The sequence below is a fragment of the Candidatus Zixiibacteriota bacterium genome, from assembly GCA_018820315.1.
Classification (GTDB): domain Bacteria; phylum Zixibacteria; class MSB-5A5; order JAABVY01; family JAHJOQ01; genus JAHJOQ01.
Map to the genome: position 1 here is coordinate 1 of JAHJOQ010000121.1, position 57,671 is coordinate 57,671.

Genomic DNA, 57,671 nt, shown 5'->3' on the forward strand with positions numbered 1-57,671 from the left:
CTCTTCTTAGATAATATCTTCAAGTCTCAGCTTGTTAAAACTAACGCAAGGGGGTACCTTCATGTTCAGTATCCCTAATCATTTCGTTGCAGCTATTGCGGGCAGCGCCAAAACTGCGCGTTAGTCCGAATGGGGCAGACGAGGAAGTTGCGATTCACGCGATCCTCTGTCAGCGCACAAGGACATGCGCCATCCGCAATCGGCTTGACATCGTGTCAATGACATCGTGTCAATCTTCTTGACAGCTCATTAGGCTGAGGTTAATTAGTATTTTGTCACACAGACAGACAACTGTGATTGCCCAATATGCAGATTCAACTCGAACCGCTGACAAGAGATAACTTCCCAATCATCCGTGATTGGATTGATCCACATGTGTTTCACATATTCAGGGCTCCTGTTGACGATACTCAACTCGAAAAGCTGCTTTCGAAAGAGAGCGGCGGCGTTCTAGCGGAAATCGGAATGCGTGCTGTTGATCCCGAAACGCACAATATTGTTGGTTTGCTCCACTCCGTTCTCGATTGGCAAAATGATTGCGCTCACATCCAGCAGATCGTTGTTGATCCTGTCAGACGCGGTAAGGGTTACGGATCTGCAATACTCGCTGATTTCCTGCAACTTTGCTTCGACGGCCACAAACTTCATCGCGTTCAGATCTTCACAGAGGAGAACAACAAGGCTGCTATGGCATGCTACGAGAAAGTCGGCTTTCAGATCGACGGTCTTCTTCGTGACAGAGTAAAGACTGAAGTCGGATACCTCGGAACATACGTCTTTTCTATACTGAGCAGTGAATTGTCTCCTGGAACGGATTCCTGACGGTGCTTCGCGCTGCTGATGTTTGCAGGCAAGATGTCAGGATCTCCTTACTTCGTTCGGACCTGCTCTTCGCTTCGCTCAAGCAGGCAAGGATCACTGACCTACGCATCTATGCATAGTCGATGCAATTTGGTCATTGCGATAATACCGTAAATCGTTATCTTCGGGGCTATGATGGAGGGCACTAAGAGCTTCTACAAGTATGTCTTGCCCGCAATTCTATATGCGGTGGTGATCTTCATTGTATCGTCGATCCCGTCGCTGACTCCCCCCAGACTCGGTACAAGCTGGGATGACAAGATATATCACTTCATAGAATATGCAGGTTTCGGTTTCCTGATTTTCCGGGCATTCCTGTCCTGGAAACAGACAAGTCCGGTCGGACGACGCACCCTGCTGACTCTGCTGATCGGCATTTCCATCGGTGCTGTCGATGAACTCCACCAGCATTTCATTCGAAATCGTGTGCCGGAGTTTTCCGATTGGTATGCCGATTCCGCCGGTATTGTCGCAGGCACAATCGCCGCTTTGCTGTTGGTCTGGTTTGTCCGGTCCCGTCTTAGGGGCAGATAGCTGCATCATTTCTTGCTTTTTGGGCAATCAGTCCATATTTTACCCGCCGAAATCTTGGAAATGCAAAGGTGATCGACAGAATGAGACAATTCAGCGAGCTTCAAAGAACACATACATGCGGTGAACTGTCACTGGCAGACGCCGGCAAGATCATAACACTCAATGGCTGGGTGCATGGCAGGCGTGACCACGGCGGGCTGATTTTCATCGATCTGCGTGACCGCTACGGTGTCACCCAGGTTGTCTTCCGGCCAGAGACTGTGTCGGCAGACATTCTCAAGACTGCCGGGAAGCTCGGGTATGAATTCGTTGTTTCTGCGAGCGGAAAGGTGGTTCCTCGCCCCGACGGGATGAAGAATCCCGATATGGTTACGGGCGAGATCGAAATCGAGGCCACCGAGCTGACCATTCTGTCTGAATCTGCTACACCGCCGTTTCTGATCGAGGATAATCCCGACGCCAGCGAGGAGCTTCGCCTGACATACAGGTATCTCGATCTGCGCCGTGAACCGCTGAAGAATAACATGATCTTACGGCACAGATTCGTGAAATCGATCCGCGATCATCTCGACAGCGAGGGATTCCTCGAAATCGAGACCCCGATGCTGATTAGGTCGACGCCGGAAGGTGCGCGAGATTATGTGGTACCGTCGCGTGTGAGTCCGGGAAGATTCTATGCATTGCCGCAGTCACCGCAGTTGTTCAAGCAGATTTTGATGATTTCCGGTTTCGACAAGTATTTTCAGATGGCGCGATGCCTGCGAGATGAGGATCTCCGCGCCGACCGTCAGCCGGAGCATACGCAGATCGATATGGAGATGAGCTTTGTCACTATAGATGACGTATTTTCGACGACCGAGCGGATGATGGCGTATGGTTTCAAGAAGACAATCGATGCCGATATCAATACACCGTTCCCGCGCTATAGCTACGATGATGTCATGAACCGCTATGGCTCCGACAAGCCGGACCTCAGAATCAAGCTCGAGTTGGTGGATCTGTCTGAGGCGGTCAGGGAGTGCGGATTCAAAGTTTTCTCCGATACGGTGGAATCGGGAGGAGTCGTCAAGGGACTCACGATTCCGGGCAAGGCTGACTTATCCCGCAAGCAGATATCCGACATCGAGGAATCAGCAAAGGCGCTTGGTGCGAAAGGACTTGCATATATTGGCAGAGCCGATGATAAGCTGAAGTCGTCAGTCGCGAAATTCTTTGGTGAGACAGAACTTGAAGGCATATTCAAAGCTGCAAATGTCAATATCGGCGACATGCTGTTTATCGTGGCTGATTCGAGGACAACTGCGAACAAGGTGCTTGGCGGATTGCGCACTCAGCTGGGGCGTGAATATGGTATCGTCGATAATGCGAGATGGAATTTTCTCTGGGTGATGGATTTCCCGCTGTTTGAGTATAATCCGGACGAGAAGCGCTTTGACGCGATGCACAATATCGTAACGTCCCCCAAAGAAGCCGATATTCCGTTGCTTGATGCCGGATTCGATCAGTCCGTCGAAGAGCTTGGCGAGGATCACCCGTGGGGGAAAATTCTCGCGAATCAGTATGATCTTGTCCTGAATGGAACAGAAATAGCGTCGGGCGGCATTCGTAATCACCGCAGAGATATACAACAGAAAATTCTGAATGTCCTTGGAATGAGCGACAGTGAAGCCGAAGAACGTTTCGGATTTCTCCTAAAAGCTCTGACTTTTGGCGCACCTCCTCACGGCGGCATAGCGCCGGGACTCGACAGGATTGTGGCTATTATGTGCGGCTCGACATCGATTCGCGATGTGATAGCATTCCCGAAAACTACGGCTGCACAATCACTTATGGATGCCGCGCCATCGACTATCGACCCGAAACAGCTTCGGGAATTGAAGCTCAGAGTGGTCGATGATGACAAGTGAGGCTGCATATTTAACTCTCCGACAGCCAAAAAACTTTTGAACTTTTGACCGATATAATTTATAATTGATGGATTGGAGGCTGACTCTTCGATTTTGGAAGATACTGTTCGAAAACAGATTACTTTGGACGGCGTGGACCTAAGACTTGTCTTTGGTCGCAATGATGTCCATTTGAAGATAATCGAAGATCAGTTCAACGCCCGCATTGTAGCTCGCGGGTCGGAGATCAGTATTGAAGGGGATAGTCAGGAAGTAGATCGGGTTATCAGTCTCTTCAATGATCTTTCCACCTACCTAAGCCGGAATTTTGAACTTCCCGAGCGATATCTCTGGTACGCTATAACTATGATTAAGGAAAATGGCGAGGGGCCTGCTGAGAGCCTTGACGCAGAGACTGTCATCTCCACGCTGTCGCAGGAGCCTGTAGCCCCGAAAACGCTGGGACAGAAAAGGTATACCTCAGCTGTCGCTAAACATGACATCGTGTTCTGTATCGGTCCTGCCGGAACGGGAAAGACATATCTGGCAGTCGCGCTCGCAGCGGCTGAGCTTAAACGGAAGTCTGTCCAGAGGATAATTCTGACACGGCCGGCGGTGGAGGCTGGTGAGTCACTTGGATTTCTTCCAGGGGATATCCGCGCCAAAGTCGATCCGTATCTGAGGCCGGTCTACGACGCCCTGCATGACTTAGTGGAGCCGGAGAAGACAAAGAAATTGATGGAACTCGGCATTATCGAGATTGTTCCTCTGGCGTTCATGCGTGGAAGAACGCTCAACAATAGCTTTGTTATTCTCGATGAAGCCCAGAACACGACTACGGCGCAGATGAAGATGTTTCTGACCCGTCTCGGATTGAATTCTCGGGCTATCATAACCGGAGATGTTACACAGATCGATCTTGACAAGAGCAAACTGTCGGGGCTGATAACGGCTGAAAGGATCCTGAAGGGTATTTCCGGAGTGAAGTTCGTGCATCTTGATGAGAAGGATGTTGTCCGCCACCATCTCGTGATGGAGGTCATCAAGGCATACGAGCGCCACGAGAAGCGCAGGAAATAATGGCCATCACTTATGTTTAGATTACTTCAAAGAGCAAAGAGATTCATTCGGGCGAAGCTCAAACTGGAAACGGCCCGCACGGTCTGGGAGGAACGTCCTCCGAGATGGACCCTGAAAATTACCGCCCTGATCCTGGTGATAGCGCTAATAACGGCAATATATCCGATCAGGATGACATTCCTGCCAATCTCGCTTCCGAAACTTGGAGACATTGCAACTGAGGATGTCATTGCTCCGATCGACTTTCCTGTCGAGAAGAGTCCGGAAGTGTTGCAGGAGGAGACGGCGAACGTCGTCAAGCTGGCTCCACTTGTTCTTGATTTCAATGAGTTCACGTATGATAGCATCATTACGAGGATTGACTCATTCTTTTCTGCAGCTCTGAACCTAAAGGCAGGTAACAGTAACCTCGACAATCAGACCCGGCGTCTGAGACTTTTCTTTCCCGAATTCAATGAGAGCACTTTGAGGCAGTTTCTGACTCTTGATTCCATCCGGAACTACAAGGCCCCTGTCAAGGCCGCTGTCTCGGATGTCTACTATGCGGGAGTGTTTGAGAACAGCGATGCAATCCAGAATATTGATAACGAAAACGTGCTGATTGTCAAATCGAATGTCAGGACTCCGCTGAAGAGGGACCAGATTGTATCGATGGACGAAATCGAAGCATTTGCAGCCCGTTCGTTCAATTATCAGGACCAGACAATCGGTAAGTTGCTCGCCACATTAATCGCCGGTCTTGCCAGGCCGACTCTTACGGTGGACTATCCGCAGACCGAACGTGAGAAGACTCTTGCTATAGCTCGTTTGCCTCGTGAGGAATTATCGTTTAAGGCGGGTGACGTGGTACTGCGCCGCAATCACAAAGTAGAGTCAGTGCATCTGAAATGGCTCGATGCTCTGGCGGAGCACAGGGTAAAGACGGAGGAGAGTGCAAGTATCTGGCAGTTGATACTGCCGATTCTGACCAGGGCTATGTTTGTTGGGTTCATCCTGTCGATATTTGCCGCCTTTCTCTATTTCTTCAAACGGCGCGAGGCATTCACCGGGGCTGGTATTCTGGCGGTCATCATTTTGATACTTCTTCAGGTTACTCTGGATTACCTGATCGGATTCAAACTGGATCTCTCGTCCTATCTCGTTCCATTTGCGATAGGATCGCTGTTGTTCGCAATCCTGTTTGGTCTCGAAGTCGGTCTTGTGGCGACTTTTTCCCTCGCAATTCTGACCGGAGTCCTCAACAATTTCGATTTCACTTCGGCGTTCGTGCATATGGCCACCGGTTCGGTAGCCTGTTTCTCTGTGCGGGTTGTCCGACGCAGGTCCGATTTCTATCGATCGATACTCTACATTTCTCTGACATATATATCGCTGATCTATCTGCTGGAGTATCTGCGCTTCACCGAGCCGGAGCAGATGATTGTCGAGTTCGGCTATGGCATACTGAATGCAGTCCTGGCGCCGATTCTGGTCATGGGCATATTGCCGATATTCGAATCGATTTTCAATTTGACTACCGACATAACGCTGCTTGAGCTTTCCGACATGAATCATCCGCTTCTGCGGCGCCTGGCAATCGAGGCACCCGGCACATATCATCATTCGATAGTTGTCGGAAATCTCTCGGAGAAGGCGGCTGAAGCAATCGGAGCCAACTCCCTTCTCGCGAGGGTCGGTGCATACTATCACGATATCGGAAAGATGGAAATCGCGGAATATTTCGTCGAAAACCAATCCGGGATCAGGAATAAACATGAGAAGCTTACGCCGAGCATGAGCGCACTGATCATCGGCTCTCATGTCAAGAAAGGTGTCGATCTTGCAGATCAGTTTGATCTCCCTGACAAGATTTCTTATTTCATCGAGGAGCATCATGGCACCACTCTGATGTCGTTCTTCTACAGCAAAGCGAAGGAATCAGGCAGTAACGGCGATTTGAATGAGGACGATTTTCGTTATCCCGGTCCCCGGCCGAATTCGCGCGAGACTGCAATTGTCATGCTGGCAGATTCCATTGAGGCAGCCAGCAGAACGCTTGATGATCCTAAACCGAGCAGAATTCGCAATATGGTAAAACGGATTATCAACGACAAATTCCAGGCGGGAGAACTTTCGCACTCCGAATTGACTATGCACGATCTTGGTTTGATCGAGGAAAGCTTTGTCAATATGTTGATTGGTGTATTCCACGCTCGGATCGACTACCCTCAGAAGGAGGAAGCTGAGTGAGCGGGGTACGAACATCAGTGATAAATACAACGAGAAGACGACCGATACCTTCAAAGAGGATCGCCCGGCTCGCCAGATTAATATTCACCGGTGAGCGCAGGGCAGGGCACCTCAATATCATAATGGTTGGCGATACGAAGATGAAGTCACTAAACTCCCGGTTTCGCGGGACCGATCGAACCACTGACGTTTTGTCTTTCTCTATCGATGAGGACGAGTCCGACCAACCTCCCTCTCTGACAGGCGAAATTTACATTTCCGTTCCGCAAGCCGTTCGGCAAGCGAAGTCTGCGGGCCATGATGTCTCCGACGAAATACTATTTCTAGCCTCGCATGGAATGCTGCATCTTCTCGGCTATACACATTCGACGAAGCGCGATTTTAAGCGTATGGTAGATAAGCAGATACATTACCTCAACAGGCTCTACAGGGAATCATGATAATTGCGGCACTCATACTGATATATGTAATCATTATCTACCTTGCATTCACGGTGAATGTATTTCAGTTCGGTCTCCTGCTGTTTGATAATGCCGACGGGGACTCGTTCAGCGATCTTGATGATTCTCGGCGCAGGAAGCTCAACGTGTTCTTCGAAGATCTGACATCATTCAATCATTTCGTGACCTTGTACGATAACTTTGCAGCCATCACTACTGCTGCGATAGCCCTCTATTTCGCCGGTAAGCTGTCTAATGGGACCCCCATCCTCTATGCCGCGTGGGCTGTGCTGGCACTGATCGTGACCCTTCTCGTGAATCTTGTAGTAGCGCAGACGATGTCCAAGAGAGTTCCGAGCAGGTGGATAGAGAAAACTCTTAAGTCACGTTTATCCATGATTCGGTTTCTCTATATGCTGTTCAGACCATTCGTTCGGGCGCTCGGCATACTCATGGAGAAATTCAAACGGGAGCATCTTTCGGAGGAGCAAAAGGAGGATATGGTGGAACGGGCGATTGAATCTCTAGCAGATTCCGCCGGGCTGAATGAGCCTCTCGTCGAGGAGGATGAGAAGGAGATGATCGGGAATATCTTCGAACTCGATCAGACTGCGGTGAAGGAGATCATGGTGCCTCGGACAGAGATGACGGGAATATCTATTTTTGCTGATTTTGATGAGATACAACGAATAGCCATTGCCTCCGGACACTCACGGTTTCCTGTGTTCGCAGAAGACCTGGATAACATCAAGGGAATTCTGTATGTCAAAGATTTGTTTGCCAATTTCCCCCTGCCCATAGACAACTTCAGCGTCTCGGATTTCATGCGCAAACCGTACTTCGTTCCAGAGACCAAGAAAATATCTGACCTGCTTAACGAGCTGAAGCTGAGTCATAAACACATAGCGATCGTCGTCGACGAATACGGTGGCATCGCCGGCTTGATCACGTTGGAAGATGTGATTGAGGTAATTGTGGGTGACATCCAGGATGAACACGACATCGAGGAGGCTGATATCGTCAAGCTGGACAATGGTTCGATCAGGGTCGACGCAAATATCTCGATAGAGGATATTGCAGATCATCTGGGGGTTGAGATCGACGACGGCGAGTTCGAGACTGTAGGGGGGCTGATCTATGATCTGGTCGGAAGCCTTCCTCGCGTGGGGCAGATTGTCTCAAGTGAGCATTTTGAATTCACCGTTGAGAGAATGGAAGGTCAGCGCATCGAAACAGTCAGAGTGCAATTGCGCCAGAAGAACTCACATTAGTTGCATCCGCTTTCTTATCGCCCATTCAGTCGACAGAAGTAAAAGCACCGCAAGCATGATTATCCAGTGATTCGCGAGAGGATATTCCTTCCTCGATCTGAGCTCACCGGATGCAAAATCCGCCTGGGTCAGAAGGCTATCCAGCATCGAAATCGGATAGTGTCGGCCTCCCGTGGTCGCAGCAATTTCCCGAAGCAGGTCTTCAGTTTCGTAGAGAGTCTCTTCTTCCAAAGAAAACGCCTCCACCACAAACCTGCCTGAGATCTTTGCTTCCGTCTTGTCGCCGCGAATTAGTTCTGCCGAATAGCTGTAGTTGCCATGGTCCAGCAAATGCATGTCTGTCTTCATTTTTCCGGGTGCAATTCTGACCATCGAAGAAATCAGCGTGTCGGATGTGGTGGCGGAATCCGGAATGACAGTCAGGATCACCGATCCATCATCGATCGCCTGATAGCTTTCGTCCAGCAACGATGCCGAGAATGTCACACGTTCACCCGATTTAAAGACTGATTTGTCAGGTGCAATTCTGACCCTGTCGACATCTTCGGTCGTCACGAGCCACCTGACGCAACTGTTGATGAATGTGCGGTACTCATCACCGGTACCACCGCGACCTTTCGAGAGAAACTCAGCCTTCCAGAGCGGGACGAAGCAGGTCGTGAGTACCTTGCCTTTCTCCACACGATTGATCGTGACGAGTGGAATCAGATTGCCTCCGAAATCGGGGTTCTGATGTACTGCGAGAACGGTGGCCCCCGGTTTCTCTTTGCCGGCCGTCACATATGCCTCAAACGGTGGCATGTCATCCCATTGTTTCTGCAATCGCGAAGCTGTTTCGGCAATCTGCATCACCGGATGATACTCTCCCTGCTTGGTCAGACGCAGGTGGAAATCTCCGTCCTGACGGAGGGTTGGCGGACTGGCGAATTCAAACGGGAGCAGATCGGCGAGCGGTCCGGACGGCGTCGAACGTGCGAATTCCGCACCAAGCAGGAAGAATACTGCCTTGCCATAGCTCGAAAGGTAGCTCGAAAGCGCATCGCCCTTCGATGCGAGTATCGAAGGCGAGTAATCCACAAGAATGACAAGGTCGTATTCGGCCAGCTTATCGGGGGACTGAGGAAACGGCGTTGTTCTTAGCTTTCCGGATCGATCAAACACCGAAAGATCGCAGTCGAAATCTTCCGATTCGTCGAGAACGCGCTTCAGGAATGTGACTTCCCAACTCAGGTATCCCGCCGCGACAAGAATCTTCTGCTTGGATTTCAATATTTTCATCGAGAATGACCGAACGTTGTTGTCTGTGAGTTCCTCCCCGGACTGCTTTGGCAACGAAACCGAGAATGTCCTGATCCCTTCTTCCGGGGGCACGAAATCGATTGTCCTGGTCTGTCGTGATGCCCCGCCTGTGAGAGTGATGTCTTCTGTAGCGAGTGTTTTGCTACCTGATCTGATCCTTACCGGAAGAGATAGGCCATCATACCCGCGAGATTCGATCTCGACTTCGATCTGAGACTGACGGCCCGCGTAACCGACCTCATCGTGAGTCATTCTGACTATCCTCACGTCATTCGATGATCTCTGCGGCCCGAGATCAAGCGCATAGACCGGCACCGACAACTCCGACGCTGCTTTCAGAGGGTTGGTGCCGCTGTTTACCAGACCATCGGAGATGACTATAACTCCCTGCAAGTTCTGCTCGCTATATTTCTCTCTCATATTGGTCAGGCAGTCGCCAAGGGCAGTACGTTTCCCGTCAAAACCGAGCGTATCATCGAGCGTCTCAATCGAATCTGAGAACCGATAATCATCTCTGATGAACTCGTCGCCCACCTCGCCGGGAAATGGGTTCTCCGACAGCCACTTCAACACTTCCCGCTTAGTCTGGAAATCCTCGACGTTCTTCACGCTTTCACTGTTGTCGAACAGCACAGCCACATGCGGAGGAAGCTCTTTTACAAGCAGATAGGAAAAGACCGGCTCTGCCAGAGAGAATAGAAGCAGAGTTATTGCAGCTGATCGCAGGATGCCAAGAAAGACTCTCATACCTTTCGAGAGGGGCGGATTGGTGCGACGATAATAAAACAGGACAAATGTCAGCAATGCTATCGCCAATAGTATTGCGGTCATAAGCCAGTAACCGCCAAATGATAAGAACATATCCTGCAAACAGACTCCTCGGTTACTCGGAACAATCCCTCTATAAAGGGTTACGAGAAGGGTGTGTCAAGCGCATTATGCCATGCACGTTAAGGCATACGTCGACAGCGGCCTGCGGTTCCCGGTGTGATTGTGCTTTCGCAAAGGGCCGAGAGCTGTTAATTTGCGAATCCTGTCTCTGCATTAATGGCTGCGAGCTGGTCTTTGATCAATATGCAGGACAGTCCGGATCTTAGGAACTCTGAAACCATGAAAGGAAGATCTCATGAGACTGGTAGGAGTATTATTGGCGGGTGTTCTTGTTCTGTCAGCGTGTGCCGTCGCCGGTGATTTCGATATGGCGCCAATCACCAACGAGATATCATTCTACAAGAATACAAATGACAGCTTCAACGAACTCGGGCAGACACTGCAGATTATCTCAATCAATTCATTCAAGTCGCTGACATGGTTCAATTTTGAATTCACGGGGGATTTCAACTGGGACATGACCGAGGGGCAGGATTATGACTACTATATAGAACTTAGCCTGGTGAAGAACATCACATCCAAGCTGAGCTTCAATTATCAGCGCATCTACGGCACTTTTGTTACCGAACCGGTCAATCAATTTGGGCTGAGGTTGTCGCTGTAGCTACGCTGTCAGGAATCCTTTCCTGACAGCTGAGTAAATCGGGCAGGAAAGGAATCCAGCCCGCGCGGAACATGACGAGATTGCCACGCTTCGCTCGCAATGACAGCGTTTGGGGTTTTTCAACAATCCCGAAGGTGGGGACCCATTGCCAGCAGCGCGGACCATGAACTCGACAGCTTGCTAGCCACTGTTGTTCTGTTGAAGAACGGCATCCAGAAAATCGGCAGAACCCTTCGAAGCTCAGGGGTTGCCACTCCGCTACGCTTCGGGATTCTGCCCTACAGTGCCGCTAGCAGACTCTCCGTGATCACCTTGGCGCCATGAATCGATTTGATATTTCGACCAGACGTGACCATCGATGTGAGATCGCCGGATGTGCGCAGTCTTGTGATCATTTCGCCGAGTGTTTCAAATTGATGCCGATTTGTCAATTCCAACCCGCATTTGGATTGCAGCACGAAGTCAAGATTCTGCGGAGCAAAAGTCCCGATAGGGGGTGCAATCATCAGCATCGGCAGACCAGCCCCCACCGCCCAGTTGACTCTTTCGTGCGGAGCCGCACAGAAGAGATCGAGTTGTGGCAAGTAACTCATACTCCTCGTGGTCTCTTCTTCTCGTGACTCTGCAGAGACGACAACGGTTGTTCTACAGGCCAACGCTACTTCATTACCGAAATCAAGCGCAGCATTCTCATCGAATCGCCGGACTTTCTGTACAAGTCTATCGATCTGGCGTTTGTCACTCCCCCAGAAGAATTGAACGCGATGACCTGCTCTGCGACAAGATTCGGCGGCAGCGAGCATGAGATCGATATGTCTTTTAGGATACGCTCCCGATATGAAGAAACCTATTGTAAGGGGCGTGTAATGTCGTTCGATTCTCGCAAGTCGCGCGTTCACAACTTCGTCCACATCGGCTAAGAGCTCCGGTTCCAGCACAAGCCCCGTCTCAAATAGAGAATCCGCGTCAACTCCCTGACTTCGCATCTTCTCGGCTGTTTCGGGAAGGGGGACATAGATTCTCTCGACGCCCGAGGTGACACTTTCTCTCGGAGCGGCGATTTCACCGTGGAGATAGAATACGCGATGATCGGATTTGAGCATGTTTGCCAGCAGCGGATGCGCAACCAGGCAGATGCCGTCGTAGTTATCGACATACTTCAGTAAATCGCGCTGTAGAATCTTTATCAGATGCGAATCAGGATCAAATTCAGATTTGCCTGACCTCAGGCTGCCATAGATATCCGAGATCAATCCCCCTCTCGATCCAGTGCGATATAACCACTTGATAGCCTTCCATGCCGTAAGAGCTGTGCCTCTGGATACTTCGAATATCGATGTGATCCGAAGCTTCTCACATTCCTGCGGATGGTGCACCCGCATATATCTCAGCACGGAATCGAGATAATTCGGATGCCCCCTGCCGATGTCGGTATATATGATTGTGATGGATGGTCTATCTATGGTCATCTCAACGAGCTTGCTGCGGTGTGGTTTCTGCGGTTTTCACGCAACACCTGAGCTACTCAAATTTATATCGGTTTGTGATCGGCATGCGGCGATCTTTTCCGAATCCGCGTGGGGTGATTTTCACGCCGGGTGCGGCCTGACGCCGTTTGTACTCGTTGATATCGACCATGCGGATCACTTTTTGTACTTCTTCGAGATCAAATCCGAGTTTGGCAATCTCCCGGGGAGACTCACCGAATTCCACATAGCGTTTGAGCATCGCATCGAGTATGTCATAAGGCGGGAAATAGTCTGTATCGACCTGATTTTCCCTCAGTTCTGCGGAAGGTGGCTTTGAGATAATTAGTGGCGGAATGATACTGCCGAGTCCATACTTTCGGGACATTCGATTCATCCATCTCGCCAGACTAAACACCATTGTCTTGTATAAGTCTTTCAGGATCGCAAACCCACCCGCCGTATCGCCGTAGAGCGTACAGAATCCGATTGCGACCTCGCTCTTGTTGCCGGTGTTGAGAACAAGCCAGTTGAATTTGTTCGCAAGCGCCATGAGGATATTCCCCCGTATGCGCGCCTGGATATTCTCCTCTGTGACGTCTTCTTCCAGCCCTTCAAATGTAGAACTGAGAGTGTCGGTATAATTCTTCAGTAGTCCATCGATCGGATATTCTACAAGTTTGACGCCGAGATTCTGAGCAAGTTTGCGGGCGCCGAGGGCGCTTTCCTTGCTGGTGTAACGCGTCGGCATAAAAACCAGATGCAGGTGGTTGCTGCCGACAATATCGTGCGCAATCGCAGCCGTCAGCGCTGAGTCTATGCCTCCCGATAATCCGATCACAACATCCGTGAATCCGTTCTTCTTGATATAGTCACGTGTGCCCGTCACCAGCGCGTTGTAGATTTCCTCTTCACGGGAGCGCGGGGGATCGGCGATCTGTGTCGAGATGCGAATCGATTTGGCCACAGGGCTGTATTTAACGGTGATCTCGGTAACATCGGGGAATTGATCGGCAAGCTTGACGATACGTGGGGTGAATTTCTTCCGACGGGACCGCTTCTTCAACTGCTCGATAGGAATGTCTACCGTCAAAAGATCTTCGTGAAACATCCCGGCAAGCGCAATCAGCTCACCGTTCGGGTCCATCACGAAAGACGATCCGTCGAATACAAGCTCGTCCTGACCACCGACGATGTTTACGTACGCATAATATACGCCGTTGCGCTTTGCGAAGCGCTTGAACATTTCGAATCGCTCCCTGCTCTTGCGGATATGATAGGGGGAGGAGTTGATGGTCATAACAAGCCCGGCGCCGTATGCTGACTGCAGTTCGCCTGGCCCCGGATTGACCCAGATATCTTCGCAGATGTTGATTCCGAAACGGAAATCACCAAGATCATATACTGGAATTTCGGGTCCGCTCACAAAATAACGCTGCTCATCGAACACGCCGTAGTTGGGTAAACAGACCTTCTTGTACGAATGGACGAGCTTGCCGGAACAAATCAGCGCAGACGAGTTGTAGAGCCTGCCTCCACACTCCTCGACATAGCCGATCACGGCCATCGGAGAGAATCGCTGCCTGACAAGTTCCTTCAGGTATTTCAGATTGTCCCGACAGAACTGTTGCTCGAGCATCAGGTCCTCGGGAGGATATCCCGGCAATGCCAGCTCGGGGAACAGCACGATATCAGATTGCCTGTTCTCCGCCTCGTGGATCGATTCGAGTATCAACTCTGAGTTGTGTCGCAAACCTCCGACAATCGGATTTATCTGAGCAAGGGAGATCCTGAATGATGTACTCATAGTTTCCTAAAATAGTACGAACATCCGATACTGTCAAACGGATTGATTTGAAATCTTGAAGGGGGCCCGATGACACGAATTTCGCCTGTTGGCGACACACGGGGAATTTACTCCTTGACCAAAGCCTTCCCATAGGCGGCCTACGTCCCTACGCTCCAGTATTCGTAGTTGATAGAACCGTAGCAGTGACAGAAAAGAAACCTCAGGTCTGGCTGACCTGAGGTTTGCTGAAACGCAGTTTATGAAGAAGTGGGGAATCTGCTTTAGAATCTGATTCCAAATGAGAATCTGTGCACGGAGTCGAGACTTCCGAAGTCTGACCATGCGTAGTCGATGACCAGAGCCGAACTCTGCGTCGGACTCAGGATCACACCGGCACCAAGCGTCAAACCTTCCTCTTCATACTTAAACTTGTATCCTGCCCTCATAGCGACCATGCTATTCCAGAGATACTCGCTTCCGAGCGAAAGCTGTTGAACATTATCGTTTGGATGCTTCGCTTCGGCAGCGATTGTCCAGGTTGACATTGAAGTCTCGACGAGATCATAGGCGCATCCAATCCTGAATGTCAGAGGAAGATCGTATTCTTCAGTCAGGTACGATGCGTTGATCGGGTCGTAGTTTGCATTGTCCGGATCTCTGCTATATTTGAAATTGAGATCTGATCCCGAGAATTTCAGGCCTTGCCCCAGATTCGAAATGTTCAACCCGACTCTGAGGTTTTTATACCCGGTCTTGAACAACGTACCAATATCGAATGCGATGCCCCTGCTGCGAGCCTGGGCAATGCGCTCGGAAACATACTTCATCTTGATTCCGGCAGAAAATCTGTCGGTCAAACTGCGAGCATATCCCGCCGATATCGAGAAGCTTGATGCATCAAAAGTGTTACCGGTGCCATTCGGCTCAAACACAGTAGTCTCTTCCATCTCACCGATGCCGAGTATCGTAGCCGAAAGGCCGAGTGTTCCTCCGAAGCCCATCGGTCTCACAAAGCTGATGAAATTCAGGCTCACATCTTCGATCCAGTCTACGCTGGTGAATGCGAATTCTGTTTCTTCCATCACGGCCATTCCTGCCGGATTCCAGTACATTGAATAGGCATCATCTACCACGGCTGAGGAAGCCTCGCCCATGCCGATATAGCGAGCGCCCATTCCGATTTTCAGGAATTGCGCTCCGGCGGTTCCGACCTTCGAGAATTCGCCCGCGTATCCTGCTGAAGCGATCAGCAGAAACGTGACAATTGCGATTGCAAGTATTTTGTATCTACTCAAGTTCATCACGCCACCCTCACTTTATTACAGCAAACTTACCGATTTTCGAACCATACTCGGAATCGACTGCATAGTAGTAGATTCCGGGGGCGATCCCTTGAGCATTCGACGAGCTGAGATCCCATGAAGCCGTACCGCCATTCTGAGAATGCTCAACAGTGCTGACCAGATCACCGGCCAGTGTGTATATCCGAACCGTGCAAATATCCGGGAGGTTTATGAACTCGAGTTTCCGCTGACCCTCGTTGTACTCCCATCCCGCACTGACAATGTACGGATTCGGAACGACCTTGATGTTGTCCAGACCATCTCTGGCAGCAGCGAAGTCGATACCGGAACCTTTGAATGTGAATACGTCATTCGGGCCGTTGATCGGTGCGCCATAGATTGTGATCGCGTCGCCGGGCCCCCATGTGTCCACGCCATCCGGATCGAGAACCAGCACCCAGCCTTGATGATACGGGAATCCTTCCGGATGCGGTGAACCGTCGTATGGGATATTCACAACCACGATATAGTCCATTGTGCCATCGTCGGGATTGTATGCCGTCCATTCGCCATCGTAATCCCAGTCGATGATCTCGGCTATCACCTGCTCATTGGTTGTAGTGTTCCATATTTCGAACGGAATTGCGACCGGTGTAACGTCATCCCACCACCAGTATCCTTCGGAGCCTTCGGTGGTGAATCTCAATTCGAAATCAGATCGGAAGTGCATTCCTCCGCCAAGCGGATAACCGGTCAGATCGCTGAGTGGCACCGGATCGTACGCAAGGCGCAGAGTCGTGTCTGACCCTGATGCAAACTCTGTCTGGTAGTATGCCTTTGAGCTGATTTCGCCATCCTGCACAAGCAGTCTGAATCCTTCGGTAACCAGCGCTTTCTCTTCGTCCGCCGTCTGATCGATCTGATGTGAGAGCAGTGTGTCACCGGTAGTGACGTTCAGGAGATGCCAGTATGTATAGTATGGATCATCGCTGAATCTCACTTCGTATTCATGGTCGACCATTTCAGCAGAGTTGAACTCGGTGACGACAATTCTGCCATCGCTGATCGCTCCGCTGTTTTCCGCCGTGTGCTTAACCGTGTTTTCGATAGGATAGTATCCCGCCGGCAAAGAATGCGGAATCACTGAGGCTGCATTCGATTCGCTGCCGGGATTGCCGTAAGCGGTCGAAAGCGGATCGAGATTCAATTCCGCGTTACCGACATCGTATGATACAATTGAGTACCAATATTCAAAGCCATTGATAGCGGTGCTATCGATGAAAGTGTGGTTTACGAAATCCGATTCATCCTGCTTTTCGAAGACAGCGAGTGGCATATAGCCAGGCCCCTCACTCAGATCGGGATTGACAATCTTCTTGCCCCAGGTCAGACCAAAATCGGTCGACCGGTACACTTTATAGCCAAGGAAGTCGATCTCGCCGCTGAATCTATCAGCCGTGGTCTCGGAGGCGTTATCCCACCAAAGCTTGACCATGCCGTCGTCAGCTTTCGCCGAGACTGTCGCCTCTTTCGGCGGCTCCGGTCCAATGAAATTGCTATTATAAATCGCTTGCGCCATATCGGCGTTGGCTTTCAAAATATCTTCATTAGGAGCTGCGACCAGCGCATACACTACGCGGACAGTCTTGCCGGCCTCCAAATTGATACCGCGAGTGCATTGAATGTAGTACTGGTCAGTGGGTGGAAGGCTTTCATCGAATTGCTCGCTGTCGATGAGCTCGAACTTTCCGGGATCGTTATCGGGAAGGTAATCCCACTGCCCGGTGCGAAACGCAGTCATACCGATTCCATCGGGAGTTTCGATATACTTTGTGCCCATCACTCCGGTCTCTGAGCCCCATCCTTCATCGTATCCATCTTCCTCGTAAGTCCACGCGAGGTTTCTCTCCTCATCGAAAGCAACCAGATCGCCCAGCCGTCCATTCTCATTTGTCGGTTCGTAGTAGCCACCGATGTCGAAGTCACAATAGAGACCGAACGCGAACTCGGAGTAATCTTCATCACTTGTATTAGTGATCTGCAGCACCACGAAAAGGTAATCCTGGTTGTAGCTGTAGTTCCACTGATATACCGTATGAGCTATCTCAATTCCTAAAAGGCTTGATCCGAGTGCATCGTCTGCCATCCTGAAATGGCTTTCCTGCTGTGCAATCGGTCCACCTTCAAGGTAAGTCTCCGTTGTCGGATCCCAGATCTGATTGTGCACCCAAATGCGATTATCAGGGTCCCAGACTTCCCAACCGTATGCCGGGTAGCCAATGCCGAATCCAATCGTATCCGACACATCGTACTCATAAGTGTCACTCGCTGTCGACACACTGATGCCGTACGTCTCATCTCCACTGACAATTCGCGGAATCGGCATCAAATCGTCATCTGTGTTGACAACAAGCGTATCGCCCGAGGCAGTTATCGCGCCCATCCAGTACTTAGCCTCAGCAAGATAGTCGTGGCCTGAGTTTTTGGGCCACTCGCCGGAAGGCAACCACTGGTAGCTGTATCCTCCGATAATGCCCCAGTTTCCCACAGTCGTCACGATATTACCCTTATCGTGAGTAATAAGATCGCGAACTTGCGGCGGCGGCAGTTGGGGCGCCATGTTGATCGCATATGCAGTCTGCGCAAGTAATGCAATCAGTACTGCGACTGCGACCGGAACTGCTCTTGAAACCTTTTTGACAACCATTTATACTACTCCAACCTTCTCAGTTAAAATACGAATTCCAGGCCCCAGCGAATCCTTCTCGGTGTATCGAAATTCTGTGGATCCATCGCTAAGAGGCTATAAACGCGATTAACATCCGCTGTGGTGATTGGTCCCGGCCCGTCAGGATCAACAGTGAGTGAGAAATCTCTTCCATCGTCGTCCGGCTTGCCGGTGTTAGAATAGACAGCCAGAACATTTCTGCGGTCAAACAGATTCTCTACCTCTACGAAGAGCGATATGAACGTTTCGCCAGTCTCGCCGAAATAGTAATCCTTGTTCAGTTTGAGGTCGACCGTGTATGTGGCTGGCTTGCGTCCTTCGTTCAGCAGGCCAATTCTGTTTCCATCCTGATCGGTCTTTGTATACGGCATTCCGCTGCCATAGCTGAACAGAACGTTTGCACCCCAGGCGCTCGGCATGCTTATGCCGAACATGCTCGCCTTGTAGTCCCGTGGAACACGATAGTCGACGTTGACCGACATAGTGTGCCTCTGGTCAAAAGCGAGTGGATACTCTCTGACCGGAACTATGGGGGGATTGTCCACGGTATAGTAGTCATAGTATCCTTCATACGGATAGGAGGCATTTCCACGGGCTATCATATAGCTGTAATTTATCGATCCGGAAATGTTGTTCGAACGACGCTTTGTCAGCACAACGTCAAGTCCCTTCACCGATCCGTAATCTGCGTTCTCATAAGCGACGTATGATCCTCCCGGGTACCGCACAAGTTCGGTCGTCGTTAGATTGGATATATCCCGGTAGTAGGTGACAAGTCTCAATGCGGTGTTGTTGTCGATCATATGACTCACACCGAGTTCGTATCCCACCGTTTCTTCAGGCTCGAGATTCGGATTTCCAACCAGCGGGAAACCGGAGTTGAGCTCCGCCTGCAAATTCGTGTACATGTACGAGTAAAGCGGCACCTGGAAATAAAGACCGTAGTTGAAATGCACGACTGTGTTCTCAGAAATCGGATGAGACATGCCGAATCTAGGCGATATCTGGAACTTTGGATCCGCAGTCAACCAGTTATCTTTAGTCACCGGATTATCCCAGTAGCCTATAGAGGCATCCACGTAATCGAACCGGACACCTGCATTGAGAACCATATGCTTCATCTCGATCTTGTCCTGCACATACCCTGATGCATATTTCGGCGTCACCTGGTACTGTTCGCCATAAGGGATCTCGTTAAAGAACTGCTTGCTATCCCAGTGCAGTCTATTGAAACGATACTCTGCACCAACCTTGAGCTGGTTGTACTTGTCGACCTGCATCAGAAAATCACTCGAGATGCTCTTGTATGAACTGAACCTATACGAGTATACCGGATAGAAGTCCGAACCTTCGGTGAAACCGGAATAGAAATAGAGCGTATCCGGATTATAGTTTCTCAGGTGGATAGTCCCGTTATAGTTGCCGTTCTCATCCTCGGAATACCCCGGCCATTCGCTCCAGTATTTATCAAACAAGTGCTCTGGAGCGAGCTTGGTCCAGCTTTCGAAATGATTCAACCTCGCAGTGAGAACGATATTCTCCTGAGGTGCGTATGTCCAGCGAACTCCAAGTCTCGATGACTCGCTCTTGATCAACCCAAGGCCATCAAGATTGAAATCGTAGGAGATGTTATTGACATCACGATGAACGTACCTGTTCAGCCTTCCTTTATAGTAGTTGCCGAGGACATTGAATTTCATTCCCGGAAGTGGCTGAAACGTGAGCTTACCGGTCTGAGAGAATGAGTTCAACCTATTGTGGGGCAAATAACCATCGATGTCACGGAATTCGGTCGAACTGAAAAATGTCGCTCTGTACTTGTCATAGAAGTATGGAACCGGTCCGCCGAGATTGCCGACACCGCTGTTCCTGCCGATTCTCTGCACATCCTGAAATTGCCCGGAGTTGGCATCATAGGTCTTGACCAGACCGTCATAGAACTTCACCTTGCCGTGGTACTCGTTAGAACCTTCCTGAGTCATCGCACTGATCACACTAGACAAAGCTTCACCATATTCCGCAGAGAATCCTCCGGGAACGATGTCGATCTCTTCGAGGGCATCAGGTGCAATTCGAGTTCCTGCAGTGCCGAAGAATGGATCCTGAATGAGGACATCGTCGAAATAGTAACTGTTCGTGCCATCTCTCCCACCTCGAACATGAAGCTGTCCACGGGCATCAGTCACTGTGCCGGCTGTTACGTCAATAATCTGATCGATAGAGAGAGCATTGGGCAGATTCCGCAGCTCATCACGTGTGACGACATTAACCGATGCTGTCCTGTCTCTACGAACCAGCGGCCGCTCAGCACGCACTGTCACCACCTCGTCGGTAGCGATTGTAGATGGGATTAGTTCGAAATCGATCGGTGTTGTCAAATCGAGCAGCACCTTGACCTCAGACTTGGCAATGCTGCTGTATCCGATTGACCGAGCCATCAGCGTGTAGGTGCCAACTGGAACATTGATCACGAAGAACTCGCCGTCGGCATCGGTCAGGCAGGTGACGTCCAGCTCCTCAATTCTAATAGAGGCTCCCGCCAGAGGCTCCCCGTTTTCGGAATTCTGGACTGTTCCTGCGATCTTGCCTGAAGTTCCGGCAAATGCAGAGGCTGCCGTGCAGAGAACAACGGCTGCCAGGAACCAGATTGATAAGACTCCGTTTCTTTGTTTCTTCATCACTAATACCTCGCCCTTTTGTGCGTGGTCAGAATGGGTTTCTTTCCGTTGCAAGTTTTCACCTGTTATTTATTCATTATCGAACTCTGTTCTTGTTGCGAGTGTTCGAATCTCCTTATCTGCAGGAGTTATCGACAGGGCAGCATCAAACTTTAGGCACAAACTTACCCCCGTTGGTGCTCTGAAAGCAACCTCCGTACAATATGTCTCTCATCATTCTCTTCGGCAGATGCCACATGTTACTGCAGTCGATCAACGATCATTCATAATAATAGGGGCAGATGATGCAGCAATGGACTATTGGGATTACCAGAGCTATCGCTCCGGGAATGGCTTCATACTCAATTGTACTCGGTGCGTATGAGAGGCGTATATGCAACCGAGTTTGATTTCAAAGAGAAATCGAATGCCCAGTAAAGGTCTCAAGCAATCGAGACAACTGCCGATAACCTTCGAATAGGTAGACACTTCTCGTATGAGACTGCCAGAGCAGTGCTTCATTTGGCCATGATGCTGCTCGAACGACCGTCATAGGAGACTTTTTTAACTTTGTACAAAGGCCTTCTACATAGAAAATGCATCCGCACTGTCCTCTGCCTCGCGGTAGTGATGATTCTGTTTGGGTCCGCTCAGGTTTTAGCTGAGGGTGCAAAAGTCCTCATCATCTGCAGCGATCAGCAGGAATCAACACTGAGATCCGTCAAAGGCATCAGGCAGACCGTCGAAACTGGCAGGATACCTGTCGAACTTGAAGTGTACATCGCGATATCGGGTGATTCCGCGGCTGATGCAGTGAGAACGAAGGTTACGGAGTTTTCACCCAGCGTGATAGTAACAGTCGGATCGCGCAGCACGCGTCTTGCAAAATCACTCGATTTGAAGATTCCGATAGTATTTTCCTCGGTACTGAGTCCGGTCACGAGCGGTCTGGTTGCCAGTTATGAGCATCCTGGCGAATTCTTGACGGGAGCATCGCTCGATATTGATGTCAATATACAGCTTGAGCGGTTCAAGCGGCTGGTTCCGAAGGCAAAGAGAATCGGCGTCCTCTATTCGGAGCGCACAGCATATATGGTCGAGCAATCGCTGGTTTGGGCCTCGCAACACTCGCTGGAGATGGTGCCATTTGAGGTTAAGTCTCCGAAAGACGTACCGACCGGTGTAGATTCCCTCACACGTTCATGCGATGGCCTGTGGGCAATTCCTGACGAATTGATTTACACTCCGCAGTCAACCAGGTTTATTCTGTTGGAGTCGTTTAGAAACATGATCCCGACAATGGGCTTTTCTCCCTCATTCGTGCAATCGGGTGCCCTGTTTGCTCTGGTAGTGGATCACAAATTTGTGGGAGTGCAGGCCGGCGGATTGGTGACCAAGATACTTAACGGCACTCCAGCCAGCAAACTATCTGTGACGACACCCGAGGCTCCATATCTCTACCTGAATCGCAACACAGCGGAGAAACTGAGACTGGACATTCCCTCTGACTATTATTCCGTCGCTAAGGAGGTATACGAATGAGACACTTCGTGTCATTCTCAAGCCTCCGGTTTAGGGCGATGGTTGCAATATCTGGCCTGATCATTCTCACATCGGCGGTCTTGGGTGCCTTCCTGTTCAATCACCTCAGAAGTGAGATGAAACAGGAAGTACTCAAGAGAGGCGAAACAACCATCAGGCAGATTGCCAGCAGCTGCGAGTACGGAGTGCTAACCGAGAACAGAGTCGAACTCCACAGAATCCTCGAAGCTCTTACGCTGCAGGATGATTTCGCATACGCAGTCGTCCAGGACAGCACGGGCGAGATCCTGGCGCAGTTTGACCGGATCGAGGCGGCAGAGCTTGTAACCTGGATAGCAAACAAAGATTTCAGGACTCGCCACAACGCGGACTCGATAGTAGTTCATTATCGTGAAGTTCCTGAGCTTCAGATGGATCTGGTAGAGTTCTGCTCCCCAGTGAGAACGACGACATTCGATATTTCACTCGAGGATCTGGGAGCAACCGCCGTCGACGAAAGCGAGTATGGCAGCAAGAGAGAGATGATCGGAATGGTCCGGATCGGTCTGTCGCTCGAGCGAATGTACGGTAGGATTTATGACGTAGCGAAGATGATAGTCGTAATCATCTTCTTCGTTACACTTGCAGTAATCGGCCTGACTGCGCTGATGGTAAATGTGATCATCAAACCGATTGATCGACTCGTGGATGCGACCGAGAAGATTGCAAAGGGCGAACTTGCGCACCTGCAAATCATAGGATCGATGGACGAAATCTGCAGACTCGCCAAATCATTCAACGTGATGGTAGAGTCATTGCGCGACTCCAGAGACGAGATCGAGATGTACAACCGTACACTGGAATTGAAGATAGCTGAACGAACCAAGGAGCTGGAAGATGCCCAGACGCAGCTCGTGCAATCGGAGAAAATGAGCGCTGTCGGCCAGTTGTCAGCAGGGATCGCACACGAGTTGAACAATCCTATGGGTGGCATTTTGGGCTATGCGCAATTCGCACTCGAGAAGCTGTCAAATCTGAAGGCTGGGGATGTGAGAGATAAGGACATAGAATCCCAACGCCGGTTTCTCTCCGATATCGAACAGCAGGCAAGACGATGTCGGCTGATCATCAAGAATCTCCTGAAGTTCTCGAGAGACACTGACAAGACAGAGTGGGAGCCGTTCGAGCTGAACACGACATTGATCGACACGATCTCTCTGATCCAGCACCAACTCGATCTTGGCAACATTGAACTTGTCAAGACGTTCGCCGATGACTTGCCGAAGCTTTACGGCAACACCAGCCAATTACAGCAGGTCTTTACCAATCTGCTGTTAAATGCCCAGCACGCTATGTTGGAAGGAGGCCAGATTCACCTTACCACAAGGCTGGCACCGCAACTGGGTGAATTCTCCGGATGCATCGAGGTAATCATCAAAGATAATGGTGCAGGTATTGCCCCAGGACACATTAACAAGATTTTTGAGCCGTTTTTCACGACCAAGGCAACCGGACAGGGTACCGGCCTCGGTCTCTCGATTAGCTACGGGATCATCAAGGATCATGGTGGCGACATAACGGTATCCAGCGAACTCGGTAAGGGAACGGAGTTTACGGTCATTTTGCCGCTTGAGAGTAGCGGTTCGGCTCCTAAGGACAAGAGTGACGAATCCGACATGGGCAAAATCAGAGCTATGATATCCGAGTAAGCTGCTCAGTAAATGAGATTAATGCGTTCGTGCGATTCACGTTGGCAGGAGCACTATATAGGACTGAAGTAGTGTGCTTTAGAAGATGGGACTTGTGACCGATAAGACTTGATAGGGTAATCGATATTATGACAGCATCCAAAACTATAAAAAAAATATTGATAGTGGACGACACTGAAGTCATCCGCAATCTTTTGAGCGAGCTCCTTGCCTCAGAAGGCTATGAAGTCCTCTGTGCAAATGACGGTATCGAGGCAATCCCAATAATCCAATCTGAAGAGATTGATCTCGTCTTCTGTGATATTCATATGCCGCGAAGGAATGGACTTGACACTCTGATGTGCTCCAAAGCACTCAAACCCAATCTTCTATTCGTCATGACAGACAGTCTTCCCGACGAACTGGCCGAGGCTGCGCAACAGAATGGCGCAATCAAATGCATCAGCAAACCATTCGATCTGGAAGAAATCAGAGACAGCGTACTCCGCGCCGAGTCGATATACTCGAAAGGCATAAATGTCGAAAGCACCAGGTAGCGAATCCAACCGGGCAAAGCTCCTTGTCGTCGATGACGAGGAGATCATCCTCAATATAGCGACCGACGTTCTTGAGAGCGAAGGATACGAAGTCAGGACGGAGACTAACCCTCTTAATGCGCTCAAGGCAGTGACCCAGGAAAAATTCGATTTTGTACTGACCGACATAAACATGCCACAAATGAGCGGCCTCGAGATGATCAAGAAAATCCTCGAGATCGATTCTGAAATCGGCGCGATCTTTATGACAGGGTATGCAAACCTCGAGACCGCGAAAGAGGCAATCAAGACCGGCGCATACGATTATATCATGAAGCCATTCGAGTTGAGCGAACTGCGCGCGGCGGTCACAAAAGCAGTTGAGAAAAGGCGCGAGCTGGTAGCCAAGTCTGATGCCGGCCGTCTCGATCGATTGTCGGACCTCGTCGAGGTCCTTTATACCGTCGGTGACAAAACAAGCCTGCTCAAACTCTCTCTCGGTCTGGCTTTGATCAACTCAGGGTTGACCACCGGTGTGATCTCCTGCTGGGAGAAAAAGTCAAGCGAGTTGGTTCTCATTTGGACTGACAATGTCAGGCAGAGCGATTTCAAAGAATTGTCAATCCAGCTTGATGATGCACTTGCCGCCGAATGCTTTGACTTTGAGGCGCCATTGAAGCTGAAAGGGCTGAACGATCACCCTCTAATGACAAAGCTTGTGAAGTCTTCCCCTGAGGTCAATACCGCTGTCAAGTATTTCAACCCCGAATACGGCAACACATCGTTGAAGGTATTCCACAGAGATCAATTCTTCGTCATGATCTGCGTACAGGACAAGTCGCCGGAAGAACCGATATCGGAAGGCGACCTCAAGCTGCTGAACATAGTCCTTAACATGGCGATGGTCGTGGTTGACAATATCCTCCTGCTCGGAGAGTCCCAAAACGCACTGAATGAACTGGAGAAGCTGCACGATCAAATTGTGAATCTGGAACGGGTCGCCACGCAGGGGATTATGTCGGCGGAAATCGGTCACGAGTTGAACAACTATCTCAACATCGTGCGCTCAAACTTCGAACTCCTTCAGTTGAAAGCCAAAATCACAAATCCCGACGACATAGGCAAATACATGCGCGGTATCGAGGAAAGTCTCGGTCAGATGACGAGGTTCACTTCGGGACTGGCCGATGCAGCCACGCTCAAGTCAGAAAAGACCGAAGTTGATTTGAACGCACTGATTGATGATATCATATCATTCCTCTCTCCACAGAGGAAGTTCAGAGAAATCAAGTTGCAGCATGTTCAGAAATCTGAGGTCCCCCAGTTAGTTGCCGACACTCGTCAACTCCAGCAGTTGTTCTATAACACTCTGAACAATGCCGCAGAGTCATTTGCGACAGTGGAGAGAGACGAAAGAGAGATAACCATTTCGACCGGTTTCTCCGAGGGCGCCGTATCTATCGAAGTCTCGGACAACGGCAGCGGTATTCCTCAGGAACTGTTGACCAAAACCTTCCAGAACAGATTCACTACCAAGAGCAATGGACATGGATTTGGACTGATCGTCTGCAAGAAAGTCGTGGAAAACCACGACGGTACGATTGTGATTGACTCTGCCGAAGGCGAAGGGACTACTTTCAGGATCAAGATACCCCTTTCTTCCCCACAGAATCCAGTATCCCAGGACGTTTGATTAGGTTCATACAAGAGATCTGCTCCTGGCGGTTCCCTGAACAGAACAGCGCAAACTCATAGCAACATCGCGCATTTCTGATGTACTGTCATCACGAAGACTGTAGCGACGCAGTGATCTGTCACGCGTGCTATTGTGATCCCGCGCATCCATACGTCGGTGCTTCACCGCCAAGATAAATATAGGCTATCAAATGCAGTAGATCGAGAATATCGAAGACACAGTCATTGTTGACATCGAGCCTGTTGACATCACCCTGCATACCGCCTCCGGCATACAATATCTTGATCATGAGTATTATATCGAGAAGGCTCTGCCGCGTGTCATCGTTTATGTCGCCTGCAACATCTCGCGGCACTCCCATCAGCGCCGCTACTGCATTTATTATACCCCGTCCCGAATCGAGCTTCATGTGAAACAGTGGCAATCCGAGATACATCATCGCGACGCTATCTTTTACCGTGTAGAGCCCGCAAACCTGACCATCGGACTGACTGCCGGGATCGCTGGAAACGTAGCGGTACGCTGGCGTAGAGACATCATGGTCGAATTCCACCCAGGGCACGAGTTTCAACTGCCGGTCATCACCAAAGTTGTTATAGTAGGAGTTGACAGTGGAATCGACAATGGCATCGGGCCAGAATGGTTCTCCCTCGGAATAAACGAAGTCGGTTATATCCGGTTCTGTGTAGTCTGTGAGGCCGAACCAGTCCTGAGTATCTTGAAACAAGGAGACAACCGGGGTATAGCCGCCTATGAATATGTCGCCTCCCCAATCAGCGAACCATCCGAGATCATCCATCTCATTGCTGAGATTGGAGGACAGATCACTGAACCAGAAAACCGACTTGTATTGCCCGAGTTCCTCGATCGGCAGGTCTGATTCTGGTAATCCACCCAGAAAAGTCACGAGATCATACCGGATATCAGAGAAGAAGTATCGATATTTTGACAAGCTCATCGAGGAATCGACTGCCCACGGGGTAACATCAACAACGACCAGGGCGTTGCGATTGAAAAAGAGACCTCGGCTTGTCATCGTGTCGGTCGGCACCGAATAATTCGAATCGACATCCATCGCAACGATATAGTAATCATAATAGCTCTCCTGCAAAACTCCAGAATCAGTCAATTTATCATTATCCCTGACAGCAACGGTATCGAAATCGTTCTCGCCACTGATTGACCTTAGGACCAGATACTCGACAACATCGGGATGTATCGATCTTTCCCATTCCAGATCTATCGCCCGCAGGCCGGGAGACGCAGTGATATTCGTGGGAGCAAATGGAAGCGAATACGGTAAAGCCGACCCGGTGGGATTGATGATGCTCTCTGAAGTCTCATCAATCACAGTTCCGACCGAGATGAAGTACTCTGTTCCTTCCGTAAGCTCGTCGATTACGAACGAGGTCTCAGTCTTCGCGACATAATGAAATCTCGTATAGATACCGGGAGAAGTCCCAACTCTGATTTTGTATTCAAAGTCTCGCGAGTCATTTGCATCGGTCCACTCAACCAGAAGGTGATCGCCGGTTCCCATGTCCGTTATGGTGATATCCCGGATTACCGGTGGAGCGAATGCAATTTGATAAGCAGTCGCCACACAGCCTTTAACAACCTCGGTCATATAGACGAAGTCGAGATTGTCTGCAATATCGGATGGCGAGTGGTAGAAAGGAGAAAATCTGGCTTCGTGCACGAATACTGCACTATAACCTGCCTGCTCGAATGGTGCGTGATCCGATCTGCCACTATTGCCGCCGCCGATGTCAGCGACCAGGTCCGTGTACAGATCCATGCTTTCTTCAAACAGAAGTGCGTAAGGTCGTGACGGAGAGTTGTGCAAAATTCTAATCACGGTATTTCCGCCGGAGTTGTTGGCTATCATGTCGGCGTTAATCATAATTTCAATATTCACACCAGAATGATCATCTACATATGCCCCGCTTCCGACAAGCTGCTGCTCTTCACCTGAGAAGCAAATGAACCGTATTGCCTTGGGAGTCTCGAAATCCTGCAGGATTCTCGCGAATTCGACACAAAATGCTGTGCCGCTTGCATTGTCGTCGGCACCGGGAGCTATCACTCTGGGGTTTCCGGATGAAGTAGCGTCGTAATGTGCGCCTACCACGATATACGTTTCAGGAGCTGTCGCACCGGGATGGTCGGCAACCACGTTATATGATGGATCGTGTACCGGATTACTCCAGGTGGGATGATACGGATCAAAAGAGACATCGAGCCCGTACGCTTCGAACTTCTCGGCAATCCAGTCTCTGGCAGCCATTATCGAATCTGAATCGGAATGCCGCGACACAAATGCCTCCAGCCTCCGGACATAGGATTCGATGCTGTCCATTGAGATCAAGCTGACAAGGGAGTCGATCAGTTCGAGATCCTGGAGTTGAAGCGGCGCAAGCTGTACGACTTCGTATCTAACGGGTATATCGAATCGGGGCAGCTCGATAAGCATGACGCCATTTGCGGGCTGCTGAAGCAGCTTGCCAGCCTCTCTTTTGACCAGCAACTCGTCGCCAAAAAGAATTCGATCGCCGGTAGCCAGACTGAGTGTTTCAGACTTCAGATCAATGCGGCGATTCTCGGATACTGCAATCACCCACTCGCTCGGATCGAAAGCGCTGTGCACAATCTCACACCGCACGCCACCGTTGACTATCCTGTCAATCGCTTCCTCGTCTCCTATTACCAGATATTGGTTGTATCCCCGCAGGAGGACATCCACTCCGGAGTTTCGTACGATTTCAGCATCGCGGTAGCTATCTAAAGTCACCTGATATAGATTCCCCGGGGTATCGTCTCCGATTGTCTCAATCGGCACGCTGAGTATCAGAGACAAAGCGAGAACCACGCCGACAATCATGCTATTCTTTATCATAGTATCATCACCTCTCGTATCTCAAATTCCACTATCCTAGGATATCTGACGCACTCAATGGCGACCTGTCCAATATATACATCAATTTAGCGCATGCTTGCAGATAAAACGGATATCAGTAACGCACCGTTCCATCGCTCCATGACGCGCAATCTGCTTGCTTTTGGGATAATGTCAGGCTAAATAGGATGAACTGAACCTGTCACAGGAGTGATCCATGAAAACGATCTGCCTGGTTGCAACAGTCGCTTCACTTTTGAGTCTTGGGAATGCATTGGGTCAGTTCGATCTCGACATAGAAACGACCGTCCTCCCCAATAGCCTGACTCTTCTGACCTATGTAGACACTACCGTGCCTACGGTATCGTATCAGACGTTTATCAACGCCGGTTCGCGCGATGAGACCAAGCCGGGCGCTTCCGGTATCGCGCATGTATTCGAGCACATGATGTTCAGGGGAACAGAGAAGCATCCCGACTACGATGAAGCTGTATCGTATATGGGTCCACAGACCAATGCATATACGTCAGAGGACTATACATGCTATTTTGTCAATGCCAAGGCTGAGTTTCTCGATCAGATTATTGAGGTGGAATATGACCGGGTGCGAAACCTCCTATTCACCCAGGAGGCTTTCCGCCGCGAGCTCGGACCGGTCAAGGAGGAGAGGCGCAGAGGAGTTGACGACGATGCCGGAGGGTACATCTATCAGGAATTGAACAGGCTTGCGTACAGGAAGCACACATATCGTCACCCCGTCATAGGATGGGAGCAGGATCTCGAGAAGAACCTCAAGTACGCCGACGCCGCTGACTTCAGAAAGTTGTTCTATGTTCCCAACTACACAACGATCGTAATCAGCGGCAATTTCGATCGTGCAAAGACAGAAGAACTGGTGCTTCAATATTACGGCGACTGGAAGCCGTCACTGCCGCCGACCTCACAGGTGAGACAGGAGCCGAAGCAGGATAAAAAGCGCCGGAAGGATTTCGAATGGAAAGACAGTCACACTCCGGCAAGGATGCTTGTTGCCTACAAAGCGCCCGACCTCAATTTCGACTCACCAGATCTTGTGGCGCTTCAGGTTCTATCCAACATACTATTCTCCAAAACCGGCAGATTGGTCAAAAGGCTTAAGACCGATCAATCAATGGTGGAGGACATCTCAGGACAAATGGACGGCAGAAAGGATACCGGACTCTTTCTGATAGACGCCTCGCTTAAACCGGGACAGGAATTCGACTCTGTCCTCGCGATTATCGAATCCGAGCTAAGCGAGATAACGAAGAACGGCGTGACGGAGGATGAACTTGCCCGGGCGGTCAATCCGATGAAGTCGAGGTTTCTTTTCAGGCTCAGTACTCCAGCCAGAGTCGGTGGCACTATCGGATATTATCAGATGACCGGTGGTGACTACAGGATGATGTTTAAGTACTACGACATGCTCGGTTCACTGAAGGTCGGAGATATCCGCGCTGCTGCAACTGCCTACCTGCAGCCGATAAACTCGACAATAGTCACTCTCTCGCCGCTACCGTCAAACCAGGGAGATACGGCGCTATGAAATCGACAGTCATTACTCTAATCTCAATAGTCGCGATCCTTACGCTATCATGCTCGCTCGAGAAGCAGCAATATGGTACCGAGTCTGTACAAATGGTTCAGTTGCACAAGGGCGGTATACCTGTTGTGATAATCCAGGTGCTGGTAAAATCCGGTTCTGCGGATGATCCAGTCGGTAAGGAAGGTCTGGCGCGATTCACCGCGAGTTTGATGGAACGCGGTTCGGCCAAATTCAGCAGGGATCAGATCGAAAGTACCCTTCAGCTACTCGGGACCGAGCTGAATATTCGAGTCAATCGCGAGACAATTCTGTTCACATGCCAGACTCTGAAAGAGAACCTGGATCAATCCTACGATATCCTCTCTGACATTCTGTTGCATCCGGGCTTCCCGGGCGATGAAGTGAGTCGGCTGATATCGGAGCAGCAGGATGACATTGACGATATCGTCGAGGACGATTCCCGCCTGTCGTTGGCGATCCTACAGGGTTCGCTTTATGTCGGCCATAGATATGCGCATCCCGTGCCGGGTGTCAAGTCTGCTGTCGGGACATTTACTACCAGCGATGCTGAATCGTTCTATGCTGCGAACTTCAAAGCTGACAATATCATCATAGGCATTGCCGGAGATTATCCTCCAGAATTCGCCAACAGATTTAGGGAGGATTTCGAGACTTTGAAGCGAGGATTCGCAAGACATGATCGAGGCACCGCGATTCCGGTTTCCGGAAGAAGAGTAGTGCTTGTCGAAAAAGAGAATCGTTCGCAGACACATTTCAGGATCGGCAATATCATGACATACGATCGCAACAGCCCAGACTACTACCCACTGCTGGTTGCGAACACATATTTCGGACAGCACAGGGAATCGTTCGGCAGGCTGTACCAGACAATTCGAACAGAGCGAGGCTTATCTTACGGCGCGTATGCCTACGCTGAGCATTTCATGCAGTCGGGATGGTCGAAATTGCCGCAAGCCCTGATACGCTGGTCGCCGACATATTTCTCGATTTGGACATATCCGAAGGCGGAGAATGCAGAGTTTGCCATCAAGCTGGCGCTGCTGGAGTTGACGAAGCTGACGACCGGCGCACCGCCGGAGGAAGATATCGAGAAGATGAAGCAGTTTGATATCAACCACTTTCCGTTTATGTATGAGACACCCGAGCAAAGACTGACTCTCGAGATGGAGCAGCTGTACTCCGGCGACTCAGCATACATTGCCGACTATCCGAATCGGATTGCCCGTGTAACTGCTGCAGGGGTGTTCGATGTTGCGAAGCGAAACTGGTCGCCTGAAGATTATGTCCTTGTTGCGGTTGTCTCGGACGGTGAGAAATTCAGGGCGGAGCTTCTTGATAGTCAAACGACGATCGACTACCCGTCCGGCGCTACAGATGTCGGACTGGAAGATGTCGATGAACAGGTGAAGCGATTCGATTTGAAGCTGACAGAGAATGATTTCACGATATTGAGGGCGTCGGATCTGTTTAGATAAGATTGAGGGATGCCTATCTGCGCTCGACATGCGCAACAGCGATAGCGTATGTCTCCGTGTGTGAAATCGATATTGATATCTCGACGTCAGGGCAGATTTGAAGCGCTTTAGATGATAGATGAGCGACCGGGGCTTTGGTAGGTCCGTCGAGAACCTCGATATCCTTCCACGACAACCCTGAGACTCCGAGTTGATAGAGGGCTTTGTAGACAGCTTCTTTAGTCGCGATCTTCCCTGCCACACTCTGCAAAAAATTGACTTTGGAGCGGCAATATTGGTTCTCGCGAGGGGTCAGTACACGGGTAACAAACTTATGCCCCCACCGAGCGAATGATCCCCGGATTCTCTCTATATCGACTATGTCGGTGCCTACGGTTGCTTTCATTCTAATCAATTCCGGATAGATAAATAATATACTAACATATGCATTCGCATTGCAAGGAGATTCACATCCAGGGGTGGGACATCCAGGGGCAGAAACCGTAAGCTACATCATACCTCTTCTCACCTTGACTCTCCTCCCGTATCAACGACTCAACATACGGTAAGCTGCAACATCGCGCCAGGTCTACAGCCAATATCTTCTTGCCCCTGTAAACCAAGTGACGATCACCCTTCAGCCTGATTATGAATTGCAGCCGCTGATCAAGGAAGTAGTCATATAACCACCCGCGGTCACCACCTCGATCCATTACCCAAATACCTTTGTTACCCACACCTATACAGACCCTCCTGACAGCCTTGAGTCTCTCCGCGTTCTCACCTTCGAAGTCGGGAGCCTTTGCCGAATACAAGCGGCTGTACAAAGGCATCTTCTCTGAACTGACAGTTTCCCCACCAATCACATGCATCGTCCAGTAACCATCCGCCAACTCCTTCTTGCTACCATCCCGAACACGACCCAGATACTCCATCTTCTTCGCATATAGCTTCGAAATGTCGCTCGTATCTACTATCAGAAGAGTCTTATCTCCGATCTTCCCTCTGCACATCCTCAGGATCTTCGATGTTATCTCATGCCAAAGCTCCTACCGATCCAACTGGCGCGACAAACGATCGACTGTCCTGGAAAGGGAGGGCTTCTCCTTCAGAGACCGACACCATTCGCTGAGGTGCAGAGACTGGCGAGCGCAGATGCCAAAGAGAGCTTCCTCAACAAATCTGCCCGCAACTCTCGGAAGACCAAAAGAAAGTTCTCCCGAAAAAACATGCATTTGTTCCTTTAACTTCCCGGTCACTTTTGCTACATTCATATGGGGCTCCTGTTGTGCCGAAAGGCCTTATCTCTCTTCAGACAAATAAGCCTACAACAGCGAGACCCTCTGTGCAAAATCAAATAAAACGAGAGTTTCCCCATCTTCCAAAAACCGATAATTCCACTTACGAAAAACAACAATCCCTTGATCATGATTGCAGGACGCCAAATTAGCCAACATTATTGGGGAAGGTACTGGGAAGATACCGCCAGTGGCTCATGAGCGATCTCATATACCAACTAAGTCTACATTTGGGATTGCTCGAACGACTGCTTTTTCGTATTTTGTCCAACAGCTATGAAGACACCTGCTGCAGAAAGAAAGACACTCGTACTTCTCGCGGGTGCAGTCTGGTCGATTGTCGGAGTCAGTCTGATAGTGGTTGGACTCAAGTGGCTGATATCCGGGAACGGAAATATTGGTGTGTCTCTTGCTATCGGCGTCGCCGTCGGAGCAGCCGTTCACTTCTTCGGATTCTCCACGCTCGTCACCACCAATCTGAAGAGGATATACTCCCAGTCTCCGGGGAAAAGCAAAGTCTGCGTATTCGCATTTCAGAACAGGCGTAGCTATCTGATGATCGCGATTATGATACTGATGGGATACATCATGCGCCACTCACCGATACCGAAAATCTATCTCGCACCAATGTACCTGACAATCGGCTTCGCACTCCTGCTATCGAGCATTCGATACTACGGAAACGCGCGGTGAGTGGATCGTTGGCCGCAATCGATTCCCGGCCAATATCGGCTCAGGCCGAGTTAAGTCTCAAAAAGTATAGACTGCATGCCGATGAGACTGCGGTGTATACTCGGAGTACTCGAACACATTGAGGACAATCGAGTCACCGCTGTCGTACATCTGATTGAAACGATCCCGCACAGGCGTTAATATGAATCTTCTGGTTTCTGTTATCCAGGCATCGCACGCATCGTCATGGTCATCGTGACGAAGATAGAGATTCGCCTGAACCGGATATGACTCTAAGAATGCATCCGGCGACATGAACAGCAGAAAATCGTGACTCCCGCAACCGCCGCCATAACTCAAGGTGATACTCAGAGTGTCACTTGCGACAGAGACGTAACCGAGCGTAAAGGGATCAAGCTGAATCATCTCTGGTGGTAAGTCGGTTATGATAACTGTAGTGTCGATATCAGGATATTCGTAATCGGAAATTCTGAGTGTTGCAACATATTGTTTTTGCTCGATAGGACCCGGCCACTCCGGATAAGGTATGAGCGAGAGCAGATCGACCCGGTATCCGAGCGCTGTGTCGGAGAGCATGCCCATAAGTCGGGGGTTGAATCCACCTCCCGAGATTGAAGGAGATGCAGACGCTGTGCCAAGGCCTGATTTGGTCAGTTCAATGCTGGCACTGGCTATTCCGGCCCAGAAACACTGCACTCTGGTTGGACAGCGAGATTCTAATGGAACTGACTCGAAGTTAATCCTGAGGTGGTCTGATTCCCGATAGGCAGTTTCACCGAGCGAAAGGCTGAGAGTGTCTCCCGCAAGTATCTTGTTCACTCCCTTTCTTCCAGAAATGCCGTCGGAGCAACCGTAGAACATAACCGCAGCTATTAGCAGCGCAAGAGCCAAAATAAGCGATTTGTGCATCACCCTCTTCCTACTACTATATATGACGGCCTGAGGACAAGAATGTTCAATAATTTAAGCTCTTGAATTTGTGCTATTTCGAAAAGCATCTCCGCTCAGTAGGAAGTCGTATCTGAAGGGCATTCTCCAAATATTCTCTCCGGCTTGGTACGCGCACCGGAAACCGGCCAGAAATCGGATCCAGCTATTGCAGTAGTATCGAGGAGGCAATAGCACTCTCCGACTTCGTCATCAAACCACCACGGCTTGTTGTCCAGCACAACAACAGAGAATCTCCTCTCTTCAAGCGCACCAAGTAGCTCCGCAGTAAACTGCGCTTTGATTGAACCATCTTCCCCTTTGAGAATATCCCTTAAGGCCATGCTGTGCGCGTACGGTGGTTTGCCTGCCTGCACTGCCAGATATGGATGATTGGGGATGTAAATATCTCCCGGCATGCCACTCAACATGCTCACAAATTGCTCTCCCGCAAGAGCATCCGAGTCTTTGGGGAGACGATCAAATGGATTGTACACGAGCGAGGCAAACTGAATGATGCAGGCGACGTAGATATATGAAATGATGGTCGAACGGTGATTGCGGAGAGCTGTCGCCGCTGCCCGCAACGCCTCCCGAACACCGAGTCCGAACAGGATAGCAATGCATGCGTACGCAGGCATCAGCGAGTTGCTGTCGGACCCAAGATGAGATATCGAGATCCACGAAGCTCCGAGCATGCCTATGGACATCAACAGATAATACCACGTTGCCTCTCGATCAGATTTTGATATGAGCCTGTGGATGTATGCAATTGCTGCAATTACGGCTACGGACATCGGGAGAATTATGGAAAGCGGCCAGAACTCCATAAACGGAAGGCTCCAGAATTGATGCTGACTTGGGAGATCGAAAGCATAGTAGCTATACCACCCTCCGTGAATGCTGTCCATCCAATATGTTGAGGCAACCAGTGTCACCGTCAAAATCCCGGCGAATATCGCGAATCTCTTTCGATTGCTAAGCAGACAGTAAATCGCTATCGGAACGGCTACGGTCAGTGCCGACTGCTTGGTCATGAAGGCGAGGAAGAAGAGCAAACCTGCGGCAAAATACGAAGCTGAATTTCGATAGTGCCTCAGCAGGTACAGTGCTCCGAGCATCCACAGCATAAAGAGCGAATCAACTCTCGCAAGATCGAAGTATGTTCCGGTGAGATCATATGTGGCGACGTAAAGAGAGCAAGCAAGGACTCCCGCATATGTACTGCCCGACTCCTTTCTCACGAATTGATACTAAGTTGCGTTCATTATTCAATTATATTATGATATTGGCTGGACTTGAAGTCAAGGAGGCCGATAATGAAGGAAGAGATGGTGGAACGGTTGCTGGTGCTCCAGAAGCAAGCTCGAAACATCAGGGAATGGCGGAGGTTGGAGGTGGTCTGGTTGCGGGAGAGGCTTGGGCTAAGCGGCCCGGAGGTCTCAGCAGCCCTGAACTACAAGCTTCAGACCGTCCACGTCATTTGGCATCAATGGATCAGGGAAAAGGAGTTGCTCTTTCGGCGACCCGCTCCCGGCGGTCGCAAACACGCCTATCTGACGCTGGAAGAAGAAAAGGAGTTTCTCGCTCCCTTTTTCCGAACGGCCGAAGCGGGCGGAGTACTTACTGTCACCGAGATCAAAGAGGCCTATGAAGGGCGGGTGAATCGGAAGGTTGCTCCGTCCACCGTTTATCGTTTGTTGCACCGGCACGGCTGGCGGAAGATAGTGCCTCGCAAGAGACATCCGAAAAGCGACCCGCAGAAACAGGAGAAGGCAAAAAAAACTTGATTCGCCGGGCAATGGCTGCGGGACAGGCCGCGGCCAGTGCGCGAAAAGCGGAGGATATCCCGGTGCGAATCATGTTCATGGACGAAGCAAGGTTTGGCCGGATCAGCGAGGTGCGCCGCTGCTGGGCGCCAGCCGGTGTCCGTCCTGTGGCCTTAGCCCAGGTGGAGCGGGAGTACAGCTACGCCTATGCCGCCTTGAGCCCCTTCGACGGCGAATTGATCAGCTTGGTACTACCCTGGGTCAACACAGAGATGATGTCGCTCTTTCTAGGAGAAGCATCGCGTCGCTATCCCAACGAACAGCTGGTAATGATCATGGATCAAGCTGGCTGGCACAAAGCTAAACGCCTCAACATTCCCGACAACATAACCTTGCACTGGTTGCCACCATACAGCCCAGAACTGAATCCCGTCGAGCATCTGTGGGACGACATCCGGGAGAAATGGTTCTCCAACAAGGCCTTCAAGAGCCTCCACGCGGTAGAGGTACAACTCGTAGAGGCACTACAACACTATCTGTCCTCCACATCAGAACTCAGATCCCTGACACTCTTCCCATGGATGAAACTTTAACAATGAATGCAAAGTGGTATGAAATATCAGTACGAAACAGAGAATTGCGGAAATGAATGATATGAGACGCAATGGAAAGTAGCCGGTTCCGATGAGGTATGTGCTTAGCGCAGAGACGTAGAAATATACAGGCGTATATATGAAAGGGACGAAATCAATTGATGGGCTGACGTACAGTTTTTCGCCAGCCACAATTCTTTCGGTCTGCAGAATCGACCCACTTTCCAGATATTCGAGCTCAAATTCATAGTCTATTCTACTGAGAGATACAAACAGGAAGAGCAATATATACGATACGGCGACCGCGATTGTGATCAGTTTGAGACTCTTTGCAATACTGTATGACATATAATATCAGCGCAAGCTTCCCTCAATACTGTGCCTATCAGTATTCAGTGAATATCTCCATTCTTTGCTTTGAATTAAGAACATTGCCGGATAATTGGCAAGTCAATCATTCGTACACATGCTGAGCAGCAATCCAGCCTGCTCTCAATCTTTCGGGGTCAGAATCAACGTGTAATAGGCAAGCTCTTTCTCAAGAAACGATTTCTGCAGTACTATGCTGATTGTCTTCGTTTCCGGATTCCAATATGATGATTCCGGCGAGAACATGGTGATATACTTCGCACTCAGCAGATTGAGATAATAATCATAGAGCCCTGCCTCGTTGACATCGAACACCAGGCCATACTTCTCTCCGTTGTATTCATGCCCTGGAAGTTGCTCCGTGAACATCCAGCTCCGATATGACCCGGACACATAAGACGATGTATCCGCAAGCAATAGAATACCGCTTGGTTCACCGCTGTCTGATCTCACTTTGATACGATAGGTTGCTCCGGTGTCCCGTATGCTAATCGTGAGGTTCTCAGCCTCCAAATGGAAACCGGGGAGTGAGGAAAAGTCGTTGCCGTTCGGGTACAACCCGCTCGACTCATACTGCTTTGCACAGGCATCTAACTTATCAAGAAGCTCCTCCCAACTCCATCCAGTTCTCGCTTTCAGGTCCGCCTTCACCTGTTCCACCGTGAACGATCTCACCGTCTCATCAGACCCTGACAGATCGCGATAGAGCTGCTTGAAACCATCGATTCCACACTGTTCTATAAGCAAACTCACTAATATCCCCGCTGCCGGATAGGAGATATCGGCCAGCCCTATAACCGTGCAAAAACCATCATATGTGAGAAGATCTTCAGGATTACATATTTTGCGTGAAAGGAGGCAATATCCGAGCTGCATAATGACTTCCGGTGACTTACCCCACCGACCGCCCATCGAAACAGCAAACCCCTCCTGGATAAATGGCGTTGTATGCAGAGGTATTTCTTCGAGAGCAAGATTGATCAGGAGATGAGCCAGCTCGTGAGTGTGCGGGAGGTGCCGGGCAATGATTGCATCCGACTGCAGGTCGCATACTCCGTGCGCACTATGGCCCGTCAGCAATTCGAAGTCAGGCTTCGAACAAATGTAATAGTCAATTTTTCGATCGGCAAGCAACTGCATCCGCGCATCCGAAATCTCGAGGGTCCGCGCGATCTTTTCTATGGCCTCATCCAGCGCCTGAAGAGCAAATCTGTTGATCAGGCTGCTGTCAGCGAAGTGTACACGTGCGTATCGTGTTTCCAATTGATTCCATTTTCGAGTCAGTGCACAGAGTCGAGAAATCAGCATCCAGCTTCCCTCCGCTTCTACTGCATAGTAGGTGGTTTCCAGGGTGTCGCTGCCGCTTGTCAGATGGACTGCCAAAGTAGAATAGTCAGCACAATCGGATACGCCGATCACCGAAACGTCAACATGTCTCGATACTATCTTCTCAAGATTGGAGATCACAGGAGAGGCGCAGTCGTATTTTGGGACCGTCCCAGCGTAGCTTATGTTCAACCGCCGGGAATTCTCGATCTCATCAGGAAGCCAGCAAAGTTCAGCTCCCTGCAGATCACCGGTTTTCAGAGCATTCACATATTCGATGAATACCGCCTCCGCCCCGGATGAGGTCGTTTGTGCAAATAGTGGTGCTGTCAAGCTGGCTGCAAGCAGAAGACAGCTCGCAAGGTTTGTGCCATTCCTCATAGTCCTGCCCTTACGTTGGATCAGTGATGTGACATATCATGAAATTGTACGCCGCAAGCCCCCTTTCGTTCGCACATAGATTATGACAACTTTTCTGCCTGAGTTTGCGTACACAAGATTGCTACTGTTGAAATTAATTCGGCGACGGCAAGGCTTGCCGGAGCAGAGGGAGGTATACCATGTATTCGCGTTTATTGCATTCAATTCTTGTAATCGCGCTAATTGTCAGTCTGCCGATCACAGCATCGGCCAGGAAAATCCGTGGCTCGGGAGAGGTGGTAACGGAGAATCGTGATGTGTCCGGCATTGACGGAGTGGAGCTTGCCACGATCGGCACACTTCATATCGAAATCGGAGATACCGAGAAACTGACCATCGAGGCCGAGGACAATCTGATCGAGTACTTCGATACAGAAGTGCATGGCGGCACACTCGTTATTGATAACAATAGTCGGTTAAGTCTGCATCCACGGAAACCGATCCGCTATTTTCTCACCGTTAAGGAACTGAAAGACATCGAGATATCGAGTTCCGGAGGCATCGAAGCTCCCGACATCAAGACCGAACGGTTCCGCGCTACCATCAGTAGCTCAGGAAATTTCCAGGCCGGCAATTTGGAAGTCAAATCTCTCGATATACGAATCAGCAGTTCCGGCAATGTCGAACTCGGAGAAGTGATTGCCCAGGATATTGAAATCGATATCAGCAGTTCCGGTGATGTGACGCTCGAGAGTCTGAATGCCAAGATGCTCATTGTCGATATAAGCAGCTCCGGTGACATAGAAATCTGGGGTGGCCATGTCGATGAGCAGGAGGTCACTATCAACAGTTCCGGCGATTACATGGCCAAGAGACTTGAGAGCAACACCGCGCAGGTCTATTCCGGATCGAGCGGAGATGCCACAATCTGGGTAGTTGAGGACCTCGAGGCTCGTCTAGGCTCCAGCGGTGATGTTAACTATGCCGGCGACCCTCAAGTAAGAGAAAGAGCTGGGTCCTCCGGCAGGGTGCGCCACATCCGTTGAAGACATCTCATTGACGTATGGATTTGAGCGGGTATATTTCTTCACGACGATGATTCGATACGGATTATAGTCTCCTGTGTAAGCATCGTCTGGCGCACAAAACAAGAGGAGGTAGCGCTTGGACAAGCATATCACCATTATCGGGATTCTCTACATTGTCTTTGGAGTGCTTGGTCTGCTGGCCGCAGGTGTAATCCTCGTTGTCATTGCGGGCAGTGGATTAGTCTCAGGTGATCCGGAGGCAATGGCGATAACCAGTATTGTGGCTATCGCGGTGTCCGGATTTCTTGCAATCATTTCGGTACCGGGAATCATAGGCGGGATATTCCTGCTGAAGCGGAAACCATGGGCGAGAATTTTCGTGCTGGTTCTCGGATTCCTGAATCTGATCGATCTACCGTTCGGAACGGCGCTCGGCATCTACACGATATGGGCACTCATGAATGATGAGACGATTCGCCTCTTCGGGCAGGGAATAGCTGTAGTGCCGTCCACGAATTAGAGACTTTCCCCGGATGGGGACGCGAAAGACTATTCCTTTCTTTCTCGCCATTCGGAATCGAGGATTGCGAACAGCAGCGAGTCCCACCATCTGTCATGCATCCAGCGGCGATTCTTGAACCGTCCCTCTTCCCTCATCCCCAGACGATCCACGAGTTTGCATGCAGCGTCGTTCTCGGCGATACATTCCGCAAGGACTCTGTGCAACTTCAGTTCATCGAATCCGAATTCCAGCATTCTGGTTGCCGCTTCGACAGCATAGCCCTGGCTCCATTCCGATGGGTCCAGACCGACGCCGAGGTCGGCCTCGCCAAGTTCCGGATTCTGCACACGCAGGCCAACCGTGCCTACGACACGACCATCTTCGGGCAGGACTATTGCCAACTGGTATTTCTGGCGAGGTGATTCACCGCTCCATTCAATGAACTCATTTATCAGCCTGCGGACATTCTCCTCACCACCAACCGGAATATGATAGTATTCCGTATGCGCCGGGTCGGACATATACGAATAGACTGCATGCCAGTCATCAGCCTCAAAATCCCGGAGCAACAATCGTTCTGTTTTGATCTGCACCATTAGATCGGCTCGAATCTTGCCTGGAAGAATCGGAGATACTTCGGCTCATAAACCATCTTAAGGCCCTTGATCCTGTCACGGTTCTCGTATAGCTCGATTACCGCCTCTGCAGTAACATCCATATGCGCCTGCGTATAGACACGCCTCGGGATCGTCAACCGCACCAACTCAAGCTTCGGATAGCGGTGATCTCCGGTCTCCGGATCGCGGCCTGCCGAGACAACTCCGCGCTCCATCGATCTGATTCCAGCTTCGACATACAATTCCGCGGCAAGCACCTGCGCCGGAAATTCATTCTGCGGCACATGCGGAAGAAATCTCTTCGCGTCAAGAAACACTGCGTGGCTTCCAATCGGTTCTACGATCGGTACTCCTGCATCGAGCAACTTGCCTCCCAAATACATTACCTGTTCGACACGCGCCCGAATGTGTTCGTGATCCACGGATTCGCCAAGACCGATTGCGACGGCTTCCATATCACGGCCAGCCATCCCGCCGTACGTGTGAAGTCCTTCATATATGACGACCATATTTCGAGCCTGATCGAATAAGTCCGGGTCGTTGACCGCCAGGAATCCGCCGATGTTCACCATCGCATCTTTCTTAGCTGACATTGTGCAGCCATCGGTAAGATCGCAAAGTTCTCTGACAATTTGCGCGACCGACTTGTCCTGGCAGCCTGACTCGCGCTTCTTGATGAAGTACGCATTCTCAGCGACACGTGTAGCATCATGAATAATCGGTATGCCATGCTTAAGCGACCACTCTCGGACTTTCTTCAGATTCTCGAGGCTGATCGGCTGTCCGCCCGCCATATTCACCGCGGTTGCTATCGATAGATATGGAATCTTCTCTTTGCCGACTTTCTCCAGAAGCCTGTCCAGCTTCGATATATCAACATTGCCTTTAAAAGGATGCTGGTTCGTCGGATCATGAGCCTCATCGACAATCACGTCAACAAAACCGCCGCCCGCGAGCTCTTGATGCAGACGCGTCGTGGTGAAATACATATTGCCCGGTATGAAATCACCCTTCTTGATCATGATTCGTGAAATTATGTGCTCCGCGCCCCTTCCCTGATGCGTAGGGACCAGATACTTATATCCATAGTATTTCCGGACTGCTTCCTCAAGATGATAGAAATTGCGGCTGCCCGCGTAAGCCTCATCACCCATCATCATCCCAGACCACTGGCGATCAGACATGGCCGACGTTCCGGAATCAGTCAGAAGATCGATATAGACATCATCAGATTTCAGAAGAAATGTATTGTAGCCAGCTTCTTTGATAGCTTTCACCCGTTCGTCGCGAGTGGTCATCCTAAGCAACTCGACCATCTTGATCTTGAAGGGCTCGGCCCATGATTTCCGTTTCTCGGTATTACTCATGCTATTCTCCAGTCCATCCTGAACGATCCTTACTTGCTCTAATGGCATAGAACATAAAGAATTTGCCCTCGAAACTCAAATCAATTGTTGACAAAACCGAGTTCTCACATTTATTACAATAAACCGATAGGAGAAACGTAATATGGCAGGTTCTAAACTCAGTTTTGCGATATCAGCCCTAATCGAAATCTGCAAGGCCGGAATGAAAGGTCCCGTAGGAGCGCGTGAGATAGCAGACGCTACCGGGCTTTCGAAACGCTACCTTGAGCAGGTTCTTGGGCTACTAAAAAGGTCTGGAATAGTTACCAGCTCGCGCGGCAAGAACGGGGGATACGAGCTGGCTTTTCCACCCGACAGGATTAGCCTTTCGGACATCTGGCGCGCGATCCGTGAGGAGGTAACGATATCGGTCAACGAGGTAAACCAGCCGGCTCAGACCAGTGAACAATCTGGCGCAAGAGCCGTGGCATTGCTCCGAGAAGACCTATATCACCTTGTTTCAGATTACATGAATGACAAATCGCTTGGGGTGTTGGCATTGCTTGATCTGGAAGCGGACGAAATGTATCATATCTAATCTACCGGCTCTGAACACCTGGAGGACCCAATGAAAATAGCGAACTCGATGCTTGATCTGGTGGGTGGAACTCCCCTTGTCAAGCTTAGCAAGTTGAGCAGCGGCCTGAATGCCACAGTTGTCGGAAAACTCGAATTCTTCAATCCATGCTCATCGGTGAAGGACAGAATCGGACTCTCGATGATTGAAGCGGCTGAGCGCGATGGTAGAATCCGCAAGGATACTGTGATAATCGAACCAACCTCCGGTAATACCGGCGTTGGCCTGGCATTTGTCTGCGCAGTCAAGGGATACAAACTCATGCTGACAATGCCGGACACTATGAGTCTCGAACGTCGAGCTCTGCTGAAAGCTTTCGGGTGCGAACTCATTCTGACACCGGGAGCCGACGGGATGCCGGGAGCTGTCAGCAAAGCGACGGAGATAGCGAACTCAGATTCGAAGTATTTCATGCCGCATCAGTTCCAGAATCCTGCCAATGTGGAAATACATCGGCGCACCACTGCTGAAGAATTGTGGAATGACACAGATGGTAAGATCGATTTTCTCTGCTCTGGTGTCGGCACGGGCGGCACGCTGACAGGAGTCGCAAGTGTGATCAAAGAACGGAAGCTGGCATTCAAGGCTATAGCAATCGAGCCTGCTGCATCGCCGTTTCTATCTAAAGGTGAGAAGGGACCTCATCCTATTCAGGGAATCGGTGCCGGATTCAAGCCTGACATTCTCCGCATGGATCTGATCGATGAGATTGTCACAATCGAGAATGCCGAAGCCGTAGATACAACTCGCAGGCTCGTACGGGAAGAGGGTATCCTGGCAGGGATATCATCCGGTGCGATTGTCGCTGGTGCGCTCAAGGTCGCCGCTCGTCCAGAGAACACCGGCAAGCTGATTGTGGCGATCATTTGTGACACGGGTGAAAGATATCTCTCGACTCCGACATATTCGGAGCTGTCATGAGCTTTCGAATCTATCTCATCTGAGGTCTACCAAAGAGTACGCCCAAACGCGATCGTCAGCGATGCGTAGCAATCTGCCCGCCATTCATAGTGAGCGCTGGACCTGTGCTCCTGTGATTAGTCGCAGAGATGTCGCAGCTTTCTCGATCACATTTCTCGATCACATTTCTCGATCACTTTCCTGTTGCCAAGTGCCGATGCTATTGTTATACTGGAAAGCCTTTTGAATATGACGGAGAGGTGGCCGAGCGGCTGAAGGCAGCTGCCTGCTAAGCAGTTATACGTTAACGCGTATCCAGGGTTCGAATCCCTGCCTCTCCGCTTGATTTGTTGCGGCTCCTGTAAGATTATCCTAGACATAGGCTTATGACTATCCTTCTTGGACTTATGAAGTTCGTGTGCGCAAGATGTGACCAGTGAAAAGGAGTCGTTCTCATGGGTTCTATCTACAGACGAGGAAAAACCTGGTATGTTGACCTCTATGTCAGAGGCCGACGTATCCGCAGGAAGGTTGGCAGATCAAAGAAAATCGCCGTGCTTGCCCTCAAGGATGCTGAGGTAAAGGCTGCCAGAGACGAGTTCGGATTCGCAAAGAATGACATCGCCATCGAGAAGCTCCTGGCTCAGTTCTTGGAATACTCTCAGGCAAACAACTCACCAGCTACATTCACTCGTTACCGCGCAGTGCTTGATCACTTCAACGAATTCCTGAAGGATCATCAGGATGTTGTCTTTCTGTCCCAGGTCAACCCACGATTGCTCGATGAATACAAGGTCGGTCGCAAAAACGAATGGGTGAATCCGAATGGTGGCAAAGTTGAATCGGATGATGATATCACCGATCACACTCGCAAAGGCGCAAGAGCACACACGATCAATTTCGAGATTGATGTCTTCCGAACGATATTCAACCTTGCGATCAAATGGGGATACTTGAAAGAGAATCCTACGAAGGCTGTTGATCGACTGAAAGTAAAGGACTCCAAGACACCTCGCTTTCTGACCGAGAAGGAATGTCAGCTGTTGATCGAGCACAGCCCTGATCACCTCTACCCGATCTTCTTCACCTTCCTAAACACTGGCATGCGTAAGGCCGAGCTGGAGAATCTCGAATGGGCAGATATCGATCTAAAGCGCCGCAAAATCAAGATCCGCAAGAAAGACTTCTGGCATCCGAAGACGGGTGAACGAGAGATACCAGTCGGTCAGAAGTTACTCGACCTCTTAACCAACCTGAATCAGCAGAATGACCAAGGTATCAAGAGCAGTTTTGTATTCCCTGACAAGAGCGGCGGCAAGATCCGAATGAAGCTGCGAGAACAACTGATTCGCATCGCAAGGACAGCCGGCATCGAGAATCTCACTCAGCTTCATGCCCTTCGCCACATATTCGCCAGTCACCTCATGATGAAGGGCGTCGCTCTCCCCAGTGTTCAAAAACTCATGGGCCACTCCGATATCCAAACCACGATGATCTACGCCTACCTTGCACCAGACCATCTGTCAGATGCCGTGGATAAGCTGGAGTTCTGATATCCGGCACATTTCGAAGTTCGAGTCTCGTCAACCCCCGTTTATCGGACTCGAACATTGCTACCGCCGCCTCATGACGCGACCGAAACTGAAAGCGTGTGACTGTCAGCGAGTTGCAGCAGCGCGAAACCCGCCAAATCTGATGTCGTGCCCATCTTGTGACCAACGATCCTGGTTCATCCACAGGATCGGCGACCACTGCCATTGCGCTGTAGTCCTCTGACAATTCACGATGGGAGTGTATATCTTCAGGCAAAGTGGGAGTAGTGTTCTGCAACTGAAGACGCAGCTCGTCTGATGCTGGCTCCCTCTCGACAGAATCCATTTCGGCATTTCATCGCAGTTTGACTCTTTCCCTCCCTCTGCTGTCTGCGCTAATGGAGGAATCATTTTATCACTCGGTGCAGCATTGTGGAAATTTGGCGGCATGTTTTTGAAAGCTATTGTCTAAGATATCGCAATATCAGTTTCTGTCAGAAAGCTAAGTTCTGCAGTGAACACAGTGGGTGATGTGTTCCATAGATTCGTTGATGCCCTTGCTCCTTGCCGCTCCAGACGATCGAGCTTCTGTGCGGCATTCCTGATCCTGATAAGCATCTTTCCAGATCAATTTGGGATGCTCTGCAAGTCGTCATCACTCAAACCACTTGCGGATACCGGAGTTAGAACTTATCTTCTCACTGATTTGATTGAAATCATTACAGAGGCGGCTCCAACACCGAGCAAGTATCGAGGTAACCATCATGTCGCATCCAAATCCTTTGAAAGTCACAACGTCTCTGATCGTTGCAAGTCTACTGTTGTTCGGCTGCGGCGAGGAGAATGAAAGCGATCTTAAAGAGGAAGCAAAGACTATGTTCGGGGCGGGCTTGACAATAGGTGTCTCTCTGCTCACTCGTACCCATCCGTTCTATCAGGATTTGGAGGCAGGCTTGCAGGAGGCGGCTGATGAAAATGGCTACAAACTGATCATCACAACCGGTGAATTCGACGTCGCTCACCAAAAGGACCAACTTCAGGACTTCACTGTCCGAGGTGTCAATGCGATCATTGTCTCACCGTGTGATTCGCGCTCAATAGGGACTTCCATAAAAGCGGCAAATGACGCCGGTATCCCTGTCTTTACTGCGGATATTGCCTGTCTTGCCGAAGGTGTCAAGGTAGTTACACATGTTGCTTCCGACAATGTGGCAGGCGGACGGCTTGCTGCGCAGGCAATAATCGAAGCCATCAACGGCGCAGGCGAAGTTGCAATAATCGACCATCCGGAGGTGGAGTCCGTCATCCAGCGAGTCAGTGGATTCGAGGAGGAGATGTCCACTGCCCCCGAAGTCAAGATAGTAGCCAGACTATCAGGTCACGGTGTGAAGGACCAAGCGTTTAGGACTGCCGAGGATATTCTCCAGGCTCATCCGCACCTTAAAGCCATCTTCGGAATCAATGACGACACTATACTCGGTGCACTTGCAGCTATCGAGAAAGCCGGAAAGGTCAACGAAATCAAATTGGTGGGTTTTGACGCCGTTCCTGAGGCAAGGGCTGCCATTGCTGAAGGTCGGATCTATGCAGATGTCATCCAGAAGCCGCGTGAAATCGGCCGGAAGACAATTGAAGCTGTGAAGATGTATATGTCCGGCGAGACCGTGCCACCTGCAATTCTGATTCCATGCGGTCTCTTCACAGCGGCCGATGATTAGTGAATTATGTCAGTTCATTCTGATTCTTCCAATGGAATTCCCACGCGCTACAGCCACCCTCTGCTTGCCGCGCTTGAATTGACGAAGTCTTTCCCCGGAGTCCAGGCGCTCCGTGATATATCTTTTGATCTGCGCTCCGGCGAGATTCATGCTCTTGTAGGTGAGAATGGAGCCGGCAAAAGCACTCTTGTCAAGATTCTGACTGGCGTCCACATTCCCGACAACGGATCGGTTATGGTCGATGGCACTCAAGTATCATTCGGAAATCCGCTCGAAATAATGCGTCTCGGCGTGAAAGCCATCTATCAGGAATTATCGCTGGTACCCGCTCTCTCGGTGCATGCCAATCTATTCCTTGGTCAGGAGCGGACCACTGCAGGAATCATCAATGATGGGAATGAGCGACGAATTGCGGCTGATGTACTGGCAAGACTTGGTGTGGAGATAGATCCCGATGCACTTGTTCGGTCCCTCAGTGTCGCTCAACAGCAAATGGTCGAGATCGGGCGGGCGCTTGTGAGCAACTGCCGTATTCTGATATTGGATGAACCTACAGCCGCTTTGTCGCCGACGGAAGTTGCACGTCTGTTTGATATCCTGCGGGAGCTTGTTCGGCAGAAGCTCGGCATTGTTTTCATAAGTCACCGTCTCGAAGAGGTATTGCAGATTGCGAATCGTGTGACGGTCCTACGCGACGGTGCGGTAGTGACGACCCGTGAGAAGAGCGAGTTGTCGCGTCAGCAACTGATAGAATTCATGGTCGGACGCTCGCTTGAGAATGAATTTCCGACGCGGCAAAGTGCAGAAATACGCGATGGACTCGAAGTCCGAAATCTCTCTGGTGACAGAGTACATGATATAACATTCGTTGCGCATCGCGGCGAAGTGCTTGGGTTGGCTGGGCTGATGGGCTCTGGGCGTACAGAGATCGCACGATTGATATTCGGTGCTGACCGGGCGAACACCGGATCGGTGACGCTTGATGGCAGAATGGTTGATATCAAGTCGCCTCGTGACGCAATCAGGTCGGGGATATGTCTCCTGACAGAAGATAGGAAGACTCAAGGACTCGTATTGAAGCTGTCAGCTCAAGATAATTTCGCGCTGGGTAATCTGAGCCGGTGGTCGCAAAGAGGTTGGATAAATGACCGTCTCGAGAGATCGCGGTTCCGAAATCATGTTGATGCATTGCGAATCCGGTTGGCAGATCCGAAGCAGCACGCAGAAACGCTTTCGGGTGGCAATCAGCAGAAACTTCTTGTGGCACGTTGGCTGGAAGCCGAATCGCAGGTTGTTATTTTCGATGAGCCGACTCGCGGTATCGATGTCGGCGCCAGATATGAGATGTACTGCCTGATTAATGAGCTGACCTCGCTTCGAAAGGCAGTGATCGTCATTTCATCCGAATTGCCGGAATTGCTCGGAATGTGTGATCGTCTCCTGGTGATGCGACGCGGGAGAATTGCCGGTGAGATTACCGAAGTGCAAGATGCTTCACAGGAACAGGTCATGGCCCTTGCCGTGTGAACCATAACATGAGCTATCGATCCTCATTTGCACGATTCTTATCCGACTACGGCATGCTCGGTGTGCTGGTACTCCTGTGTCTGTTGTTCTCAGTTCTAACAATGTCGGATCAGCATCCCGTCGGTCGCGATGCTGCAGTCAGTTTGATTTCAGTGCTGCCTGAGCTTCCTCCCGACGCCGGAGTGGCGATCGTTGTGCAGTCAAACGGCAGCGACAGTATATTCGCCGAGACTCTATTGGACTCTCTACGAGTTCGTGGCATCGCCGGACATTTGATTGCCGGCGACCCGGCGGCAATTCGTGAAAGTCTGAGAATCCTGGCAGACGAAGGACTTTCAACCATCGCAGTAACGATGGCACTTGAGCCGATGGTCAGGGCGATACGCTCATCGGTAGCTCAGTTGAGTGAAGCACAGATAGTCACGCCTCCGGTTACGCGCTGGCCCACATTCCTGCTTGCCGACAATGTCCGGAATGTGGCGAATCAGATAGCGGTGATAGCGTTAATAGCAATCGGTATGACAATGGTCATCATTACAGCAGGCATCGATCTCTCTGTCGGCAGCCTCATCGCTCTGTCAGCAGTGATTGCGGCATGGCTCGTCGGCCAATGGGGAGGTGCGAATGCCTCGACATTCGCGATGATAGCTGCGGGAACGCTCGCAGTGATTTTCAGTGGAGCTGTCGGAGCCTTCAGCGGTCTTATGATAACGCAGTTTCGCATCCCGCCGTTCATAGCCACTCTGGCAATGATGCAGGTTGCGGCAGGTCTGGGCTATATCATTTCACAAGGTATGCCGATCTATCAACTTCCGGACGGATTCACGGCCCTTGGGCGCTCGGCTGATCCGTTGCTGAAAATTCCCTATGCAGTGCTCCTGATGATCGGTTTGTATATCGTCGCTCATCTCGTGATGAGCCGAACAACGTTGGGCCGTTACATCTATGCCGTCGGGGGTAATCCGGAGGCTGCCCGCCTCGCCGGAATACGCGTCAGTGGGGTATTGGTATTCGTTTATGTGATTTGCGGCATGTTGGCCGGGCTCGGCGGAGTTGTGATGGCTTCTCAGCTCAAAAGCGGGGCACCGACCTATGGTCTTACGTACGAATTATATGTGATCGCTGCAGTAGTTGTTGGAGGCACAAGTCTTAGTGGCGGCGAAGGCCGCATCTTCGGAACACTGATAGGCGCATTTATCATAGCAGTAATTCAGAACGGCATGAATCTTACCAATGTCGAGAGCTATACTCAGAAGGTAGTGCTTGGCCTTGTGATACTCGGCGCGGTATTGCTCGACCAATTGAGACAGCGAGGATTTCTAAAACACCTGGCTATGCAGAGAATGGCAAGAAAGCAGGTGTCTTCTGACACAGTCGAAGGGAAGGAGTAACGCATGAGAATCATAGTGAAGATATTGGTGATCTGCCTTATTCTGGGATGTATGACCAGCTTGGCACAATCGCCGGAAAATGTGGCGGGATCTGAACGACAGTTGCTGATGGTCGGGACAGCGCATCTGGATACGCAGTGGCGCTGGACTATCCAAAACACGATCAACGAGTATATTCCATCCACTTTTCGGGACAATTTCAAACTACTCGATCAGTTTCCGGGCTATGTCTTCAGTTTCGAAGGTGCTTTTCGGTATATGTTGATCAAGGAATACTATCCCGACGACTACGAGCTTCTCAAGGGCTACATCAACAGCAACCGTTGGAGAGTGATTGGCAGTTGGGTTGATGCGGTCGATGTCAACATCCCGTCATTCGAGTCTCTCGTCAGACAGACACTCTATGGCAACGGATATTTCAAACGTGAGTTCGGCAAGACCAGCCGGGATATCTTCCTTCCAGACTGCTTCGGATTTGGCTACGCGCTTCCGTCAATCGCACGCCATTGTGGTCTTCAGAGTTTTTCCACGCAGAAGCTCTCCTGGGGTTCCTCTGTAGGAGTGCCATTTGATATCGGCGTATGGACAGGAGTCGACGGCTCGTCAATTTTCGGCGGTCTCAAGCCGGGAGCCTATGTCAATCGCATTGAAGACGACTTGAGTCGCGATACTCTCTGGCTCGCCCAGATCGATAGTCAGGGAACTGCATCAGGTTTATATGCCGGATACGGATATTTCGGAACGGGAGATACCGGAGGCGCACCCGACTCGGCGTCTGTCGATTGGCTTCAGCGATCAGAGGCTAGTGACGGTCCCATCAGGGTGTGGTGTGGAGGAGCGGATGACCTTGTCGATATGGCGTTGGAAGCCGATACCAACCTCCTGCCGCATTACCGTGGAGAGCTCCTCATGACTCGTCATGGCGTTGGCTGCTACACATCCCAGGCAGCGATGAAACGTTGGAATCGAAAGAATGAACTGCTGGCCGATGCCGCGGAGAGGGCATCGGTGATCGCCTCGCATCTCAGAGGATTCAGCTATCCGGGAGAGACTCTTCGAGACAGTTGGGTACGGTTTCTGTGGCATCAGTTCCATGATGATCTCACCGGCACAAGCATCCCCGAGGCGTATGAATTCTCGTGGAGTGACGAGATACTGGCGATGAACCGATTTGCATCGGTGTTAGAGAACGCGGTTGAAGCCACAGTTTCGGCTCTCGATACGCGGGCTGAAGGAGTACCCGTTGTTTTGTTCAATCCTCTTTCGATCGAGCGGACTGATGTCGTGGAAGCATCAGTCAAGTTCAATGAGTCAACTCCTGAGTACGTGCGTGTGATTGGTCCCGATGGCAGAGAGGTGCCTTCGCAGTTGCTAAGCACAAATGGCAATGAAGTGATGCTGCTGTTCGCGGCCACCGTCCCCTCAGTAGGCTATTCCGTTTATGACATTAGATCCGCTAATAAGCCATCATCAATGTCGAACTCTCTCAAAGTCAGTACGACCGGCCTCGAAAATGAAAGATACAAGGTTGCTATCGACGCCGACGGAAATGTGGCATCGATCTTCGACAAAATGCAGCAACAAGAATTGCTTAGCGCGCCGATTCAATATCAGCTTCTCTTTGATAAGCCAAGGCAATGGCCGGCATGGGAAATTCAGTACGAGGATATTATGCAGCCCCCTCTGGCTGTGCTCGGCAACCCCGAGTCAATCGAGGTGATTGAAGAGGGACCGGTGCGCGCCGCGGTTAAGGTGATTCGGAAGATCGGCGACAGCGAATTTGCAACTATCATTCGGCTCTGTGGTGGCTTGTCTGGAGACCGTATTGAGTTCTTCAATGACGTGAACTGGTATGAGAAGGAACGCCTCCTGAAGGTCGCATTCCCGGTTACCGCTGCCAATGACAGTGTTACGTATGATCTTGGACTGGGAACAATACGACGCGGCCTGAATCGAGAGAAGCTGTATGAGGTCCCCGGGCACCAATGGGCGGATATCACGGAAGCATCCGGTGAGTATGGGGTCGCTGTGCTCAACGACTGCAAGTATGGCTGGGATCATCCCGACCGTGGGACTCTGCGACTCACGTTGATCCATACACCGGGTGTGTTTGAATCATGGATGTGGGTTGGTGACCAGAAATCGCAGGATTTGGGGCATCACCAGTTTTCATTCGCTGTCTCCGGACATCCGGATGACTGGCGGCAAACTGTGCCTTGGCAGGCGGCGCGGTTCAATCAGCCAATTGTCGCATTTCAGACCGACAGCCGTCAGGGGCCACTGGGCAAGTCATATTCATTCCTGAAGCTGGTTGAACAGTCAGATGGAGGTGATTCCGACGAACTCCCCGGAGCTTTCGTTAACTCAGTCAAGCAGGCTGAAGAGAGTGACGAGATTATCGTGCGAGTCAAGGAGTTGCAGGGACTGTTTCACAGTAGACTCAAACTGCGCTTCGCTGATGCAGTCGTTTCGGCGCGAGAGGTGGATGGTTGCGAGGATTCGTTGGACGTCGCTAAGGTGGGAAACGGCGAATTGACCTTCGATCTCAAGCCGTATCAACCGAAAGCGTTTGCAATCAGATTGCGGCAGGACGAAAATGGCGCGACTGCCCATCCTGAGTCGTGGCGCGTGGATCTTCCTTTCAACGAAGACGGGATCAGCTCTGATCGGAACCGGCTGGATGGTGATTTCGACGGTCAAGGAAATACTCTATCAGGCGACTTGCTCCCGGATCACTGCACTTTTCAAAACATTGAATTCAATCCTGGATCAACTGATGACGGTCACAACAATATGGTGGCGTGTAAGGGACAGACGATACAGTTGCCTCAAAAACCGTTCAATCGTCTGTACATTCTGGCTGCTTCGACAAACGGCCCCTCTTCAGAGACTTTCACTGTGGACAACCGCACATTCGAGGTAGATATTCCTGACTATGCCGAACCGATGGGACAGTGGAATAACCGCGTAAATGGCAGACTGCTGATGGAGGAAGCACATGAAATCGCACCCGCGTTTATCAGTCATGTGCCTGTAGCATGGTATGGCTGTCATCGTCATACGACTGACGGTGACAATGAGGCATATCGCTTCACATATCTTCATGCCTATCGCATGGGTTTTCCGAATGGCGCTCGTACTCTTATTCTGCCGGATAATCCACGTGTTAAGGTGCTCGCAATTACTGCAGCACAGTCATCGTACGCGAATGTTCGGCCGGTTGAGCCACTCTACGACATCGAGTCCGGCACCTTTGCCAGGATCTCCGCCGAACGGACCGCTTTCCTCGATCCTGTGCCTGTAACGCTATCGACCCCGATTCCGGGAGCTGCGGTACATTACACTCTCGATGGGACCGACCCAACGGAGACATCTCCGATTTATGTCGAGCCAATCACGATAGCCGCGACGTCGACTGTGAAGGCGCGAGCCATCAGACAAGGTTTCGACGACCGGTATGTCACCGCTATGTCATTTCAGAAGCTGAGTCCTCATCCGTCGCATGTGATCACTGACGTCGCGCCGGGACTCAACGCTCGGTATTTCGAAGGAAGCTGGAGCAAAGTGCCGGAATTCGATACGATTGCTGCTCTCCGCGAGTTTGTGGCGGATCAGGTTCTTCTTCCACCCTTTGCGCGTGATGAAGATTTTGGTATGACGTTCACTGGTCAGATCAACGTTCCTGCTGACGGTTTGTATGAGTTTGAGATTAGTTCAGACGATGGCAGCCTTCTCTGGATTTCCGATTCGCTGGTTGTGGACAATGATGGTCTTCATGGCGGCGGGTTTGTTGGTGGAGCAATTGCTTTGAAGGCTGGGTATCATCCGATTCGAGTATACATGTTCCAGGCCAAGGGTGATCGAGATCTGCAGATGCGACTGACGTGCCCTCAAATGCAAGGACAATCTGTACCAGCGGATTGGCTGTTCCATTGAGGGCTCGCCAGTACGGTGGCTTCTGCGACTCCGTAATCCAAAGCGCCGACGTGGCCAAGTAAGCACTCGCCGGTGAGATAGATGATTTCTTTAACCAATGTGTGATAAGGAACGACTTACTTCCAGGATCCGCCCTGATTCTGAATGCGAGCTTCATACCACAATCGCAGAGTCTCGTGTTATGCCAGCTCATATCGGAATGAGCTTCAGAGTGGAGTGACTACTGAACTCGAAGTCCGCTATCGACGCCTCTTGCTGCAACTATGCCGGAAAGCGTGTGGCAGTCAGCGACTTGCAGCAGCGCGAGACCCGGTAGATCTGATTTCGTGCCCATATTTTGACCAAATGCTGCGACTTTTCTGAAAACCTGCCCGTGCGGGCGCATATCCACAGAATGCCTGGCAAGGTACCAGTGAGGCTGTTTGGAGCCGACAGTGTTGCCGACAACGCGAAATTGCGGGCGACACCCGGGTACCCGCTCTATCGGTTCAATCTATAAGCCAGGGGCTTTCTGCATCCCACCTGCAGTGTTCTTCAACCAATAGGCGGTCATGGTGATGTCTCCAACCACACGCTCGTAGTGGATGCCTTCAGGAAGTTGTCTACTGTACCTCTCCGGTATCTGACTCCTGTAAACTCTTCTGTGATCACGAGGCATCAGAACTCCACTCAGTACTCCAAGCTTACAGATCACGTCCCAGCTGTAACAACTGTTCGCGTAGTCAGATCTCTTAGCTGTTCGTCTGCAGCGACCCGCTCCTGTCGTCTGTGACCGCTGTGCCCGCAAACACCCCCAACTACCTCTTAGCTGTCAGATTCATTCGATCCTTGAAATCGTCCCAAGAAACTCCCTTCACTTCCTACCAGCGATGTCGAAAGTCTCTCTCGGTGAACCAGGGCTTACCATTGGGCTTAACCTCTTTCCATTTTCAAACTTACGGTTATGCCCTTTATTTCATCAACTTCTCAAAGTACAAATCATAAGATACACTAACCGCAATCGTCAATCCTTGACAAGCTCTCCTCAAGCACCTATTTTCAATACAATGACTTACCGGTCATGATTCGCAGCAGCTAAGATCAAAGATCAGACAATGGGCAACACACAGAATATCATCAGGGACTTCTTGAAATCACCTCTCGATTTGAGGAAATTCAATGAATTCTATAAGCTGATCTATAGACACACATTAGGCTGCGTTAGCTTTCTTGAACGCAAGGGATACATTCTACCGTCAGAAACAGGTGACAGGGAGCAACGGCTTTCAGATTTGACTATCGACATACTCGGGACGCTTCTGAGATGCGATGGCTCCCGACCGTTTCATCTCGTATCTGAGCACTTTGAAAGATATGGGATGCACGATTATGATCAAGTGTCGAGCGAGGATATTCGCTCCTGCCTGTCGGTGCTTCTCAACGGCCACGCCCGGCAGGAACTCCACAAGTTGCGCAAACAGGATGATCCGCAGATTGACAATCTCAAGAGACGATTCAAGGATATTTTGAAAGGCAAAGAATTCGCTTCATGCAGCGCGGATTCGGGCCGTGCAGAGTACGTGCATCTGTTGAAGTATGCACATGACTTGAGGAAGGATATGAGGCGCTCGACCGGTGAATTCCTGGAATCGGTATCGGAGGATGCTTTCAGAGAGAGCAATTCCAGAATCACATGGTGTCATGATATTTTTGAGCGAATAAACGACGAGACCGGCTACCAGAATTTTGCAATCAAGCATGAACTCTTGAGCACGGTCGTTTCTATCAACTGTAGAGAATTAGAATTCTATGCTGACCTGATGCACAAACCGGGCGGTCCGAAAGCGGGAATGCTGCGGCGCGAACTTGATCGAGGTATGGCCGCGACGCTCGAATGGGCCGAGACTGATCTGCTCATCAAGTTTCGCGAGAACGGACGAATCTCTGAGAGTGAATCAGTCCGATTGATGACTGCGCTGAGTGCATATCTCTCTGATTTTTGTGAGCATGGCCAGACCGACCCGATTCCGAGATACTTCAAGGAGAATATGTCGCCGGAGGCATGCGACCGGTATCTTGATGACTACAAGTACGTTTTTGAGACGCTCGTGAACAAATCGATTGACTATCTGAAGGAATTTGTCAGAAAAAAAGCTACATCTCTCGGATATGGGGACTATTAGATTTATGAACATTTACTGGAGGGCGGAGTATGCATCCGTCAAAGGATAGACTACGACTCTTCGCGGAACAGGGCATGCAGGACGCAGCCGAGCGAGAGCGCATCTCCGACCATATCGAAGAATGCGAGTTTTGCTCGGAATTCTGTGAGGATTACAGGTCTTATCTCGAATCCATCGAGGCCGTTAAGGATGCCGACATCCCGTCTCATGCGCTGCGTTCTGCGGATACGCTCTTCAGAAGAGCAATTCGCGGTATGACTATCGCCCTGCAGCCCCTAACCGAAGATGTCTCATCGCCTCTCAAGCTGGCCGCTGACGGCAGCGAGAGCTTCAAGCCCGAAATAGTGAACATAGCGACACTCTGCTCAGAGAGTCCCGAGGCCATCCTGCGAATAATGCGCGACAGCACTAAGGGAATCGAGTATGTGCAATTGATTTCCGACGACCCGAATTTAACGGGTCATATCATGATACAGGTTCCGGAGATTGGCTGGGAATTGATCACCGATCGTAACGGCAAGGCAGTTGTCGAGCGCACACCTGAAGTCGAATTGTCGAAATTGAGATGGCAAATCAAGCTGCCGGATGCGATCTTCTCGATGAAGCCTCTTGAATACGATCCTGATGAGACCACATATTCCGAGAA

Annotated in this window: 43 protein-coding genes and 1 tRNA gene (1 of these 44 running past the window's edge); 29 read left to right on the plus strand and 15 right to left on the minus strand. The window is 50.5% G+C overall.

Annotated elements, in window-relative coordinates:
- Window positions 1-306: 306 nt before the first annotated feature.
- The 7 genes from KKH67_11990 (at window position 307) to KKH67_12020 (ending at window position 8,301) form a co-directional block, all read left to right on the plus strand.
- Complete coding sequence (locus KKH67_11990) at window positions 307-822, plus strand: GNAT family N-acetyltransferase (GenBank protein ID MBU1319900.1); 516 nt, start codon at window positions 307-309, stop codon at window positions 820-822.
- Window positions 823-993: 171 nt separating this feature from the next.
- Window positions 994-1,395, plus strand: a complete 402-nt coding sequence (locus tag KKH67_11995) for a VanZ family protein (GenBank protein MBU1319901.1) — start codon at window positions 994-996, stop codon at window positions 1,393-1,395.
- A gap of 80 nt (window positions 1,396-1,475) precedes the next feature.
- A complete protein-coding gene (gene aspS / locus KKH67_12000) occupies window positions 1,476-3,302 on the plus strand; it encodes an aspartate--tRNA ligase (GenBank protein MBU1319902.1) in 1,827 nt (608 codons plus the stop codon).
- A 93-nt stretch (window positions 3,303-3,395) separates the two neighbouring features.
- A complete protein-coding gene (locus KKH67_12005; GenBank protein MBU1319903.1) occupies window positions 3,396-4,361 on the plus strand; it encodes a PhoH family protein in 966 nt (321 codons plus the stop codon).
- A gap of 12 nt (window positions 4,362-4,373) precedes the next feature.
- The gene (locus tag KKH67_12010; protein MBU1319904.1) at window positions 4,374-6,590 is read left to right on the plus strand and encodes an HDIG domain-containing protein; all 2,217 of its coding nucleotides are present in this window, start codon (window positions 4,374-4,376) and stop codon (window positions 6,588-6,590) included.
- Window positions 6,587-7,030, plus strand: coding sequence for an rRNA maturation RNase YbeY (gene ybeY / locus KKH67_12015; protein ID MBU1319905.1), 444 nt, complete (start codon window positions 6,587-6,589; stop codon window positions 7,028-7,030). The genes KKH67_12010 and ybeY overlap by 4 nt, the downstream gene beginning before the upstream one ends.
- Complete coding sequence (locus tag KKH67_12020; protein ID MBU1319906.1) at window positions 7,027-8,301, plus strand: hemolysin family protein; 1,275 nt, start codon at window positions 7,027-7,029, stop codon at window positions 8,299-8,301. Before ybeY ends, KKH67_12020 begins: the two co-directional genes overlap by 4 nt.
- On the opposite strand, the gene KKH67_12025 is transcribed toward KKH67_12020, so the two are convergent.
- Window positions 8,293-10,461 carry a VWA domain-containing protein gene (locus tag KKH67_12025; protein MBU1319907.1) on the minus strand — a complete coding sequence of 723 codons (2,169 nt, stop codon included), beginning with the start codon at window positions 10,459-10,461 and terminating at the stop codon, window positions 8,293-8,295. The genes KKH67_12020 and KKH67_12025 overlap by 9 nt on opposite strands.
- A gap of 265 nt (window positions 10,462-10,726) precedes the next feature.
- On the opposite strand from KKH67_12025, the gene KKH67_12030 reads away from it, so the two are divergent.
- Window positions 10,727-11,095 carry a hypothetical protein gene (locus KKH67_12030; GenBank protein ID MBU1319908.1) on the plus strand — a complete coding sequence of 123 codons (369 nt, stop codon included), beginning with the start codon at window positions 10,727-10,729 and terminating at the stop codon, window positions 11,093-11,095.
- Between the two features lie 278 nt (window positions 11,096-11,373).
- Here the strand turns inward: KKH67_12030 and KKH67_12035 are convergent, their stop codons facing one another.
- The 5 genes from KKH67_12035 to KKH67_12055 form a co-directional block, all read right to left on the minus strand.
- Window positions 11,374-12,564, minus strand: a complete 1,191-nt coding sequence (locus KKH67_12035; GenBank protein MBU1319909.1) for a hypothetical protein — start codon at window positions 12,562-12,564, stop codon at window positions 11,374-11,376.
- 52 nt (window positions 12,565-12,616) lie between these two features.
- On the minus strand, window positions 12,617-14,368 hold the full coding sequence (locus KKH67_12040; GenBank protein MBU1319910.1) for an NAD+ synthase: 1,752 nt from the start codon (window positions 14,366-14,368) through the stop codon (window positions 12,617-12,619).
- Window positions 14,369-14,631: 263 nt separating this feature from the next.
- Window positions 14,632-15,651: a PorV/PorQ family protein gene (locus tag KKH67_12045; GenBank protein MBU1319911.1), complete on the minus strand. Its 1,020-nt coding sequence runs from the start codon at window positions 15,649-15,651 to the stop codon at window positions 14,632-14,634.
- A gap of 10 nt (window positions 15,652-15,661) precedes the next feature.
- Window positions 15,662-18,340, minus strand: coding sequence for a hypothetical protein (locus tag KKH67_12050; protein MBU1319912.1), 2,679 nt, complete (start codon window positions 18,338-18,340; stop codon window positions 15,662-15,664).
- Between the two features lie 23 nt (window positions 18,341-18,363).
- Complete coding sequence (locus tag KKH67_12055) at window positions 18,364-21,039, minus strand: TonB-dependent receptor (protein MBU1319913.1); 2,676 nt, start codon at window positions 21,037-21,039, stop codon at window positions 18,364-18,366.
- A gap of 609 nt (window positions 21,040-21,648) precedes the next feature.
- On the opposite strand from KKH67_12055, the gene KKH67_12060 reads away from it, so the two are divergent.
- The 4 genes from KKH67_12060 (at window position 21,649) to KKH67_12075 (ending at window position 26,456) form a co-directional block, all read left to right on the plus strand.
- The gene (locus tag KKH67_12060; GenBank protein MBU1319914.1) at window positions 21,649-22,560 is read left to right on the plus strand and encodes an ABC transporter substrate-binding protein; all 912 of its coding nucleotides are present in this window, start codon (window positions 21,649-21,651) and stop codon (window positions 22,558-22,560) included.
- The gene (locus KKH67_12065; GenBank protein MBU1319915.1) at window positions 22,557-24,248 is read left to right on the plus strand and encodes a HAMP domain-containing protein; all 1,692 of its coding nucleotides are present in this window, start codon (window positions 22,557-22,559) and stop codon (window positions 24,246-24,248) included. The genes KKH67_12060 and KKH67_12065 overlap by 4 nt, the downstream gene beginning before the upstream one ends.
- A gap of 128 nt (window positions 24,249-24,376) precedes the next feature.
- Complete coding sequence (locus KKH67_12070) at window positions 24,377-24,784, plus strand: response regulator (protein MBU1319916.1); 408 nt, start codon at window positions 24,377-24,379, stop codon at window positions 24,782-24,784.
- Entirely contained in the window at window positions 24,765-26,456 is a 1,692-nt protein-coding gene (locus tag KKH67_12075; protein MBU1319917.1) for a response regulator, read from the plus strand. Before KKH67_12070 ends, KKH67_12075 begins: the two co-directional genes overlap by 20 nt.
- A gap of 130 nt (window positions 26,457-26,586) precedes the next feature.
- Here the strand turns inward: KKH67_12075 and KKH67_12080 are convergent, their stop codons facing one another.
- Entirely contained in the window at window positions 26,587-29,355 is a 2,769-nt protein-coding gene (locus tag KKH67_12080; protein ID MBU1319918.1) for a M28 family peptidase, read from the minus strand.
- A 217-nt stretch (window positions 29,356-29,572) separates the two neighbouring features.
- Between KKH67_12080 and KKH67_12085 the strand changes: the two genes are divergently transcribed.
- On the plus strand, window positions 29,573-30,919 hold the full coding sequence (locus tag KKH67_12085; GenBank protein MBU1319919.1) for an insulinase family protein: 1,347 nt from the start codon (window positions 29,573-29,575) through the stop codon (window positions 30,917-30,919).
- A complete protein-coding gene (locus KKH67_12090) occupies window positions 30,916-32,415 on the plus strand; it encodes an insulinase family protein (GenBank protein ID MBU1319920.1) in 1,500 nt (499 codons plus the stop codon). The genes KKH67_12085 and KKH67_12090 overlap by 4 nt, the downstream gene beginning before the upstream one ends.
- Window positions 32,416-32,428: 13 nt before the next feature.
- Here KKH67_12090 and acpS read toward each other — a convergent pair whose 3' ends face one another.
- The gene (acpS, locus tag KKH67_12095; GenBank protein MBU1319921.1) at window positions 32,429-32,800 is read right to left on the minus strand and encodes a holo-ACP synthase; all 372 of its coding nucleotides are present in this window, start codon (window positions 32,798-32,800) and stop codon (window positions 32,429-32,431) included.
- Between the two features lie 61 nt (window positions 32,801-32,861).
- Window positions 32,862-33,407, minus strand: coding sequence for a hypothetical protein (locus tag KKH67_12100; GenBank protein ID MBU1319922.1), 546 nt, complete (start codon window positions 33,405-33,407; stop codon window positions 32,862-32,864).
- Between the two features lie 561 nt (window positions 33,408-33,968).
- Between KKH67_12100 and KKH67_12105 the strand changes: the two genes are divergently transcribed.
- Complete coding sequence (locus KKH67_12105) at window positions 33,969-34,385, plus strand: hypothetical protein (protein MBU1319923.1); 417 nt, start codon at window positions 33,969-33,971, stop codon at window positions 34,383-34,385.
- 57 nt (window positions 34,386-34,442) lie between these two features.
- Here KKH67_12105 and KKH67_12110 read toward each other — a convergent pair whose 3' ends face one another.
- Window positions 34,443-35,294 (minus strand): hypothetical protein, encoded by an 852-nt coding sequence (locus KKH67_12110; GenBank protein MBU1319924.1) that lies wholly within the window; start codon window positions 35,292-35,294, stop codon window positions 34,443-34,445.
- A 95-nt stretch (window positions 35,295-35,389) separates the two neighbouring features.
- Window positions 35,390-36,556, minus strand: coding sequence for a glycosyltransferase family 39 protein (locus tag KKH67_12115; GenBank protein MBU1319925.1), 1,167 nt, complete (start codon window positions 36,554-36,556; stop codon window positions 35,390-35,392).
- Window positions 36,557-36,631: 75 nt separating this feature from the next.
- Between KKH67_12115 and KKH67_12120 the strand changes: the two genes are divergently transcribed.
- Complete coding sequence (locus KKH67_12120; protein MBU1319926.1) at window positions 36,632-37,102, plus strand: winged helix-turn-helix domain-containing protein; 471 nt, start codon at window positions 36,632-36,634, stop codon at window positions 37,100-37,102.
- The gene (locus tag KKH67_12125) at window positions 37,099-37,674 is read left to right on the plus strand and encodes an IS630 family transposase (protein MBU1319927.1); all 576 of its coding nucleotides are present in this window, start codon (window positions 37,099-37,101) and stop codon (window positions 37,672-37,674) included. Before KKH67_12120 ends, KKH67_12125 begins: the two co-directional genes overlap by 4 nt.
- A gap of 492 nt (window positions 37,675-38,166) precedes the next feature.
- Here KKH67_12125 and KKH67_12130 read toward each other — a convergent pair whose 3' ends face one another.
- On the minus strand, window positions 38,167-39,750 hold the full coding sequence (locus tag KKH67_12130) for a hypothetical protein (GenBank protein ID MBU1319928.1): 1,584 nt from the start codon (window positions 39,748-39,750) through the stop codon (window positions 38,167-38,169).
- Window positions 39,751-39,929: 179 nt separating this feature from the next.
- On the opposite strand from KKH67_12130, the gene KKH67_12135 reads away from it, so the two are divergent.
- Together KKH67_12135 and KKH67_12140 are read left to right on the plus strand one after the other, a co-directional pair.
- Complete coding sequence (locus KKH67_12135) at window positions 39,930-40,775, plus strand: DUF2807 domain-containing protein (GenBank protein ID MBU1319929.1); 846 nt, start codon at window positions 39,930-39,932, stop codon at window positions 40,773-40,775.
- Window positions 40,776-40,893: 118 nt separating this feature from the next.
- Complete coding sequence (locus KKH67_12140; GenBank protein MBU1319930.1) at window positions 40,894-41,277, plus strand: hypothetical protein; 384 nt, start codon at window positions 40,894-40,896, stop codon at window positions 41,275-41,277.
- 29 nt (window positions 41,278-41,306) lie between these two features.
- On the opposite strand, the gene KKH67_12145 is transcribed toward KKH67_12140, so the two are convergent.
- Both KKH67_12145 and KKH67_12150 read right to left on the minus strand, forming a co-directional pair.
- Window positions 41,307-41,855 (minus strand): GNAT family N-acetyltransferase, encoded by a 549-nt coding sequence (locus KKH67_12145; GenBank protein MBU1319931.1) that lies wholly within the window; start codon window positions 41,853-41,855, stop codon window positions 41,307-41,309.
- On the minus strand, window positions 41,855-43,243 hold the full coding sequence (locus KKH67_12150) for a tyrosine phenol-lyase (GenBank protein MBU1319932.1): 1,389 nt from the start codon (window positions 43,241-43,243) through the stop codon (window positions 41,855-41,857). Before KKH67_12150 ends, KKH67_12145 begins: the two co-directional genes overlap by 1 nt.
- A 142-nt stretch (window positions 43,244-43,385) precedes the next feature.
- On the opposite strand from KKH67_12150, the gene KKH67_12155 reads away from it, so the two are divergent.
- The 8 genes from KKH67_12155 to KKH67_12190 all read left to right on the plus strand — a co-directional run bounded on the left by KKH67_12155 (window position 43,386) and on the right by KKH67_12190 (window position 54,863).
- Window positions 43,386-43,820: an Rrf2 family transcriptional regulator gene (locus KKH67_12155; protein ID MBU1319933.1), complete on the plus strand. Its 435-nt coding sequence runs from the start codon at window positions 43,386-43,388 to the stop codon at window positions 43,818-43,820.
- A 30-nt stretch (window positions 43,821-43,850) separates the two neighbouring features.
- Window positions 43,851-44,780 (plus strand): cysteine synthase A, encoded by a 930-nt coding sequence (gene cysK / locus KKH67_12160; GenBank protein MBU1319934.1) that lies wholly within the window; start codon window positions 43,851-43,853, stop codon window positions 44,778-44,780.
- Window positions 44,781-45,013: 233 nt separating this feature from the next.
- Window positions 45,014-45,100 (plus strand) — tRNA-Ser (locus tag KKH67_12165).
- Between the two features lie 114 nt (window positions 45,101-45,214).
- Window positions 45,215-46,312 (plus strand): tyrosine-type recombinase/integrase, encoded by a 1,098-nt coding sequence (locus tag KKH67_12170; protein ID MBU1319935.1) that lies wholly within the window; start codon window positions 45,215-45,217, stop codon window positions 46,310-46,312.
- A gap of 743 nt (window positions 46,313-47,055) precedes the next feature.
- Complete coding sequence (locus KKH67_12175; protein ID MBU1319936.1) at window positions 47,056-48,009, plus strand: substrate-binding domain-containing protein; 954 nt, start codon at window positions 47,056-47,058, stop codon at window positions 48,007-48,009.
- 6 nt (window positions 48,010-48,015) lie between these two features.
- The gene (locus KKH67_12180; GenBank protein MBU1319937.1) at window positions 48,016-49,536 is read left to right on the plus strand and encodes a sugar ABC transporter ATP-binding protein; all 1,521 of its coding nucleotides are present in this window, start codon (window positions 48,016-48,018) and stop codon (window positions 49,534-49,536) included.
- Window positions 49,537-49,544: 8 nt separating this feature from the next.
- Window positions 49,545-50,927, plus strand: coding sequence for an ABC transporter permease (locus tag KKH67_12185; GenBank protein ID MBU1319938.1), 1,383 nt, complete (start codon window positions 49,545-49,547; stop codon window positions 50,925-50,927).
- A gap of 3 nt (window positions 50,928-50,930) precedes the next feature.
- Window positions 50,931-54,863: a chitobiase/beta-hexosaminidase C-terminal domain-containing protein gene (locus KKH67_12190; protein MBU1319939.1), complete on the plus strand. Its 3,933-nt coding sequence runs from the start codon at window positions 50,931-50,933 to the stop codon at window positions 54,861-54,863.
- Window positions 54,864-55,356: 493 nt separating this feature from the next.
- Here KKH67_12190 and KKH67_12195 read toward each other — a convergent pair whose 3' ends face one another.
- Window positions 55,357-55,521, minus strand: coding sequence for a hypothetical protein (locus KKH67_12195; protein MBU1319940.1), 165 nt, complete (start codon window positions 55,519-55,521; stop codon window positions 55,357-55,359).
- Between the two features lie 436 nt (window positions 55,522-55,957).
- Between KKH67_12195 and KKH67_12200 the strand changes: the two genes are divergently transcribed.
- Both KKH67_12200 and KKH67_12205 read left to right on the plus strand, forming a co-directional pair.
- Window positions 55,958-57,025, plus strand: a complete 1,068-nt coding sequence (locus KKH67_12200) for a hypothetical protein (GenBank protein ID MBU1319941.1) — start codon at window positions 55,958-55,960, stop codon at window positions 57,023-57,025.
- A 29-nt stretch (window positions 57,026-57,054) separates the two neighbouring features.
- Window positions 57,055-57,671: the 5' portion of a hypothetical protein gene (locus KKH67_12205; protein MBU1319942.1), read on the plus strand. Its footprint extends 238 nt past the window's final position; the window shows 617 of its 855 coding nt (coding positions 1-617); the start codon lies at window positions 57,055-57,057; the stop codon falls past the right edge of the window.

What these genes read in the sequence shown, in the direction of transcription:
- KKH67_12065 (MBU1319915.1), top strand. Translation starts at nt 22,557, where the DNA reads ATGAGACACTTCGTGTCATTCTCAAGCCTCCGGTTTAGGGCGATGGTT.
- KKH67_12085 (MBU1319919.1), top strand. Translation starts at nt 29,573, where the DNA reads ATGAAAACGATCTGCCTGGTTGCAACAGTCGCTTCACTTTTGAGTCTT.
- KKH67_12105 (MBU1319923.1), top strand. Translation starts at nt 33,969, where the DNA reads ATGAAGACACCTGCTGCAGAAAGAAAGACACTCGTACTTCTCGCGGGT.
- KKH67_12100 (MBU1319922.1), bottom strand. Translation starts at nt 33,407, where the DNA reads ATGTGCAGAGGGAAGATCGGAGATAAGACTCTTCTGATAGTAGATACG.
- KKH67_12175 (MBU1319936.1), top strand. Translation starts at nt 47,056, where the DNA reads ATGTCGCATCCAAATCCTTTGAAAGTCACAACGTCTCTGATCGTTGCA.
- KKH67_12050 (MBU1319912.1), bottom strand. Translation starts at nt 18,340, where the DNA reads ATGGTTGTCAAAAAGGTTTCAAGAGCAGTTCCGGTCGCAGTCGCAGTA.
- KKH67_12035 (MBU1319909.1), bottom strand. Translation starts at nt 12,564, where the DNA reads ATGACCATAGATAGACCATCCATCACAATCATATATACCGACATCGGC.
- KKH67_12135 (MBU1319929.1), top strand. Translation starts at nt 39,930, where the DNA reads ATGTATTCGCGTTTATTGCATTCAATTCTTGTAATCGCGCTAATTGTC.
- acpS (MBU1319921.1), bottom strand. Translation starts at nt 32,800, where the DNA reads ATGAAAGCAACCGTAGGCACCGACATAGTCGATATAGAGAGAATCCGG.
- KKH67_12090 (MBU1319920.1), top strand. Translation starts at nt 30,916, where the DNA reads ATGAAATCGACAGTCATTACTCTAATCTCAATAGTCGCGATCCTTACG.
- KKH67_12060 (MBU1319914.1), top strand. Translation starts at nt 21,649, where the DNA reads ATGATTCTGTTTGGGTCCGCTCAGGTTTTAGCTGAGGGTGCAAAAGTC.
- KKH67_12045 (MBU1319911.1), bottom strand. Translation starts at nt 15,651, where the DNA reads ATGAACTTGAGTAGATACAAAATACTTGCAATCGCAATTGTCACGTTT.
- cysK (MBU1319934.1), top strand. Translation starts at nt 43,851, where the DNA reads ATGAAAATAGCGAACTCGATGCTTGATCTGGTGGGTGGAACTCCCCTT.
- KKH67_12185 (MBU1319938.1), top strand. Translation starts at nt 49,545, where the DNA reads ATGAGCTATCGATCCTCATTTGCACGATTCTTATCCGACTACGGCATG.
- KKH67_12080 (MBU1319918.1), bottom strand. Translation starts at nt 29,355, where the DNA reads ATGATAAAGAATAGCATGATTGTCGGCGTGGTTCTCGCTTTGTCTCTG.
- KKH67_11990 (MBU1319900.1), top strand. Translation starts at nt 307, where the DNA reads ATGCAGATTCAACTCGAACCGCTGACAAGAGATAACTTCCCAATCATC.
- KKH67_12110 (MBU1319924.1), bottom strand. Translation starts at nt 35,294, where the DNA reads ATGCACAAATCGCTTATTTTGGCTCTTGCGCTGCTAATAGCTGCGGTT.
- KKH67_12070 (MBU1319916.1), top strand. Translation starts at nt 24,377, where the DNA reads ATGACAGCATCCAAAACTATAAAAAAAATATTGATAGTGGACGACACT.
- KKH67_12195 (MBU1319940.1), bottom strand. Translation starts at nt 55,521, where the DNA reads ATGCCTCGTGATCACAGAAGAGTTTACAGGAGTCAGATACCGGAGAGG.
- KKH67_12180 (MBU1319937.1), top strand. Translation starts at nt 48,016, where the DNA reads ATGTCAGTTCATTCTGATTCTTCCAATGGAATTCCCACGCGCTACAGC.
- KKH67_12120 (MBU1319926.1), top strand. Translation starts at nt 36,632, where the DNA reads ATGAAGGAAGAGATGGTGGAACGGTTGCTGGTGCTCCAGAAGCAAGCT.
- KKH67_12010 (MBU1319904.1), top strand. Translation starts at nt 4,374, where the DNA reads ATGTTTAGATTACTTCAAAGAGCAAAGAGATTCATTCGGGCGAAGCTC.
- KKH67_12030 (MBU1319908.1), top strand. Translation starts at nt 10,727, where the DNA reads ATGAGACTGGTAGGAGTATTATTGGCGGGTGTTCTTGTTCTGTCAGCG.
- KKH67_12155 (MBU1319933.1), top strand. Translation starts at nt 43,386, where the DNA reads ATGGCAGGTTCTAAACTCAGTTTTGCGATATCAGCCCTAATCGAAATC.
- KKH67_12075 (MBU1319917.1), top strand. Translation starts at nt 24,765, where the DNA reads ATGTCGAAAGCACCAGGTAGCGAATCCAACCGGGCAAAGCTCCTTGTC.
- KKH67_12025 (MBU1319907.1), bottom strand. Translation starts at nt 10,461, where the DNA reads ATGTTCTTATCATTTGGCGGTTACTGGCTTATGACCGCAATACTATTG.
- KKH67_12190 (MBU1319939.1), top strand. Translation starts at nt 50,931, where the DNA reads ATGAGAATCATAGTGAAGATATTGGTGATCTGCCTTATTCTGGGATGT.
- aspS (MBU1319902.1), top strand. Translation starts at nt 1,476, where the DNA reads ATGAGACAATTCAGCGAGCTTCAAAGAACACATACATGCGGTGAACTG.
- KKH67_12020 (MBU1319906.1), top strand. Translation starts at nt 7,027, where the DNA reads ATGATAATTGCGGCACTCATACTGATATATGTAATCATTATCTACCTT.
- KKH67_12145 (MBU1319931.1), bottom strand. Translation starts at nt 41,855, where the DNA reads ATGGTGCAGATCAAAACAGAACGATTGTTGCTCCGGGATTTTGAGGCT.
- KKH67_12170 (MBU1319935.1), top strand. Translation starts at nt 45,215, where the DNA reads ATGGGTTCTATCTACAGACGAGGAAAAACCTGGTATGTTGACCTCTAT.
- KKH67_11995 (MBU1319901.1), top strand. Translation starts at nt 994, where the DNA reads ATGATGGAGGGCACTAAGAGCTTCTACAAGTATGTCTTGCCCGCAATT.
- KKH67_12200 (MBU1319941.1), top strand. Translation starts at nt 55,958, where the DNA reads ATGGGCAACACACAGAATATCATCAGGGACTTCTTGAAATCACCTCTC.
- KKH67_12040 (MBU1319910.1), bottom strand. Translation starts at nt 14,368, where the DNA reads ATGAGTACATCATTCAGGATCTCCCTTGCTCAGATAAATCCGATTGTC.
- KKH67_12150 (MBU1319932.1), bottom strand. Translation starts at nt 43,243, where the DNA reads ATGAGTAATACCGAGAAACGGAAATCATGGGCCGAGCCCTTCAAGATC.
- KKH67_12055 (MBU1319913.1), bottom strand. Translation starts at nt 21,039, where the DNA reads ATGAAGAAACAAAGAAACGGAGTCTTATCAATCTGGTTCCTGGCAGCC.
- KKH67_12130 (MBU1319928.1), bottom strand. Translation starts at nt 39,750, where the DNA reads ATGAGGAATGGCACAAACCTTGCGAGCTGTCTTCTGCTTGCAGCCAGC.